The organism is Streptomyces sp. NPDC025273, assembly GCF_040638585.1.
Lineage (GTDB): Bacteria > Actinomycetota > Actinomycetes > Streptomycetales > Streptomycetaceae > Streptomyces > Streptomyces cinereorectus.
The window spans coordinates 113,620-168,667 of record NZ_JBEZYP010000010.1; the positions used below are offsets into that span (position 1 = coordinate 113,620).

Below are 55,048 nucleotides of genomic sequence, written 5' to 3' on the forward strand. Positions count from 1 at the left end.
GGGTTCGACGGGGTCTCGACCCAGACCGCCTTGGTGCGGGGGGTGATCGCCGCCCGCACCGCGGACAGGTCGGAGGTGTCGGCGACCGAGAATTCCACGCCCCAGCGCGAGGCGACCTTCGCGAACAGCCGGAACGTGCCGCCGTAGGCGTCGTTCGGGATGACCACGTGGTCGCCCGGCGTCAGCAGCGTGCGCAGGAGGCAGTCCTCCGCGGCCAGGCCGGAAGCGAAGGCGAGCCCTCGGCGGCCGCCCTCCAGGGCCGCCAGGTTCTCCTCCAGAGCGGTACGGGTCGGGTTGGCGCTGCGGCTGTACTCGTAGCCGCCGCGCAGTCCGCCGACACCGTCCTGCTTGTACGTGGACACCTGGTAGATCGGCGGGACCACTGCACCGGTGAGGGGATCTGCCCTGTTGCCGGCGTGGATCGCAAGGGTCTCGAAGCTGTGATGGTCGCTCATGAGCCCGAGCGTAGTTCGTCCTGAGGGCACTTACGGGCCACTCCGCCGTCCGGGGACAATGGACCACATGGAGATTCTGTGGTTCCTGCTCGCGCTGTGCATGCTCGCCGCGGTCGTCGGCCCGATCATGCTGCGCCGTCGTGGCGGCATCCGCCAGGTCGCGCCCGGTTCCCCCGACGCCGCCGACCCCGACGCGTACGGTTTCGTACGCCAGGAGGAGCTGGACGTCCGGATGCCGGGACCCGACCAGGACCTCCTCGACGTCCTCGACGTCGTGCAGGGCACCCAGAAGTGGCGGGCGGCCTCCCAGCTCCTGGCGGGCACGCCCGGGGAGAGCGAGATCCGGTGGCAGCGGGTGCAGGCGTTCGCCGGGGCGGCCTCCCTGGAGCTGGCGCGGCGGCCCGGTGAGGGCGGGGCATGGCTGCGGAGGTGGCGCGCCGAGGCCCCGAAGGACGCGGGCGCCGCGGCGGTGCACGCGGAGTTCCTCGTGCAGCAGGCATGGCGCACCGGCACGGTGGGCACCGACGACTTCCGGATCATCCTGGAGGAGGCGCGCACGGTCTGCGGCGAGGCCGCCCTGCTGGCGCCGGGCGACCCCGTCCCGTATATCGTGGAACTGGCCGTCGCCCGCGGACTGGGCTACTCCCACGAGCGGTTCGACCAGCTCTGGGTGAAGATCATCGACCGTGCCCCGGCCCACATGGGTGCGCACATCGCCGCCCTCCACTTCTGGTGCGAGAAGTGGCACGGCTCCCGCGAGGAGGCCGACCGCTTCGCGACGGCGGCCGCCGCCCGCGCCCCGCAGGGCTCGCTGCTGGCGGCGCTGCCGCTGTTCGCGGTGTACGAGCATCTGCCGGAGGTCAATCTGGTGCAGGGCTTCTATCGGGGTGTCGTGGTGACGAAGGCCGTCGAGGGCGCGATGTTCGCGGTGCACGCCGCCCGTGCCGACGACCCGATGCTCGCCCATGTGCGGCATCTGCTGGTCCTCTTCCTCGTGCGTATGGAGCGCTGGTCGGAGGCGGTGAACCAGCTCGTCCACATCGACGGCCACGTGGGCGCGCTGCCCTGGACGCAGAACTCCGATCCGGCCGCCGAGTACACGGTGTACCGGGCGCTGGCCGTCGCCGGATACGAGGCGAACGGCGGCAGCCCGGCGACGCTGCCGCAGTAGCCGTCGGCACGAGGGGGCGCCGGAATCCACGGCGCCCCTCTCGCGTTGTACGGAGCGAACACCCACCCCCGGAGGAGCCCCCGCATGTTCCTGAACCACCGCACCCCACAGCTCCCCACTCCCGAGGAGGCCCTGCGCGGGCGTTCCGTCCCGGAATTCGCGGTCCCGTCCCGCCATACGGTCCTCGGCAACCCGCTGACCGGCCCGTACCCGCAGGGTATGGAGGTCGCCGATTTCGCTCTGGGCTGTTTCTGGGGTGCCGAGCGCAAGTTCTGGCAGACGGAGGGCGTGTGGACGACCCTCGTCGGCTACCAGGGCGGGTACACGGAGAACCCGTCGTACGAGGAGACCTGCTCGGGCCTGACGGGCCACACGGAAGCGGTCCGAGTCGTCTTCGACCCGACGGTCGTCGGCTACGCGGAGCTCCTGAAGCTCTTCTGGGAGTCCCACAACCCGACCCAGGGCTTCCGCCAGGGCAACGACGTGGGCACGCAGTACCGCTCGGCGATCTACACGCACTCCCCCGAGCAGGCGGAGGGCGCCGCCGCGTCCAGGGAGGCCTACCAGCGGGTACTGACCGGTTCCGGCTTCGGCGAGATCACCACGGAGATCCTCCCGGCCGAGGGGCGCACCTTCTGGCCTGCGGAGGCTTATCACCAGCAGTACCTGGACAAGAACCCCGACGGGTACTGCGGCATCGGCGGCACGGGCGCCACCCTGGAGTTCCCCTCGGAGACGAACTGGGGCCGCGCCTGCCCCACGGGCATCGCCCCGGCGCCCACCGCCGGCGACTGAGACCATCCGGCTCCCGGCTCCCGGTCGGGAGCCGGTCCCGTGGCGGGACCCCGGCCGCGTGGCGGCGGCCGGATCTGCCCGCGGCAGATCTGCCGTGGGCCGAGATTCCTGACCTGGCGGCCCTCCCGGGCCAAGAGTGGGGTGAGCGCGGCCGCACCGGCCGCCCCACCACCGGGAGGTCCGATGTCACCCCACCCCGCTGCCCGTCCACGCGCCACCGACGAGGACACACCGTCGACACGGTTCGACGACCACCTCGCCGCGCAGCTCCTCGGCCGGCGGATCGTCTTCCTGGGCACCCAGGTGGACGAGGTCTCCGCGAACCGGGTCTGCGCGCAGCTGCTGCTCCTGTCCGCCGAGGACCCGCGCACCGACATCAGTCTCTACATCAACAGCCCTGGCGGGTCCGTGACGGCCGGACTGGCCGTCTACGACACGATGCGGCTCGTCCCGAACGACGTCTCCACCCTCGCCATGGGGTTCGCCGCTTCCATGGGGCAGTTCCTGCTCACCGTCGGGACCGCGGGCAAGCGGTTCGCCCTGCCGAACGCGCGGATCATGATGCACCAGCCGTCGGCCGGCATCGGCGGCACCGCCTCCGACATCGCGATCCAGGCCGAGAACCTCGAATTCACGAAGCAGGCCGTCGAGCGGATCACGGCGGCGCACACCGGACAGTCCGCGGAGACGATCTCCCGGGACGGCGACCGGGACCGGTGGTTCACGGCCGCGCAGGCGAAGGCGTACGGCATGGTCGATCACGTCGTCGAGTCGCTCGACGACGTGCGCCCGGCCGGCCCGCGGCGACAGGCCGGGATCTGACATGAGCCAGTACACGATCCCGAGCGTGGTCGAGCGCACCCCGCTGGGTGAACGGTCCTACGACGTCTTCAGCCGCCTCCTGTCCGAGCGGATCATCTTCATCGGTACGGAGATCGACGACGGGGTCGCCAACGTCGTCATCGCCCAGCTGCTCCACCTGGAGTCGTCGAGTCCCGGGACCGAGATCGCGGTCTACCTCAACTCGCCCGGCGGCTCGTTCACTTCGCTGATGGCGATCTACGACACCATGAGCTTCGTCTCGGCTCCGATCGCGACGTTCTGCGTCGGCCAGGCGGCCTCGACCGCGGCGGTGCTCCTGGCCGGCGGCGACCCCGGACGGCGGTTCGTCCTGGAGCACTCCCGCGTGCTGCTGGGCCAGCCGGCCAGTGGCGGACAGCAGGGCACGGTCTCCGACCTCCGGCTGCACGCCAAGGAGATGCTGAGGATCCGCTCGCAGGTCGAGGAGGTCCTGGCCCGGCACACCCCGCACGACCTGGCGACCCTGCGGGCCGACACCGACAGGGACAGGATCTTCACCGCGCGGGAGGCGGTGGCGTACGGCCTCGCGGACGAGGTCCTCAGCCGCCGGGTCCTGACCACCGCCTGACGTACGCCCGGCCCTGCCCGCGTGGGACCGGGTCAGGCCGCCAGCCGCACCTCGCCGAGGGAAGCGCGGGCCGGGGACATCCGGGAGGCGGCCGTGCCGCGGCGGCCGAGCTCCTCCTGGGCCAGGGACAGCACGTCGGCCAGCCCGAGACCGAGCGAACGGGCGGCCGCCGCGAGGACCTCCGAGGAGGCCTCCTTGCGGCCGCGCTCGATCTCGGAGAGGTACGGCATCGAGATCCGGGCGACCCCGGCCACGTCCTTGAGCGTCCGCTCCTGGGCGAGCCGCTCGCGACGCAGCACGTCCCCGACGACGTCCCGCCAGAGCGGCTCTCTGGCGGCGGGGGCGGGGCACGGTGCCGTGGGGACGGGACGCAGGGGGATGACGCGGGCTCGGTTCTGCGCGTGGCTGCTCATCGCCCCAGCCTAGGAGCGCCGCGCCCCCCGCGGGAGGTGGAAGCGTTCCGCGCCGGGCTGATCTGCTGTTGGCTGATCCGGGTGCCGCACACCGGACCCGGGTGCTGTGCGCCGGGTCCGGGCCCGGCGTGTCGGCCAGGACATCAGGACGTGACAGGTGGGGGTGCCGGTCATGAAGTGACGGCCTGGCAGACGCGGGCACCGGTCAGGACGTGACGACGTAGCAGGTGTGGGCGCCGGTCACCGTCGTCGGATGAGTGCCGGGACCCGGGGCGCGTGCCGCGCCCCGGGCTGTCGATGCCTGAGGCCTGGCTCAGATCAGCCCCTGCGCCAGCATCGCGTCCGCGACGAGTTCGAAGCCGGCGATGTTCGCGCCCACGACGTAGTTGCCGGGGCTGCCGTAGCGCTCGGCGGTGGTGTGGCAGGAGTCGTGGATGTGGCGCATGATCTCCGCGAGGCGCTGCTCGGTGTGGGCGAAGGTCCAGGAGTCGCGCGAGGCGTTCTGCTGCATCTCCAGGGCGCTGGTGGCCACGCCCCCCGCGTTGGCCGCCTTGCCGGGGGCGAAGGCCACGCCGGCGTCCTGGAGGACGCGGACGGCCTCGGGGGTGGTGGGCATGTTGGCGCCCTCGGCGACGGCCTTGACCCCGTTGCGTACGAGGGCGAGCGCGTCGGCCTCGTGGAGTTCGTTCTGGGTGGCGCAGGGCAGCGCCACGTCCACGGGGACGTTCCAGAGGCCCGTGCCCTCGACGTACCGCACGTGTGCGCCGCGCCGCTCGGCGTATTCGGAGATCCGGCCGCGGCCCGTCTCCTTGATCTCCTTGAGCAGGGCGAGGTCGATGCCCTTCTCGTCCACGACGTAGCCGCCGGAGTCCGAGCACGTCACGACGGTCGCGCCGAGCTGCTGGGCCTTCTCGATCGCGTAGATGGCGACGTTGCCCGAGCCGGACACGGCGATGCGCCGGCCGTCGAGGCTGTCGCCCTGGCTGCGGAGCATTTCGGCGGTGAACAGGACGCAGCCGTAGCCGGTCGCCTCGGTGCGCACCAGGGCGCCGCCCCAGCCGAGGCCCTTTCCGGTGAGGACGCCTGACTCGTAGCGGTTGGTGATCCGCTTGTACTGGCCGAACAGGTAGCCGATCTCGCGGCCGCCCACACCGATGTCGCCGGCCGGGACGTCGGTGTACTCGCCCAGATGGCGGTGGAGTTCGGTCATGAAGGACTGGCAGAACCGCATGATCTCGGCGTCGGAGCGGCCCTTGGGGTCGAAGTCCGCGCCGCCCTTGCCGCCGCCGATCGGCATGCCGGTGAGGGCGTTCTTGAAGATCTGCTCGAAGCCGAGGAACTTCACGATCCCGAGGTTGACCGAGGGGTGGAAGCGCAGTCCGCCCTTGTACGGGCCGAGCGCGCTGGAGAACTCCACGCGGAAGCCGCGGTTGACATGGATGTCGCCGGAGTCGTCCGACCACGGCACCCGGAAGATGAGCTGCCGCTCGGGCTCGCAGATCCGCTCGATGATCCGCGCGTCGACGAACTCCGGCCGCTGCGCCAGCACCGGGCCGAGGGTTTCGAGGACCTCGCGTACCGCCTGGTGGAACTCCCTCTCGCCCTGGTTGCGCCGGAGGATCTGGGCGTAGAGCGGCTCGATGACACGGCTCTCGGCGGTGTGCGGGGTGACGGAGTGGGAGCTGGCCGGCATCTGATCAAGACCTTCCGTGAGTGGGCGTCATGCGCGTCGGCGCTCCCGTCCCCAGGGCGCCGCTGGTCCCCCTCCCGGAGGAGAGCCCCACGGAGGCGACGCTGCTCCCGGAGACGTACGGAACCGTTGCACCGGCCAATTGTCCCAGTACCCACCGAAGATCTTCATCGGCATCCACATGCTGGCCGCGGGTCACCCCGCGCGCGGGACCTCCGGGGCGGCGGGGCTCACCACCGGACGGGTTCGGCCGTGAGGGTTCCGGCGCTCAGGACTCGCGCGGCCCGCGCAGCATCCAGAGCCCCGCACCGGAGCCGATGACGGCCACGCCCGCGCAGATGCTGAGGGCGAGCCGCAGTCCGTCGTCCTCGGCGAGGTTGAGGAAGACGTTCGCGGCGAGGGCGACACAGAACACGAGCCGGAGCAGGGCCTTCATGGGTTCCTCCATGGTTTCGGTGAGGTGTCCGAGTCTTCCCGGGTGCGGTGGCCCCGGCGAGGGTGCGGACCCCCGGATCCGTGGTGCAGCGCGCTCCACCCGTGGCCCCGGAACGCCTGGGGCCCGCCCCCGGAGGGGCGGGCCCCAGGACGACCGGGGAGCGTGCTCAGGCCTCCGCGTTCTCCGTCACCGTGACCCGGCCCTCGCTGATGGTGGCCACCCTCGGTGCCTTGCGGGCGAGGGAGCTGTCGTGGGTGACCATCACGAAGGTCAGCCCGTGTTCCTTCCACAGCCCGTCGAGCAGGTCCATGATCTCGTCGCGCATGGACTCGTCGAGGTTGCCGGTGGGTTCGTCGGCGAGCAGCACCTTCGGCCGCTTGACCAGGGCCCGTGCGATCGCGACGCGTTGCTGCTGGCCGCCGGACATCTCGCTCGGCAGGTGGGTGGGGCGGTCGCCGAGGCCGACGGACCCGAGCGCTTCCGCGGCCCGCTCCCGGCGGGTCCTCGCGCCGAGGCCGAGCGGTACGAGCGCGGTCTCGACGTTCTCCTGGGCGGTGAGCGTGGGGATCAGGTTGAAGCTCTGGAACACGAAGCCGATGGACTCCGCCCGGACCTTGGTGAGCCGGGACTCGGGCAGCTTCGCCAGATCGACACCGTCGAGTTCGACGGTGCCCGCGGTCGGCCGGTCGAGTCCGCCGAGCATCTGGAGGAGGGTGGACTTGCCGCCGCCGGTCGGTCCCTGGATGACGAGCCTGCCGCCGTCCTCGATGGTCAGGTCGACACCGGCGAGGGCGTCGACGGCGGTCTTGCCGCGCATGTAGCGCTTGGTGACGCCGCTGAGCTGGTACACGTGTGAACTCCTGCTGTTCGTACGGGGGGGAGGGGCCGGGCGGGCGTCGTCCCGACGCGGCCCGTGCGGGGTCCCGGGCGCTGCCCGGGTACGGCGCTACTCGACGCGGCGCAGGGCGTCGGCCGGGCGCAGCCGGGAGGCCCGCCAGCCGCCGAAGGCACCCGCGACGAGTCCGCCCGTCACCGCCAGGGCCACGGCGGTCAGGATCGTGGTGAGGGAGACCGGGGCGGTCAGCGCGATGTCGAGGGTCCTGGCCGCGGTCTGGCGGCCGGGGCCGCCGCCACCCATCGGGGCGCCGCCGCCGGAGGAGCCGAGCTGGGCGGTGAGGGTGGGGCTGACGGCGGTCACGGCGTACGCGCCGGCGAGACCGACGGCGATGCCGAGGACACCGCCCACGAGGCCGTTGACGAGCGCCTCACCGATGACCTGGCGGGTGACCCGGCCGCTCTTCCAGCCGAGCGCCTTGAGGGTGCCGAACTCCCGTACACGGCGGCTGACCGCCGAGGAGGTGAGCAGGCCCGCGACGAGGAAGGCGGCGGTCAGGACGGCGACGGAGAGCCACTTGCCGACGCTGGAGGCCAGGTCGGAGGCGGTGGAGAGGGAGCCGGAGACCGTGTCGGCGAGGTCGGCGGAGGTGGTGACCGTCGTGCCGGGGATGTTCTTCCGGATGGCGGCCTTGACGGTGTCGATCTGCTGCGAGTCCGCGGCCTTGACGTAGACCGTGGTGATCTTGTCCTCGGAGCCGGCGACGGTCTGCGCCTGCTTCAGCGGGATGTAGACGTCGGCGGCGGCGTCTGCGCTGTCCGCCGTCGAGATGCCGACGATCGTGTACGTGGTGCCGGAGATCGTGACGGCCTTGTCGAGCGCGAGTTCCTTCTCCTCGGCGTACGCGGCGTCGACGACCGCCACCTCGGCGTCGGTCTCGGTGGACGTGAACGTACGGCCCTCGGTGATCGTCGAGGAGGTCAGCGGACCGAGGTCCAGCCGGGTGACGTCGGTGCCGTACACGGTGAAGGAGTTGACGTCGAAGGAGGCGCCGCCGCCCTGGACCTCGCCCTGCGGCTGCCCGCTGCCGCCGCGAGGTCCGCCCTGGGCCGCCGCTCCCTCCTCGGTGGACTGCTCGGACTCGCCGCGCTGGAACCGACCGTCGACCTTCATGACGGTCAGGCTCAGTCCGCCGACGGCGTCCGCGACGCCGCCCTGCCGGCCGACCGTGCCGACGGTGCTGGAGGCGAGCGTCCGGAAACCCTGGACCATGACCCGGTCGGCGCTCTGGGTCGCCTCGTCGTCGTCCTTGGCGTCGAACTCGAACCGGGGCCGTTCGGTGCCGGACCCCTGGGCGGCGGCGGCCTTGGTCACCGTCATGTCCGTACCGAGGCCGTACAGCGATTGGAGGACCTTGTCCTGGGCCTTGCTCATGCCCGAGGAGACCGAGCTGACGATGATGACGAGCGCAATGCCGAGGGCGAGCCCCGAGGCGACGACGAGCGCCGCCTTTCTGCGGCGGCGCAGCTCGCGCCGGAGGTAGGTGAGGAACATGGCGTGAAGGTATGGAGCGGGCGTGATGAGGGGTTGAGTCTGCGATGAGAGCTGGATGAGAACCCTGCGGGCCCGCATACGCCGAAGGCGGCGGCACCCGGTGGAACGGGGTGCCGCCGCCTTCGGAACGGGGGATGGGGCTCGGTTACGGGATCAGGCCTCGGACCCGGCCGTCCACTCCGACCAGCTCATGTTCCAGCCGTTGAGGCCGTTGTCCGGGGCGATGGTCTTGTCCGGGGAGTTCTTGACGACGACCACGTCGCCGATCATGGAGTTGTTGTAGAACCAGGCACCGGCCGTGCCCGGGTCGTCGGCGCCCTTCGTGTCGGACAGGCCGACGCAGCCGTGGCTGGTGTTGGCGCTGCCGAAGATCGACTTGGCGCCCCAGTAGTTGCCGTGGATGAAGGTGCCCGACGTGGACAGCCGCATGGCGTGCGGCACGTCCTTGATGTCGTACTCGCCCTTGCCGTCGTCGTCCGTGAAGCCGACCGTCGCACCGTCCATGCGGGTCTCCTTGAACTTCTCGGAGATCACCATCGCGCCGTTGTACGTCGGGTTGTCCGACGAACCGGCGGAGATCGGGATGGTCTTGATCGTCTTGCCGTCCTGGGTGACGGTCATCGTCTTCGCCTTGGCGTCCACGGTGGAGACCTGGTTGCGGCCGACCTTGAAGGTGACCGTCTTCTGCTGCACGCCCACGACGCCGTCGGCGCCCTCGACGCCGTCCAGAGCCAGCTTCAGCGTGACGGTGGAGCCGCCCTGCCAGTAGTCCTCGGGCCGCAGGTCCAGGCGCTGGGCGTTGAACCAGTGGCCGACGACCTCCTGGCCGCTGCTCGACGTCACGGTGATGCCGTCCTGGACGGCCTTCTTGTTCGTGATCGCCTTGTTGAAGTTGATCGAGACGGGCATGCCCACGCCGACGGTGGAACCGTCCTCGGGCGTGAAGTTCCCGATGAAGCTGTTCTCGGGCGAGACCGTGGTGAAGGAGCTGTTGGCGTGTGCCTCGCGCCCCTCGGAGTCGGCCGCCGTCGCGCTGATCTTGTACGTGGTCGAGCGCTCCAGCTGCCCGGTGGGCTTCCAGCTGGAGCCGTCGGCGGCGAGGGTGCCCTCGACGGCCTCTCCGGCCGACGTGGTCATCGTGACCTCGGTCAGCTTGCCCTTGGCCACGGTGACCTTGGCGGCGTTGTTGATGCTCGCGTTGCTCGCACCGTTCTTCGGCGTGATCGTTATCTGCGCCTCGGAGGCGTCCTTGGCCGCCGCCTCGTCCACCTGGGCCTGCGACGACTTCGAGCTGTCGGCGCTCGCACTCCCCGTGCCACCGCCGTCGCTGCAGGCCGAAAGCACCAGCACGCCGCCGAGCAGTGCGGACGCGGCCGTGAGGCCCCTGCGGCGCCGCTTGCTGTCCGTCATCACACGCTTCTCCATCGTTGCCGAATCCCCAAATCCCCGGACGGGGCCGCCGGATGACGATCCCCCGTCAATGTTCCAAGAACACCCTCTGCGGGTCTTCCGTTCCACGTCCGTCGAATATGTGGGGAACACCACTCATCGACGCGTCCGCGACCGCGGCGGTTCCCGCCGCCCGGAAGGCCTGCCGGACCGTGTCAGCGTTCCGTTCCGCCGCCCTCCTCGTCACCCGTCTCATTGTCCTCGATCCCGTAGTAGGCCTCGTCGTCGTCCTCCCCGGCCACCCAGTCGCCGGCATCGGGGTCGTAGTCGATCGTCTCGCTGCTCCAGGAGGCCTGGGCGAGCTCCACCCCGGGCACCTGGCCCACCAGGTCGAAGGGGTCGATGAGCGACGCGAGGGCCTCCGCACCGTCTTCCCTGACCGTCTCCTCGGCATGCGTACGTTCCTCGGCGGACTCGTCGGCCGCGGTGCCCGAGGCCGTGAAATCGGCGGCGATGCTCTCGAGCGCCGTGCCGGTCAGGGCATCGGCGTCGGTGATCCGCAGCACCATCTCCACGCGAAGCCGAACAAATCCGGTTGTCTCTGAAGTGCTCATACGCCGGAGCGTAAGGCTCCCGGGACCTGCGGGTTTCCTCCGACCCGCTGCTTTGCTTAGCATCGGTCCACGGGGCTAACTGATGGTTGTCGCAAGGGGATCGATTCTGTGTCCATCGCTCGTCGCACGCTGCTGACCACCACAGCGGCAGGCACCCTGCTCTGTGCTCTCTGGTTCGTCCCCTCCGCCAACGCGACGGACGGAACAGAGCCGCGGAGTGGTTCCACCGGCTCGGCCGCCGGCTCCACGGCCCAGGCCCGACAGGCCCGTTCCACCGGGGAGATCGTCCCGCAGGAGACGCTCGCCGACACCGGTGCCGGGGTGGACACCACCCCGTACCTGATCGGCGGTACGGCCTTCCTGGGCCTCGGCGCGGGATTCGTCGCCTATTCGGTACACCGGGGCGGCACGCTGAGCACCGGTTTCTGACGTACGTTCAAGGGAGGAGGGCCGTCGCATCCGTGCGGCGGCCCTCTTCCCTTGCGGTCGTACGGGTCAGGCCAGGGGGCCGGTCACGCTCTCCGCGGCCGCGACGAGCCTCCCCTCCCGGACGAAGGCGTCGGCGGCGGCCAGGTCGGGCGAGAGGAAGCGGTCGGGTCCAGGCCCCTGGACGCCGGCGGCCCGCAGCGCCTCGATGACGGCCAGCGAGGCGGGCGCGGGGGTCAGGCCCTCGGCGGCCCGCAGTTCGACGGCGCGGGTGGCCGCGTACAGCTCGACGGCGATGATCCGCGCCAGGTCGGCCACGGCCGTACGGAGTTTGCGCGCGGCGGACCAGCCCATGGAGACGTGGTCCTCCTGCATGGCGGAGGACGGGATCGAGTCGACGGAGGCCGGGACCGCGAGCCGCTTCAGCTCGCTGACCAGGGCGGCCTGCGTGTACTGGGCGATCATGAGCCCGGAGTCGACCCCGGCGTCGTCGGCGAGGAACGGCGGCAGCCCGTGCGAACGGTTCTTGTCCAGGAGCCGGTCCGTACGGCGCTCGGTGATCGACCCGAGGTCGGCGGCCACGATCGCCAGGAAGTCGAGAACGTAGGCGACGGGGGCGCCGTGGAAGTTCCCGTTGGACTCCACACGCCCGTCGGGCAGGACGACGGGGTTGTCGACGGCGGAGGCCAGCTCGCGCTCGGCGACGAGCTCCCCGTGCGCGAGGGTGTCGCGCCCGGCACCGTTGACCTGGGGGGCGCAGCGTACGGAGTAGGCGTCCTGGACGCGCGGGGCCTCGTCCTGGTGGTGGCCCGTGAGGCCGGACCCGGCCAGGAACCGCAGCATGTTGTCGGCGGAGGCGCCCTGGCCGGGGTGGGGCCGGATGGCATGGAGCTCCGGGGCCAGGACCTTGTCCGTGCCGAGGAGGGCCTCCAGGGAGAGCGCGGCGGTGATGTCGGCGCCCGTGTAGAGGTTCCTGAGGTCCGCGAGGGCCATCACGAGCATGCCGAGCATGCCGTCGGTGCCGTTGAGGAGGGCGAGGCCCTCCTTCTCACGCAGTTCGACGGGCGTGATGCCGTGCGCCGCGAGGAGCTCACCGGCGGGGCGTACGACCCCGTCGGGACCCTCCGCGTCGCCCTCGCCCATGAGGGTCAGGGCGCAGTGCGACAGCGGGGCCAGGTCACCGGAGCAGCCGAGCGAGCCGAACTCGTGGACGACGGGGGTGATGCCCGCGTTGAGCACGTCGGCCATGGTCTGTGCGACCAGGGGGCGCACGCCGGTGCGGCCGGAGGCGACGGTCTTCAGCCGCAGGAACATCAGCGCCCGCACGACCTCGCGCTCGACCCGGGGGCCCATGCCCGCCGCGTGCGAGCGGACGATGTTGCGCTGCAGCTGTGCCCGGAGATCCGGGCTGATGTGCCGGCTGGCGAGGGCGCCGAAACCGGTCGAGACGCCGTAGACCGGCTCGGGCTTGGCGGCGAGCGCGTCGACGATCCCGCGGGCGGCGGCCAGGGCGTCGACGGCGGCGGCGGAGAGCTCGACCCGGGCACCCCGGCGGGCCACGGCGATGACGTCCTCGGCGGTGGTACCGGACGTCCCCACCACGACTGTATGCATATCCATATTCAGAAGCCTACGGACTGAAACCCAACATGTCACCAGGTCGCGCGGTCCCTTGCCGCTCGGTCACCGCGCGTCCGGAGGCACGTTGCCGCGCAGTCCGCGCCGGTCGTGCGGGGAACCGGGCGGATGGTCCGCGAGCCGGAGCACCTCGCCGTCCCGCCCCGCCACCACCGGATTCCTGGAGTGCGCCGCCTTCGCGCGGTACTGGGCGGCGTCCGCCAGCCGGAAGAGCCTGCGCGCGGACCGCAGGGGGCCGATGTCGTCGCCGGTCGAGGCGACCCCGCAGGCAACCCCGTCGCCGAACTCCAGGGCGACGGCCCGTGCGCACAGCTCCTCGGCCACCCGGACCACGTCGTCCGCCGCGGGCCCCTCGGTCAGCAGGCAGAACTCGTCGCCGCCGAGCCGCGCCGCGAGGGCGTCGGGGAGCATCGCGCCGCAGAGCGACAGCACGGAGCCGAATCGTTCCAGCAGACGGTCGCCGACCGCGTGGCCATGGGTGTCGTTGACCGCCTTGAGGCCGTTCAGATCGCAGACGACCAGGCTGACCACGATCCCCTCGGTACGGTGCCGCTCCACCGCCTCGTCGAGCCGGATGTCGACGGCGCGGCGGTTCGCGAGCCCGGTCAGCGGGTCGGTGAAGGCCAGCTTGCGGACCTCCTCCAGCCGCTCGGTCTGGGCGAGGCCCGCCGCGACGACGGCGGCCAGCACGGTCGCGAAGTCCGCGTCGTCCCGGTCGAAGACCGGCGCCCCCGCCGGACGCGCCACGTACAGCTCGCCCCAGGCCCGCCCGTGCATCACGATCGGGGCCACAACGCAGCAGCCCCGACCGCGCCGCCGCAGGGCCGCGACCCGCTGGTGGCAGTAAGGCCTGGCCCCCCGGGCCGGGGCCCCGGCCCCCGGAGCGCCGTCGGCGGTCTCCACCCAGGCGTCCGGCTCGCCGCCGCCCGCCCACCGCTCGTGCAGGAATTCGGTGATCTCCGGGAACTGGTGGACGGGGTAGGCCTCCTCGTCGGGGAATTCCTCCTCCCCCTCGGCCCGCTCCCCCGCGTTCACCAGGACCCGCAGCCTGCCCCGGTCCCGCTCCCACACGGAGAGAGCGGCGAAGCTGCCTCCCAGCGCCTCGCCCACCCCGCGCGCCGCCGCCAGCCACGACTCGCGCGGGGTGCAGGCCGCCGCCATCGTCTGCGCGAGCGACACCACGGCCCGCAGCCGCCCATCAACACCAGCCATCGTCCCAGCTTAGGGAGGTTCATGACGTTCTGATCAGTCGGCGGCGCTGATGATCCTCACGGCGTGCGGTGGCTCACTCGCCGGGCCAGCTCGGCTTCCGCTTCTCGTTGAACGCGGCCACGCCCTCGGCCCGGTCCCCGGAGAAGGCGACCGACCGCCAGGCCGCGTCCTCGACCTCCAGCCCGGCACGCAGGTCCAGTCCCTGCCCGAGCCGCAGGGCCCGCTTCGCGGCCCGCAGGCCCACCGGGGAGTTGGCGGCGATCCGGCCGCCGAGCGCCAGCGCCTCCTCCCGGTCCCGGCCCGCCTCGACCAGCTCGTCGACCAGGCCCAGCTCGCGGGCCTCGGCCGCCTCCACCCGGCGCGCGGTGAAGACCAGCTCGGCGGCGCGTGCCGCACCGACCCGGCGCGGCAGCAGCTGCGTACCGCCGCCGCCCGGGATGACGCCGACGGACACCTCGGGCAGCCCCACGACGGCCGTACGGTCGGCCACGATCACGTCGCAGGCCAGCGCCAGCTCGAAGCCGCCGCCGAGGGCGAAGCCGTGCACGGCGGCGACGACCGGCATCGGCAGTTCGAGCACCCCGGTGTACGCGGCCCGCGCGGTGGGCCGCTGCCGGACCAGCTCGGCGTCGGTGAAGGAGTTCCGCTCCTTCAGGTCCGCACCCACGCAGAAGGCCCGCTCGTGGCTGGAGGTGAGCACGGTGACGCGCACCCCCTGGTCGGCGCCGAGCGCGGCGCAGGCGGTCCCGATCGAGCGGGCCATGTCGGTGGACACGGCATTCATCGCCTTGGGCCGGTCGAGCACCAGCTCGGCCACGTGCTCCAGGCCCTCGTGCCGCCGCACGACGACGAACTCCCCGAACCGCTGCTCCGACGTGACGGTCATGCTGCACCCCTCCGGTTGACGAGCGTTACCGAGGGATCCTAGGTGCCCGCCCCACCCCACGGGCCTCCAGCCCACACCCCGGCCCGCCCGAGGCGCACCCGCCGGGCCCGCCCGGCCCGCACACACGAGCCCGCCCGGCGATCGAGGGCCGGGGATCCGGGGCGGAGCCCACGGCTCAGGGGCAGCAGCCCGCCGCCCCGCTCACCGCGGCCCCCGCCGCGCCAGCAGCCACGGCTCCACGACCCCGAGCCCCCGCACCGGCCGCTGCCACATCGGCTGCAGCCCGAAGCGGTACGTGGGCAGCGGGGCCTCCTCGACCCGCCGGCCCTCCTTCTCGGCCAGCCGGGCGCGCTCCGCCGCCGCCGCGACCTCCTCGGCGGCCTGCGCCTCGGACGCGGGCGCGTCCCCGGTCCGCGTCAGCTCCTGGGCGAACGAACCGTCGACCAGCACGGCGTCCTTCGGCGCTATCGAGGTGAGCCGGCTGGCCAGGTTCACCGTCGTACCGAAGACGTCCCCCATGCGGGTGGTGACCGTGCCGAACGCGATGCCGACCCGCAGGGCGGGCATCGTGGTGTCCTGGGCCATCGCCTCGACCAGCCGGAGCGCTATCTCGCCCGCCGTGCCCGCGTCGTCCGCGGCGAAGAGGACCTCGTCGCCGAGCGTCTTGATGAGCCGCCCGCCATGGGCGGCGACCAGGTCGGCTGCGGTCGTCTCGAAGGCCTCGACCAGCTCGCCGAGCTCCTCTTCCTCCAGCCGCCGGGTCAGCCGGGTGAAGCCGACCAGGTCGGCGAAGCCCACGGCGAGCCGCCGGTCGACCATCTCCTCGTCGTCCCCGGTCTGCACGACCCGGCCCGTGGCGGCGGCCAGCTGGCGCCGCCACACGTACACCAGGAATTCCTGCAGCTCGGGCAGGAGCAGCTCGATCAGCGGATATGTGACCTCGGTGCGGGTCATGCCGGGCTCGGGGGGCTCGGTCAGCCCCGCCAGGAAGGAGTCGATCTGCCACTCCGCGAGCCGGGAGGTGGTCTGCCCGGTCGACCGGGCCACCTGGATCGCCATCGGCTCGCTGAGCAGCCCGGCCTCCACCAGACCGGCGAGGCGGCGCAGCGCCAGCACATCGGCCTCGGTGAGCGCCTTGGCCTGCCCGATGTCTGCGAAGCCCATGGCCCGCCAGAACCGGGACGCCAGGTCCATGGAGACCCCGGCGGTCTTGGCCGCCTGGAAGGGCGTGTAGCGGCGGTCGGCACCCAGGATCAGGGCCTCCAGCCGGATGGCGAGCGGGTCGTCGGTCGGCTCGGCCGTGTGGTCGACCTCGTGATGCGGTGTCGAGTGGACCGATGGTCCGGACGGGGGCTCCGCACCGTCGGCGGAGTCCGTGTCGTCACCGGAGTTCGTGTCGTCGACGGTCACCGGCCGCCTCCTGCCCGTTCCCTGGCCACTGCCCTGCCGATCTGTTGCTGGATCGCCTCAACGATACGGCAGGTGTGCCCTGGCTCACGTCTCCGGTTGCCCGGACCGGGTGCGCCATGGGTGACATCACCCGCCCCGGGGCCTGCCCCGATCAGGTCAGTCCGCCCTCGGTCCCGCGCAGATGCACGATGTCCCCGGCCGAGACCGGCTCCTGGAGCCCGTCACCGGTGGCCAGGACCAGCCGGCCGTCGCCGTCGATCGCGACGGCCTCGCCGACGACGGACCGGTCGCCCGGCAGCTCGGCCCGCACCGTGCGGTCGAGCGTGGCGCAGCCCGCCGCGTAGGCCTCCTGGAGGCCGCTCGCGGCGGCGTCGCCGCCGGTCTCACGCCACCGCCCGTACCACTGCTCCAGCGAGCGCAGGACGGCCCTCAGCAGCGTTTCGCGGTCGGTGGAGACGGCCCCGGCCAGGACCAGCGAACCCGCGTGGGGGGTGGGCAGCTCGGCCGCGCGCAGCGAGACGTTGAGGCCCATGCCGATGACGACGCCGTCGCCGGCACGCTCGGCGAGGATGCCGCCGGTCTTGCGTTCCGTGCCGTCGATGGTCACCAGGAGGTCGTTGGGCCATTTCAGTGCCATGTCGACGCCCGCCGACTGCGCGAGCCCCGTGGCGGCGGCGACACCGGCCAGCAGGGGCAGCCAGCCCCAGCGCTCGGCGGGTACGTCACCGGGGGTCAGGTAGACCGAGAGGAAGAGGCCCGAGCGGGGCGGGGCCGTCCAGCTCCGCTCCAGCCGCCCCCGGCCCGCGGTCTGCTCCTCGGCGACCAGCACCGTGCCCTCGGCCAGCCCGGCGGCCCGGGCCGCGAGGTCGGAATTGGTGGATCCGGTCGACTCGACGACGTCGAGCGAGCTCCACAGCCCGCCCGGCTTCAGCAGCCCGCGCCGCAGCGCCGCGACGTTCAGGGGCGGCCTGTCGAGGTCCGACCAGCGGTTGTGGGGCGCATCCGGAGGTGTCATACAACCCACATTAGGTGTGGCCAACGACGCACTGCCGAACCGTATCGCCGCCGATACGCTACGGATCAGTAGCAACACCGCCGACGAGCCGCTGGCCGTCGAGCACGTATGGGTCCAGCACCTCTACTGGATGTACCAGCCGTCCCCGTGACCAGGCAGGGAGCCGCCACCCGATGTCCGAGCCGCAGAGCGACATCCACACGACCGCGGGAAAGATCGCGGACCTGCAGCGCCGTATTGACGAGGCCACACACGCAGGTTCCGCACGCGCCGTCGAAAAGCAGCACGCCAAGGGCAAGTTGACCGCCCGCGAGCGCGTCGACCTCCTGCTCGACGAAGGTTCCTTCGTGGAGCTCGACGAGTTCGCACGGCACCGCTCGACCAACTTCGGCATCGAGAAGAACCGCCCGTACGGGGACGGTGTCGTCACCGGTTACGGCACGGTCGACGGCCGTCCCGTCTGCGTGTACTCGCAGGACTTCACGATCTTCGGCGGCTCGCTGGGCGAGGTCTACGGCGAGAAGATCGTGAAGGTCATGGACTTCGCGATGAAGACCGGCTGCCCGGTCATCGGCATCAACGACGGCGGCGGCGCCCGCATCCAGGAGGGCGTGGCCGCCCTCGGCCTGTTCGCCGAGATCTTCCGCCGCAACGTCCACGCCTCGGGTGTCGTCCCGCAGATCTCGCTGATCGTCGGACCGTGCGCGGGCGGCGCGGTCTACTCCCCCGCGATCACCGACTTCACGGTCATGGTCGACCAGACCTCGCACATGTTCATCACCGGGCCCGACGTCATCAAGACCGTCACCGGTGAGGACGTCGGCTTCGAGGAGCTGGGCGGCGCCCGCACGCACAACACCACCTCCGGTGTGGCGCACCACATGGCGGGCGACGAGAAGGACGCCGTCGAGTACGTCAAGTCCCTGCTGTCCTACCTCCCGTCGAACAACCTCTCGGAGGCTCCGGCCTTCCCGGAGGAGGCCGACCTGGAGACCACGGACGAGGACCGCGAGCTCGACTCCCTCATCCCGGACTCGGCGAACCAGCCGTACGACATGCACACCGCGATCGAGCACGTGCTCGACGACGGCGAGTTCCTGGAGACGCAGGCACTGTTCGCGCCCAACATCATCACCGGCTTCGGCCGCGTCGAGGGCTACCCGGTCGGCATCGTCGCGAACCAGCCGATGCAGTTCGCCGGCTGTCTGGACATCGACGCCAGCGAGAAGGCCGCACGCTTCGTGCGGACGTGCGACGCGTTCAACGTGCCGGTCCTGACCTTCGTGGACGTCCCCGGCTTCCTGCCGGGTGTCGACCAGGAGTACGGCGGCATCATCCGCCGCGGCGCCAAGCTGATCTACGCCTACGCGGAGGCGACCGTCCCGCTGATCACGGTCATCACCCGCAAGGCCTTCGGCGGCGCGTACGACGTCATGGGATCCAAGCACCTGGGCGCCGACCTGAACCTGGCCTGGCCGACCGCGCAGATCGCGGTGATGGGCGCGCAGGGCGCGGTGAACATCCTGCACCGCCGCACCATCGCCGCCGCCGACGACCCGGAGGCCGCCCGTGCCGAGCTGATGGCCGACTACGAGGACGCCCTGCTCAACCCGTACGTCGCGGCCGAGCGGGGTTACGTCGACGCGGTGATCATGCCGTCCGACACCCGGGCGCATCTCGTGAAGGGGCTGCGCCAGCTGCGCACGAAGCGCGAGTCGCTGCCGCCGAAGAAGCACGGCAACATCCCCCTCTAACCACCGGGAGCCACCATGATCAAGGTCGTACGGGGCAATCCGACCCCGGAGGAGCTGGCCGCCGCCCTGGCGGTGGTGCGGGCGCGGGCGGCGGCTGTCGCCGCCGTGCCGTCCGGAGCTCCGCTGCCGCCCGAACAGTGGTCGGACCCCGGCCGTATCGCCCGCCTCGGGACGCAGCGTCCGGGCCCCCGGTCCTGGGCGCGGACGTACTGGCCGGTGTGACGGGAAGCGCTGAGTGGCACGGCTGCGGCGCCTGAGTACGCGTACTCAGGCGCCGCAGCCGTGCCCGGAGCACCATCGGATCCATGCTGTGGTCCGATCCCGAGAACAAGCCGCCGAAGGAACTGCGCGACGCCCAGGACATGATGCGTCGCGCGGGACTGCTGCTCGCGCTCGCCATGGTCGTGGCGATGTTCGTCCTGGGCATCCGCTGAGTCCTGGGCGCCCTCGCCGGGTCCGTCGCGTCCGCCAGGCCCGGGGCGCATGGGCTCCGCGGGTCAGGAGGCCTCCCGGGCCCTTCTACGATGGCCGGTATGACTGATCAGCGCCGCCTCGTGCTCGCCTCCGCCTCCCCCGCCCGTCTCGGCCTGCTGCGCCAGGCGGGATTCGCCCCCGAGGTGATCGTCAGCGGCGTGGACGAGGACGCGCTCACCGCTCCGACGCCCGCGGCGCTCGCGCTCGTCCTGGCCGAGGCCAAGGCCGCCGCCGTGGCGGCACGCCCGGAGGCCGCCGGCGCCCTGGTCATCGGCTGCGACTCGGTGCTCGAACTGGACGGCGAGGCGCTCGGCAAGCCCGCCGACAGCGAGGAGGCCACCACACGCTGGAAGTCCATGCGCGGTCGCGCGGGCGTCCTGCGGACGGGCCACAGCGTGATCGACACGGCGACCGGCCGCACGGCGTCGGCGACGGCGTCCACGACCGTGCGGTTCGGCGAGCCGACCGACGCCGAGGTGGCGGCGTACGTCGCGTCGGGCGAGCCCCTCCATGTGGCCGGAGCGTTCACCCTGGACGGCCGCTCGGCGCCCTTCGTCGACGCGATCGAGGGCGATCACGGCAACGTCATCGGGCTCTCGCTGCCGCTGCTGCGCCGGCTGCTCGGCGAACTGGAGATCTCGGTCACCGAGTTGTGGGTCTGAGCGGACGGCGCGTCAGGCAGGTGCCGGGGCTCCGGCTTCGGCACCGCCACCGGGCCCGTCCTCGCCGGGTGCCTCCGCGCCCGGCTCGCTCCGCCCGTACGTCACCAGGGTCAGCACGATCAGTGCCAGGACGGCCATCATGACGGCGAACGCCGTCCAGCCGACCAGCCCCACCGCCAGCGCGCCGAACACCCCGTGCACCACCGCGCACCCGATGAGGGCGATCCTGCCGAACCGGCCCGGTGACCGGTCACGTATGCCGGCCAGCAGGGGTATCAGGCCGCACAGCAGCAGCAGGACGCCGGAGGCGACGCCCATCACCCAGGTGCCGGTGGACATGACGCCCGGATCCATACCGGCCAGTGACATGTTCTGGTTGTCGACGACCGCCGAGAGGACGGCGTGGACGAGCACGATGCCCGCGGCCTCCCCGAACAGCACGATCGCGGTCACGACGGCCACTGATCTGCGCACCACGGCGCCCACCCCCTGTTACCTGCAGTACGTCCGGTACAGCGCGGACCCTACTAACGGGTAATGCTTCGTACAAGAGGTTGCGCCCCCCTGTGCGACCCGCGCACCCTCTCCGCTCGACTTCCACGCCGGGATCGCGTCGGGCTCGCGTCCGCCTCGTGTCCGAGGCAAAGATTCCCTCGGCCGTTCGTAGGGACTCCACAAAGAAACGCCGCGCGGCGTTGACCGTACGAACAGAGACTTGGACCACACCTCGTGGCTACTGTGCGGTTAAGGATCCCGGCGTACCGTGGTGCGACTAGGGATTTCGCGACTCGAGCAAGCCTCGAATCACACTCCGTGTGGGCAAGTTCACCATTGGGGACGGGTCGTACGTCCGTGTCGGTAGTCCCTAAACTCAGCTTGTTCTCAAGGAGGGAGTCATCGTGCGCAAGGTGCTCATCGCCAACCGTGGCGAAATCGCTGTCCGCGTTGCTCGGGCTTGCCAGGATGCCGGAATTGCGAGCGTAGCCGTCTACGCCGATCCGGACCGGGACGCTCTGCATGTCCGCGCGGCCGACGAGGCGTTCGCTCTGGGCGGTGACACCCCGGCCGCCAGCTACCTGGACATGGCCAAGGTGCTCCAGGCTGCCAAGGACTCGGGGGCGGACGCGATCCACCCCGGCTACGGCTTCCTCTCGGAAAACGCCGAGTTCGCCCAGGCCGTGCTGGACGCGGGTCTGACCTGGATCGGTCCGCCGCCGCAGGCCATTCGCGACCTGGGTGACAAGGTGGCGGCCCGTCACATCGCGCAGCGCGCCGGCGCCCCGCTGGTGGCCGGCACGCCGGACCCGGTGAGCGGTTCCGCCGAGGTCGTGCGGTTCGCCGAGGAGAACGGCATGCCGATCGCGATCAAGGCCGCCTTCGGTGGCGGTGGCCGCGGCCTGAAGGTGGCCCGCACGCTGGAGGAGATCCCGGAGCTGTACGACTCCGCGGTCCGCGAGGCCGTCGCGGCCTTCGGCCGGGGCGAGTGCTTCGTGGAGCGCTACCTGGACAAGCCGCGGCACGTGGAGACCCAGTGCCTGGCCGACTCCCACGGCAACGTGGTCGTCGTCTCCACCCGTGACTGCTCCCTGCAGCGCCGTCACCAGAAGCTGGTCGAGGAGGCCCCGGCGCCGTTCCTCTCCGAGGAGCAGAACGCCGAGCTCTACGCGGCGTCCAAGGCGATCCTGAAGGAAGCCGGTTACGTCGGCGCGGGCACCGTGGAGTTCCTGGTCGGCGTGGACGGCACGATCTCCTTCCTGGAGGTCAACACGCGCCTGCAGGTGGAGCACCCGGTCACCGAAGAGGTCACCGGCATCGACCTCGTGCGCGAGATGTTCCGGATCGCGGACGGGGAGGAGCTCGGTTACGGCGACCCGGCCGTGCGCGGGCACTCGTTCGAATTCCGGATCAACGGCGAGGACCCGGGCCGCGGTTTCCTTCCGGCCCCCGGCACCGTCACCACGTTCGCCCCGCCGACCGGCCCCGGTGTCCGGCTGGACGCGGGCGTCGAGAGCGGTTCGGTCATCGGCCCGGCGTGGGACTCCCTGCTGGCCAAGCTGATCGTGACCGGTGCGACGCGTGAGCAGGCGCTGCAGCGCGCGGCCCGTGCGCTGGCTGAGTTCAACGTCGAGGGCATGGCGACGGCCATCCCGTTCCACCGCGCGGTCGTCGTCGACCCGGCCTTCACCGCGGACCCGTTCCGGGTGCACACCCGCTGGATCGAGACGGAGTTCGTCAACGAGATCAAGCCGTTCACCGTCCCCACGGACGTGGACGCGGACGAGGAGACCGGGCGCGAGACGGTCGTCGTCGAGGTCGGCGGCAAGCGCCTGGAGGTCTCCCTGCCCTCCTCGCTCGGCATGAGCCTGGCGCGCACGGGCCTGGCGGCCGGAGCGAAGCCGAAGCGCCGCGCGGCGAAGAAGGCCGGCTCCGCGGCCTCGGGCGACACCCTCGCCTCCCCGATGCAGGGCACGATCGTCAAGATCGCGGTCGAGGAGGGCCAGGAGGTCAAGGAGGGCGACCTCGTCGTCGTCCTGGAGGCCATGAAGATGGAGCAGCCGCTCAACGCGCACCGCTCCGGCACGGTCAAGGGCCTGTCCGCGGAGGTCGGCACGTCGGTCTCGTCCGGTGCCGTGATCTGCGAGATCAAGGACTGACGCCCGTCGCTTCCCGAGGGCCCCGGCCCTGTCCGCGCACCTTGGCGCCGACAGGGCCGGGGCCCTCGGTGGCATCCTGGACCCGAGCGGACACCAGGAGGCAGCGCGATGGCGATGAGCACGGCACGGACACCGGCCCGGCCGATGCGCGCCGACGCGCGCCGCAACTACGACCGGCTGCTGAGCGAGGCCCGGGCATCGTTCGCGGAGCACGGGACGGATGCCCCGCTGGAGGACATCGCCCGGCACGCGGGGGTGGGCATCGGGACGCTGTACCGCCACTTCCCGAACCGGCACGCGCTGATGAACGCGGTGTTCCAGGAGGCCCTGGCCTCACTGCTCACCCGCTCCCGCGACCTGGCGGAGGCGGAGCGGCCGTGCGCGGCGCTGGTGGAGTGGCTGGGTGCGATCGTCACTCATGCGGGTGAGTACCGCGGCCTGGCCCGAGCACTCATGTCGGCCTCGGGTGACGAGACCTCGGCGCTGACGCAGTGCCACGTGCCGCTGCGTCAGGCGGGGTCACGGCTGCTGGCGCGGGCGCAGTCGAGCGGTTCGGTGCGGGCTGACGTCTCGATCGACGACCTGCTGCAACTGACGAACGCGATCGCCCTGGCCGCGGAACAGTCCCCCTCGGACCCGGAACTGGCCGACCGCCTGCTGCTCCTGACACTCCAGGGCCTGAAGGCCGACCGACCGGGGAGCTGACCGACCGGCCCGGCCGCATCGAGCCGCTCCGGCGATCGAGGAGCGGGATCCGGGGCGGAACCCCGCATACCGGCCCCGCCCGGCATGCGGCGCCGCACTCCTACCGTCGCCGCAGATCCGCGACCCGCCCCCGTTCCGCCGGCCCCTCGGCGAGCGCCGCCGCACTCCGCAGCTGCGGGCCGAGGCCTCCCGCCCCCCCGTGCCCGCCCGGCTGGGTGCGCCGCTGGCCGGGCAGCGGCATCTCCCTCCGCGGCCGGTGCCCCGGACCGCTGTCACCGCCCGCGGACTCCGCTTCCGGCCCGGCCACCGTGATCTCCACGCCCTGGTCCGCCAGAGCCTGCAGCTCCGTGGCCGCACGCTCGTCGTGGACCGGCGGCCCGTCCGTCACCAGGCGGGTGATCAGCTCCGTCGGCACCGTCTGGAACATGGTGTCGGAGCCGAGCTTGGTGTGGTCCGCCAGGACCACCACCTCCGCCGCGGCCTGCACCAGCGCCCGGTCGACGCTCGCGGAGAGCATGTTGGAGGTGGACAGCCCGCGTTCCGCGGTCAGCCCGCTCCCGGAGAGGAACGCCCGCGACACCCGCAGCCCCTGGAGGGACTGCTCGGCCCCGCTGCCCACGAGCGCGTAGTTGCTCCCGCGCAGGGTGCCTCCGGTCATCACCACCTCCACCCGGTTGGCATGGGCCAGCGCCTGGGCGACCAGCAGCGAGTTGGTGACCACGGTCAGACCGGGAACACGCGCGAGCCGGCGGGCCAGCTCCTGCGTGGTCGTCCCGGCGCCGACCACGATGGCCTCGCCCTCGCCGACGAGACCCGCGGCCACATCGGCGATGGCCGTCTTCTCCGCGGTGGAGAGATGGGATTTCTGCGGAAAGCCGGACTCCCGCGTGAGACCGCCCGGCAAGACCGCACCGCCATGCCGGCGGTCGAGGAGTCCTTCTGCCTCCAGCGCACGCACGTCCCGCCGTACGGTCACTTCGGAGGTCTGGACGACGCGGGCGAGCTCACGGAGCGATACCGCCCCGTTGGCGCGCACCATTTCGAGGATCAACTGACGACGTTCTGCAGCGAACACGAAACTGACAGTAACCTGGCCGTAGGTTCCTTTTCAGCAGTTTGCACCGAATAACAGAAGTTGTACGCAGACGGGGCCTCCCAGTGATATAGGAGACCCCGTCGTCGTTCACGTGGTGTTCACGAGCCGTCGTCCGGCCGCTCAGGCGTCACGCGGGACCGGCCGAGCGGCCCTGGTCCGCCGGGGCTCACCGGTGGCCCTGCGCCCCTCGGTCACGCCTCGCCGGTGCGCTTACGGGTGTGCAACTGCCGGGCGACTTCGGCGATCGACCCGGACAGGGACGGGTACACGGTGAACGCGTTCGCGATCTGTTCCACCGTCAGGTTGTTGTCGACCGCTATCGAGATCGGGTGGATCAGCTCACTGGCCCGCGGCGCGACGACACAGCCGCCGACCACGATGCCGGTGCCGGGCCGACAGAAGATCTTGACGAAACCGTCCCGGATGCCCAGCATCTTGGCGCGCGGGTTGCGCAGCAGCGGAAGCTTCACGACACGGGCGTCGATCTTGCCGGCGTCGACGTCGGCCTGGCTGTAGCCGACCGTGGCGATCTCGGGGTCGGTGAAGACGTTCGAGGAGACGGTCTTCAGGTCCAGCGGGGCCACCGCGTCGCCGAGGAAGTGGTACATCGCGATCCGGCCCTGCATCGCGGCGACCGAGGCCAGGGCGAAAACCCCGGTGACGTCGCCGGCCGCGTACACCCCGGGGGCGCTGGTGCGGGAGACCCGGTCGGTGCGGATGTGGCCGGAGTCCTTGAGCTGGACCCCGGACTCCTCCAGGCCCATGCCCGCGGTGTTCGGGATCGCGCCGACGGCCATCAGGCAGTGCGACCCGGAGATGACCCGGCCGTCGGCCAGCGTGACCTCGACGCGGTCGCCGACGCGCTTGGCGGACTGGGCCCGGGAGCGGGCCATGACGTTCATGCCGCGGCGCCGGAAGACGTCCTCCAGGACGGCGGCCGCGTCCGGGTCCTCGCCGGGCAGCACCCGGTCGCGGGAGGAGACGAGGGTGACGCGTGAGCCGAGGGCCTGGTAGGCACCGGCGAACTCGGCGCCGGTCACACCCGAACCGACCACGATGAGCTCCTCGGGAAGCTCGTTCAGGTCGTACACCTGGGTCCAGTTCAGGATGCGCTCGCCGTCGGGCTGGGCGTCCGGGATCTCCCGGGGGCGGCCGCCGGTGGCGATCAGCACCGCGTCGGCGGTGAGCCGCTCCTCGGCGCCGTCGGCGGTGGTCACCACGACCTGGCGGGAGCCGTCGGCGGCCTGGAGGCCTTCGAGACGGCCGCGCCCGCGCATGACCCGCGCACCGGCACGGGTGACGGAGGCGGTGATGTCGTGGGACTGGGCGAGGGCCAGACGCTTGACGCGCCGGTTGACCTTGCCGAGGTCCACGCCGACCACCCGGGCAGCCTGCTCCAGGTAGGGCGTGTCGTCGGCGACGATGATGCCGAGCTCCTCGTACGAGGAGTCGAAGGTGGTCATCACCTCGGCCGTCGCGATCAGGGTCTTCGAGGGAACACAGTCGGTGAGGACCGACGCGCCGCCGAGGCCGTCGCAGTCGACGACGGTCACCTCCGCGCCGAGCTGGGCGCCCACCAGTGCCGCCTCGTAGCCGCCGGGGCCGCCGCCGATGATCACGATCCGGGTCACGAAAAGTCCGCCTCGCGTGGTGTCATCCCGCGGCCGTCTGCCGCCCCGGCCGGGGGTCCGGGGGATCGCCCCGGGGAATGCAGTACGTAATTCATTGTCCCGCACGCGCCGATCCCCCTCGCCCCGGGGCCCTCCATACGGGAACGCGCCCGCCCCGACCAGGGCACCGGCCCCCGCGCGGGGGCCCGGCCCGGGGCTTCCTCACCCGAAGAATCGGCACGCCCCCCGTCACCTCCCGTACCCTCGACCCCATGTCGCTCTACGCCGCGTACGCCGGCAACCTCGACGCGCGGCTGATGACGCGCCGCGCTCCGCATTCCCCGCTGCGCGGCACGGGCTGGCTCAACGGCTGGCGGCTGACGTTCGGCGGGGAGCAGATGGGCTGGGAGGGCGCGCTGGCCACCGTGGTGGAGGCGCCCCGTTCGCAGGTCTTCGTCGCGCTGTACGACCTGGCGCCGATGGACGAGGACTCGATGGACCGCTGGGAGGGTGTCGGACTCGACATCTACCGGCGGATGCGCGTGCGCGTGCACACCCTGGACGGCGAGGAACCGGCCTGGATGTACGTGCTGAACGGCTACGAGGGCGGGCTGCCATCGGCCCGCTACCTGGGCGAGGTGGCGGACGCCGCCGAGTCCGCGGGAGCGCCCCACGACTACGTGATGGGGCTCCGCAAGCGCCCCTGCTGAGACTCCCCCGCGTCGCTTCTGTACGAAAGTACGTATACGACAGGCCGGACTCCGCACCCGCACATCTACGCGCGTAGGGAATCACCGGTTACCCTCATCCGCGTGAACGCATCTGTTATTCCGGACCACATCCAGGGCGACCCCCAGGCCGCCGCTGCCGACGCCGCCGCCCGCCTGCGCGAGCTGACCGGTGCCGAGACCCATGACGTCGCTCTCGTGATGGGCTCCGGGTGGGCTCCCGCCGGCGAGGCGCTCGGCGCCCCGGAAGCCGAGTTCCCGGTGACCGCGCTGCCCGGGTTCCCGGCTCCCGCCGTGGAGGGACACGGCGGGACGATCCGCTCGTACCGGATCGGCGAGAAGCGCGCCCTGGTCTTCCTCGGCCGCACGCACTTCTACGAGGGCCGCGGCGTCGCCGCCGTCGCGCACGGCGTCCGTACGGCCGTCGCCGCGGGCTGCAGGACCGTCGTCCTGACGAACGGCTGCGGCGGCCTGCGCGAGGGCATGCGCCCCGGACAGCCGGTGCTCATCAGCGACCACATCAACCTCACGGCGGCGTCACCGATCATCGGCGCCAACTTCGTCGACCTGACCGACCTGTACTCGCCGCGGCTGCGCGCGCTGTGCAAGGAGATCGACGAGACGCTCGAAGAGGGCGTGTACGTGCAGTTCCCCGGCCCGCACTACGAGACGCCGGCCGAGATCAACATGGTCCGCGTCCTCGGCGGCGACCTCGTCGGCATGTCCACCGTGCTGGAGGCCATCGCGGCGCGTGAGGCGGGGGCCGAGGTCCTCGGCATCTCCCTGGTCACGAACCTGGCTGCCGGACTGAGCGGCGAACCCCTCAACCACGAGGAGGTCCTCCGGGCCGGCCGCGACTCCGCCACCCGGATGGGCGCTCTGCTGGCCCGGGTGCTGGACCGCATCTGAGCGCCGGGTGACGGGGTGCGGCCCGCGGCGGCCCGCTCCCTCCACCCCCGGCCCGCTCCCGCACCCACCCACCCGTACCCCCGAGAGGCGGACACCGTGCAGCAGGACCTCATCGCCCGTGCCAGGACCTGGCTGGCCGAGGACCCGGACCCCGAGACCCGCGAGGAACTGGCCGGGCTCATCGACGCCGCGGACCTCGGCGCGCTGGAGGACCGCTTCGCGGGCACGCTCCAGTTCGGCACGGCCGGTCTGCGCGGCGAGATCGGCGCCGGGCCGATGCGGATGAACCGCTCCGTCGTCATCCGTGCCGCCGCCGGCCTGGCCGCGTACCTGAAGGCGCGGGGACGGTCCGGCCGACTCGTCGTCATCGGCTACGACGCCCGCTACAAGTCGGCCGAGTTCGCGCGGGACACCGCGGCCGTGATGACCGGTGCGGGACTGCGCGCGGCGGTCCTCCCCCGCCCGCTGCCGACCCCCGTCCTCGCGTACGCCATACGGCATCTGGGGGCCGTCGCGGGTGTGGAGGTCACGGCCAGCCACAACCCGCCGCGCGACAACGGCTACAAGGTCTATCTCGGCGACGGTTCGCAGATCGTGCCCCCGGCCGACGCGGAGATCGCCGCCGCGATCGCGGCGGTCGGCCCGCTCGACGGCGTACCGCGCCCGGAGTCGGGCTGGGAGACCCTCGGCGACGAGGTCCTGGCCGCCTACCTCGCCCGGACGGACGCCGTCCTCAGCCCGGGCTCCCCGCGCACCGCGCGCACGGTCTACACCGCCCTGCACGGCGTCGGCACCTCCGTCCTGACGGCGGCCTTCGCCCGGGCGGGCTTCCCGGAGCCGGTGCTCGTGGCAGAGCAGGCGGACCCGGACCCGGCGTTCCCCACCGTGGCCTTCCCCAATCCGGAAGAGCCCGGCGCCATGGATCTCGCCTTCGCGACCGCGCGCCGGGCGGCCCCGGACCTCGTCATCGCCAACGACCCGGACGCCGACCGCTGTGCCGTCGCCGTCCCCGACCCGTCGGCCGCGGACGGCTGGCGGATGCTGCGCGGCGACGAGGTCGGCGCGCTGCTCGCCGCCCACCTGGTGTCCCGGGGTGTCACCGGGGTCCTCGCCGAGTCGATCGTGTCGTCGTCCCTGCTCGGCCGGATCGCCGAGCAGGCCGGTCTGGGCTACGAGGAGACGCTGACGGGCTTCAAGTGGATCGCCCGCGTCGAGGGCCTGCGCTACGGGTACGAGGAGGCGCTGGGCTACTGCGTCGACCCGGAGGGCGTACGCGACAAGGACGGCATCACGGCCGCCCTGCTGGTCGCGGAGCTGGCCTCCGTGCTCAAGGAGAAGGGCCGCACCCTGCTCGACCTGCTCGACGACCTCGCCGTCGAACACGGCCTGCACGCCACGGACCAGCTGTCGGTCCGGGTCGAGGACCTCTCGGTCATCGCGAACGCCATGCGCCGTCTGCGCGAGAACCCCCCGGCCTCGCTGGCGGGCCTCGCCGTCACCTCGGCCGAGGACCTTTCGCGGGGGACGGAGCTCCTGCCGCCCACCGACGGGCTGCGCTACCACCTCACGGGCGCCCGGGTGATCGTCCGCCCGAGCGGCACCGAGCCGAAGCTCAAGTGCTACCTGGAGGTCGTCGTACCGGTCGCCTCGGCGGACGCGCTGCCCGCGGCGCGGGAGCGGGCCGCGGACCTGCTGGCCGGCATCAAGCGGGACCTGGCGCAGGCCGCGGGGATCTGACGCCCGCCTGTGCGGCGGGGCGCTCCGGCGACCCACCGCACAGGCGCGTCAGTCCGGCGGACCACGGCCACCACGGTCATCAGGACCGGCGGCGCGAACCACCGGGGCCCCACCGCGCGGCGCACCGGAGGAGCCGCGGTGATGAGCAGGGCGACGCGCTGAAGCCGATGGTCGGCGTGCAGGCGAGCTGGATCCCGGTGGGGGCGGCCTCGTCCCCCGGGTACGACGGCCGGATGCCGGCCGCCGAGAAGCAGGAGTACGCCGCCGACAGGTGCAGGATCACCAGCGGTACGCCCGTGACCCGGCGCGGACAGCCCTCGTCGTCCGTCCCGGGCCGGGGTGCGGAGCCGGTGGGTCCGGTGCGGTCGAGCCTCTTGACGAGGGCCCGCTCAGCCGATGGCCAGCAGCACCACGAGCAGCGCCGCACCGATGACGGCCGGGGCGATGATCTCGTACGCCCAGCGCACCGACGCCGTGGTCGCGCCCTGATCCGCGCGCCGGCCGGCGCGCTCGGCCAGCTCCCGCAGCTCGCCCACCGCCTGGTCCGCGGCGGCGGCGCGGGCGTGGGTGTCACGGACGTCGGCGTGCGCGGAGGTGCGGCCGTACGGGTCGTCGTGCGCCTCCTGGGTGGCCTTGCGCGCCGCCCGCTTGCGCTCGCGCAGCGACACGGGCACCGCCCACAGCTGGTACTTCTTGCCGTCCTGGGTGAACAGCTCGCTGGAGTACGAGGCCCGGACGTCGGCGACGTCGGTCCAGGGCAGCACGATCGTCCGGAACGGGTTGCGGATGCGGATGCGCTCCTCGCCGGCGAACACCGCGGGCCGCAGCGTGAACGCCACGATCAGCGGGATCAGGGTCAGCAGCGCGGCCAGCGCCTGCCACGGCACCCACCCGCTGCCCCGGAACACCGCGTCGCCGCCGATCCAGCCGACCAGCAGGATCAGCAGCGCGCCGCTGACCAGCCCGGCGACCGACCGGAAGGTCCGGTCGGCGTAGGCGGGCTCGGCGGGGGGTGTGGGGCTCGTCATGCTCCCGATTCTGCCTGACGGGCGCGGGCGGTGGCGGGGCGCCCGCCCCGGAGCCTCGCCCGGTCTGCGGGAGGCGCGGAATCGGGGAGGGGCCTGTACAGGTCGCTACGCGCGTAGATATGCTCAGGTGGTGACCATGCCCACCACTGCACCTTCTCCCGAGCTCTCAGATGCGTTCGAGCGGGGAGGGACCCTCCTCGCCGGCGCGACGGCGTCCGACAGTGCGCTGCGCCGCTTCCTGCACGGCCTGCCCGGCGTCGACACCGTCGGCCTCGAAGCGCGTGCCGCCTCTCTCGGTACCCGTTCGATCAAGACGACCGCCAAGGCGTACGCGATCGATCTCGCCATCTCGATGATCGACCTGACGACGCTGGAAGGCGCGGACACCCCGGGCAAGGTCCGGGCTCTGGCCGCGAAGGCCGTCAACCCCGACCCGACCGACCGCACCAGCCCGCGCACCGCCGCGGTCTGCGTCTACCCCGACATGGTGGCGACCGCCGCCGCGGCGCTGGCCGGCTCCGGGGTGAAGGTGGCGTCCGTCGCGACGGCCTTCCCCGCCGGGCGTGCCGCGCTGGACGTCAAGCTCGCGGACGTCCGCGACGCCGTGGCGGCCGGGGCCGACGAGATCGACATGGTGATCGACCGCGGCGCCTTCCTCTCCGGCCGCTATCTGAAGGTGTACGAGGAGATCCTCGCCGTGAAGGCCGAGTGCGGCCGGGCCCGGCTGAAGGTCATCTTCGAGACCGGCGAGCTGTCCACGTACGACAACATCCGGCGGGCCTCCTGGCTCGGGATGCTGGCGGGCGCGGACTTCATCAAGACGTCGACCGGCAAGGTCGCGACCAACGCCACCCCGGCGAACACCCTGCTGATGCTGGAGGCCGTGCGCGACTTCCGGGAGCAGACCGGCGTGCAGATCGGTGTGAAGCCCGCAGGCGGCATCCGCACCTCCAAGGACGCGATCAAGTTCCTGGTCCTGGTGAACGAGACCGCGGGCGAGGACTGGCTGGACAACCACTGGTTCCGCTTCGGCGCCTCCAGCCTTCTGAACGATTTGCTGATGCAGCGCCAGAAGCTCAGCACCGGCCGTTACTCCGGCCCCGATTACGTGACGGTGGACTGATCCCCATGGCATCTGCATTCGACTACGCACCGGCTCCGGAGTCCCGCTCCGTCGTCGACATCGCGCCCTCGTACGGACTGTTCATCGACGGCGAGTTCACCGAGGCCGCCGGCGGCAAGGTGTTCAAGACGGTCAGCCCGTCGTCCGAGGAGGTGCTCTCCGAGGTCGCCCGGGCCGGTGCCGAGGACGTGGACAGGGCCGTGAAGGCGGCCCGCCGGGCGTTCGAGAAGTGGTCGGCGCTGCCCGGCTCCGAGCGCGCCAAATACCTCTTCCGGATCGCCCGGATCATCCAGGAGCGCTCGCGCGAGCTGGCCGTCCTGGAGACCCTGGACAACGGCAAGCCGATCAAGGAGACCCGCGACGCGGACCTCCCGCTGGTCGCCGCGCACTTCTTCTACTACGCGGGCTGGGCCGACAAGCTGGACCACGCGGGGTACGGGGCGAACCCCCGTCCGCTGGGTGTGGCCGGCCAGATCATCCCGTGGAACTTCCCGCTCCTGATGCTCGCGTGGAAGATCGCCCCGGCGCTCGCCACGGGCAACACGGTGGTGCTCAAGCCCGCCGAGACGACCCCGCTGTCCGCGCTCTTCTTCGCGGACATCTGCCGCCAGGCAGGCCTGCCCAGGGGTGTCGTCAACATCCTGACGGGTTACGGGGACGCGGGCGCGGCCCTCGTCGAGCACCCCGACGTCGACAAGGTCGCCTTCACGGGTTCGACCGCGGTCGGCAAGGCCATCGCCCGCCAGATCGCCGGCACGGACAAGAAGGCCACGCTGGAGCTCGGCGGCAAGGGCGCCAACATCGTCTTCGACGACGCCCCCATCGACCAGGCGGTCGAGGGCATCGTCACGGGGATCTTCTTCAACCAGGGCCAGGTCTGCTGCGCGGGCTCGCGGCTCCTCGTCCAGGAGTCGGTCCAGGACGAGCTGCTGCACTCCCTGAAGCGCCGTCTGTCCACGCTCCGCCTCGGCGACCCGCTGGACAAGAACACCGACATCGGCGCGATCAACTCCGAGGAGCAGCTCTCCCGGATCACCGCCCTCGTCGAGACCGGCGAGGCGGAGGGCGCCGAGCGCTGGTCCGCGCCGTGCGAACTGCCGGGCGCGGGCTACTGGTTCGCCCCGACGCTGTTCACCGGCGTCACGCAGGCGCACACCGTCGCGCGCGAGGAGATCTTCGGCCCGGTGCTGTCGGTACTGTCCTTCCGCACCCCGGACGAGGCGGTCGCCAAGGCCAACAACAGCCAGTACGGCCTCTCGGCGGGCATCTGGACGGAGAAGGGCTCCCGCATCCTCGCGGTGGCGAACAAGCTCCGGGCCGGAGTCGTCTGGGCCAACACGTTCAACAAGTTCGACCCGACCTCGCCGTTCGGCGGATACAAGGAGTCGGGCTTCGGCCGCGAAGGCGGCCGTCACGGTCTGGAGGCCTACCTCGATGTCTGACGGGCGACTGAGCGTCTTCAAGACCTACAAGCTGTACGTCGGGGGCAAGTTCCCCCGCTCCGAGAGCGGCCGGGTGTACGAGGTGACGGACTCCAAGGGCAAGTGGCTGGGACACGCCCCGCGGTCCTCCCGCAAGGACGCGCGGGACGCGGTCGTGGCCGCGCGCAAGGCGTTCGGCGGCTGGTCGGGCGCGACCGCGTACAACCGCGGTCAGATCCTCTACCGCGTCGCCGAGATGCTGGAGGGCCGCCGCGAGCAGTTCGTACGGGAGGTGGCGGACGCCGAGGGACTGTCGAAGTCCAAGGCGGCGGCCGCCGTCGACGCGGCGATCGACCGCTGGGTCTGGTACGCGGGCTGGACCGACAAGATCGGTCAGGTCGTGGGCGGGGCCAACCCGGTCGCGGGTCCCTTCCTCAACCTCTCCACCCCGGAGCCGACCGGTGTCGTCACGGTCCTGGCCCCGCAGGAGTCGTCGTTCCTGGGCCTGGTCTCGGTGATCGCCCCGGTGATCGCCACGGGTAACACGGCGGTCGTCATCGCCTCGGCCGACGCCCCGCTGCCCGCACTGTCGCTGGGCGAGGTGCTGGCCACCTCGGACCTGCCGGGCGGTGTGGTGAACATCCTGTCGGGCCGGACGGCGGAGCTCGCGGTCCCGCTGGCCTCGCACCAGGACGTCAACGCCATCGACCTCACCGGCGCCGGCGGGGACGCCGAGCTGGCGAAGGAGCTGGAGACCGCGGCGGCTGACAACCTGAAGCGGGTCCTGCGCCCGCCCGTCTCCCGCCGTGCCGGGAAGGACGAGCAGAGCGCCGGCCGTCCACAGCCTGTGCACGGGGCCGACTGGTCAGCCGATCCCGGCACGCACCGCCTGACGGCGTTCCTGGAGACCAAGACGGTCTGGCACCCCACGGGCGCCCTGGGAGCCTCCGGTTCCTCGTACTGACCCCGTGCCTGCCCCGCAGGGCCGCCTTCCCGACGGAGGGCGGCCCTGCGGCCGTGTGCGGGGCGTCAGCCGGTGATCAGGCCGGTCACCTGGCCCACCACGGGCAGATCACCGAGCGCGCCACCACTGGTCAGCGGGTCGGTGACGAGGGCCGTGGTCACCGGCTTGAAGTCGGCCACCTGGGCGCCCACCGCGTTGTCCAGCGGGTCCACGCCCGTCCCGGCCAGCGGGTCGAGCTGCAGGTCGGTAACGGGCGACACGGCGCCGGCGAGCCCGTAGCCGAGCGCACTCGTCAGCGCGGGCGCCGCCGCGTCGCCGACCGCTCCGAGGGTGCTGTCCTCGCCGGTGGCCGGGGGTACGGGCAGCGGCGCGGCCTGGGCCGCCGCGCCTCCCGCGCCGAGGGCCGCGCCCAGCGCGGTGAGGGTCAGACCGGCGCGCAGCAGCGCGCGACGCCGGGGTTTGGACAGTGCATGACGTGCCATGTTTTCCCACCTGATCGGGCCGATCGAGTAATCAGTCGTGCGCGCAGAGTAGTTGAGGTGTGATGCTCGATACCAACAAGGCCTCCCGGGGATCCCCTGCGCGGGTCAATGCCTCACACTTCTGTTCTGTGAATTCCCAACCGATCCCCACTCGAGTCGTGCTGCTCGCCGGTCCCTCCGGCTCCGGCAAGTCGTCCCTCGCGGCCCGCACCGGTCTGCCGGTGCTGCGTCTGGACGACTTCTACAAGGAGGGAAACGACCCGACGCTGCCTGTGGTCACCGGCAGTACGGACATCGACTGGGACTCGGCGCAGTCCTGGGACGCGGAGGCGGCGGTCGCCGCCATCGCGGAACTGTGCCGGACGGGGCGGACGGACGTTCCCGTGTACGACATCGCCACGAGCTCCCGGGCCGGCCGTGAGGCGCTCGACATCGGCCGCACGCCCCTGTTCGTCGCCGAGGGCATCTTCGCGGCGGACATCGTGGCGCGCTGCCAGGAACTGGGCCTGCTCGCGGACGCGCTCTGCCTGCGCGGGCGCCCGTCGACCACGTTCCGCCGGAGGCTGGTGCGGGATCTGCGCGAGGGCCGCAAATCGGTGCCCTTCCTGCTCCGGCGGGGCTGGCGCCTGATGCGGGCCGAACGGCGCATCGTGGCCCGGCAGACGGCGCTGGGCGCTCACCCCTGCGGGAAGCCGGAGGCCCTGGGCCGCCTGGCCGCCGCGGCGGCGGGCCGCTGCCGCCGGACACCCGCGGCCCCGGCCGCCCCCATGGCCTGACGGCCCGCCGGCCCCCCGTGGGGGCGCCGGCACCTGTGCGCCGGCCCTCCCTCGCCGCGGCCGGTACGGCCGCGCCGGTCCCGGAACGCACCGGCGGGGCCGGACAGGCCCCCGGCCCGTCCGACCCCGCCACGCACTGCCCCCGTACCGCCGCCTCCCCCGAAGCGGCGGCCGTTCCCCCGTACGCCTCAGGCCACCAGCTCGCCGAAGGACTCCTCCTCGTCACGGCCGAAGCTGAGGACCTCGTCCTCGCGCAGCCGGCGGAGCGACCGCCAGATGCTCGACTTCACCGTGCCGACACTGATGTCGAGGATGGACGCGATCTCCGGGTCCGTGCGGCCCTCGTAGTAGCGCAGGACCAGCATCGTGCGCTGGAGTTCGGGCAGCCGCGCGAGCGCCTGCCAGAGCACCGCCCGCAGCTCCGTGCCGCGCATCGCGTCCGTGTCACCCACCGTCTCCGGCAGTTCCTCGGTCGGGTACTCGTTCAGCTTGCGCCTGCGCCAGGCGCTGATGTGCAGGTTGGTCATGGTGCGGCGGAGGTATCCGCCGACCGCCGCCTTGTCACTGATCCGGTCCCATGCCCGGTACGTCGAGAAGAGGGCGCTCTGCAGCAGGTCCTCGGCCTCGAACCGGTCGCCGGTCAGGTGGTAGGCGGTCGCGTACAGGGAGGCGCGGCGCTCCTGGACGTAGGCCGTGAACGCCGCTTCGGCGTCCTCGGTCCGCGCCTGGGACTTCCGCTCCCTCGTGACCTCCCCGTACGCGCTTTCCCCGTTGGCCCCGTTTCCCCCGTGGCCCCCCGTGGGCGCGTCAACCATCGTCAGGTACGACGAGTGCTGACGCCCGGCGCCACGAATGCACCCCCGCCCATTCAGGGCGCCGGACTTCTCCGTGCTCCGGCCGACGTCGTGGAGACGCGTGGCAACCGCGCTTGAGGTGGTGCTGTGCAGTGTGTTCATCTCGCGCCCCCCATCGGTGGAGTCCGTTCGTTCCTTGTGCCAATGAGCTTGCCGGGGCAGTTTCATGGCCCTGTCCCCCGACTGTCACAGGCCTGTCACAGGGCATGTCGGGTGCATGCCGAGCGCGCGGAAGTGCCGGGCAGCGGGGACCAAGTAGGGGGCACAGTCGTACGAGGCGCCCCCATGGGCCAGAATGGCCCCTGTGCCTTTCCTGTTGCTGATCGAGGACGACGACGCCATCCGCACGGCCCTCGAACTCTCGCTGTCACGCCAGGGCCACCGTGTGGCCACCGCGGCGACGGGAGAGGACGGCCTGGAGCTGCTGAGGGAGCAGCGGCCCGACCTGGTCGTGCTGGACGTGATGCTGCCCGGGATCGACGGATTCGAGGTCTGCCGGCGCATCCGTCGCACCGACCAGCTGCCGATCATTCTGCTGACCGCGCGCAGCGACGACATCGACGTCGTGGTGGGACTGGAGTCCGGCGCGGACGACTACGTGGTGAAACCCGTGCAGGGCCGGGTGCTCGACGCCCGTATCCGTGCGGTGCTGCGCCGCGGTGAGCGTGAGTCCACCGACTCGGCGACCTTCGGGAGTGTCGTCATCGACCGTTCGGCGATGACCGTCACCAAGAACGGTGAGGACCTGCAGCTCACGCCGACCGAGCTGCGTCTGCTCCTGGAACTGAGCCGGAGGCCCGGTCAGGCCCTGTCCCGGCAGCAGTTGCTGCGGCTGGTGTGGGAGCACGACTATCTCGGTGACTCGCGGCTCGTGGACGCCTGTGTGCAGCGGTTGCGCGCGAAGGTGGAGGACGTGCCGTCCTCGCCGACCCTGATCCGTACCGTGCGCGGTGTGGGCTACCGGCTGGACTCGCCTCAGTGAGCGATTGTGCGAAGCGTCCCGTACTCGCGGGTCTTCGCTGGACCAGCCTGCGGCTGCGGCTGCTCGTCGTGTTCGCACTGGTGGCACTGACCGCGGCGGTGTCCGCGTCGGGCATCGCGTACTGGCTCAACCGTGAGGCCGTCCTGACGCGTACGCAGGACACGGCGCTCGGCGACTTCCGCCGCCAGATGCAGAACCGGGCGGCGGCGCTGCCGTTGCGGCCCACGGGGAGCGATCTCCAGGACACGGCCGAGCAGATGGCGACCAGCGGCCCCGGCTACCACGTCCTGCTGATCGGCACGCACGACGGCAAACCGATCGTCGGGTCCTCCGACATCGACTCCTTCACCAAGGTCGACGTGCCGGTCTCGCTGCAGCGGCAGGTGAACAAGAGGCAGCCGCTGACCTCCGCCAACACCTTTGAGTACCACCTGTTCTGGCAGCGTACGAGCATCGGCGGCACCCCGTACCTGGTGGCCGGCACGAAGATCATCGGTGGTGGTCCGGCGGGGTACATGCTGAAATCGCTCGACCAGGAGCGCCAGGACCTCAATTCGCTGGCCTGGTCCCTGGGCATCGCCACGGCGCTGGCCCTCGTCGGCTCGGCGCTCCTCGCGCAGGCTGCCTCGACGACCGTGCTGCGGCCCGTCCAGCGGCTCGGCGACGCGGCCCGCAAGCTCGGAGAGGGCAAGCTCGACACCCGTCTCGTGGTCTCCGGCACCGACGAACTGGCCGACCTCTCACGCACGTTCAACAGGACGGCGAGCTCACTGGAGAGGAAGGTCGCGGACATGAGCGCGCGGGAGGAGGCGAGCCGCAGGTTCGTCGCCGACATGTCGCACGAGCTGCGGACCCCGCTCACCGCGATCACCGCGGTCGCCGAGGTGCTGGAGGACGAGGCGGACAGCCTCGACCCCATGATCGCGCCCGCCGTGCATCTGGTGGTGAGCGAGACCCGGCGGCTGAACGACCTGGTCGAGAACCTCATGGAGGTCACCCGCTTCGACGCGGGCACGGCCCGGCTCGTGCTGGACACGGTGGACGTCGCCGACCAGGTGACCGCCTGCATCGACGCCCGGGCCTGGCTGGACGCGGTCGACCTCGACGCGGAGCGGGGCATGATGGTGCGGCTCGATCCGCGCCGGCTCGACGTGATCCTGGCGAATCTCATCGGCAACGCGCTGAAGCACGGCGGGTCGCCGGTGCGGGTGGCGGTGCGGACCGATGACGACGAGCTGGTCATCGAGGTGCGCGACCACGGTCCGGGCATCCCGGAGGACGTCCTGCCCCATGTGTTCGACCGCTTCTACAAGGCGAGTGCCTCCCGGCCGCGTTCCGAGGGCAGCGGTCTGGGTCTGTCGATCGCCATGGAGAACGCGCACATCCACGGCGGCGTCATCACCGCCTTCAATTCGCCGGACGGCGACGGGGCGGTGTTCGTCCTGCGGCTTCCGCGCGACGCGGAGCGGCTGACCGACGCCCCGGGGGACGACGCCCCGGACCGGCACGAGGAGGGCGACGCGAAGTGAGGCGCAGCGAGCGCGTGGACGGCGCACCGCGCCGGGGCCGTCGGACCGGAGGCCCCGCGGCTCCGGGGAGACGCCCCGCCCGGGGCGTGGCCGTGCTGGCCGCCGCGGTGGCCTGCGCGGCGCTGGCCGCCGGCTGCGGGATCAGGAGCACCACGGTGCCGGTCGACGCCGGGGCCGCACCCTCCCGGGTGCCGTGCCGTACGTCGTCGGGGCTGGCGAGCGCGCCGCCGCAGGAGAGCATCGCGGTCCGGATCTACCTGGTCTGCGCCTCGCAGCTGGTGACGGTGGAGCGCACCGTCGAGGTCGACGAGTCCCGGTCCGACCCGGTCCTGGTCGCACGGGCCCTGCTGAGCGAGCTGCAGCGGATTCCGTCCGCCGACGAGCGGCGCGCGGGATTCTCCACCGACGTGCCCTCGGGGCTGCGGGTGGGTGAGGCCCACGAGGGTGACCCGAAGGGCACGCTGCGTCTCAGCCTGCAGCCCGAGGACCTGCCCGCGGAGTCACTCGCGCAGGTGGTGTGCTCGTACGCGGAGAGCGAGTCGCTGGGCTCCGAGGGCTCGGTGGTCCTCGGCGGGCCGGGGGACCACGCCCCGCGGGGTTACCTGTGCACCTCACAGACGAAGAGCCGACCGGGCATCGTGCCGACGCTGGGCGCGATCAAGCTGTCCTGAGCCCTCGGGTCCCGCGGGTCCGGGGATCCTTCACGCCCGTACCCGCGGTCCGTGCCGCTCGTCACAGACCCTGCACGGAACAGGGCGGAACCGATCCTGCCGGTCGTGGCGTCCTGGTGTACGTGCGTCACAGTTCGGACGGCCGGGCCGTCATCCGCTTCCGCGCGGCGGGGGTCATCCTCCTCCTCGCGCATCTGCTGTTCGTCGGCTGGCTGACTCTGCGCCCGCTGGACGTGCCCTGGGTGACGGCCGCGAACCTGCGGCCGTTCGCCGGAATCAGGACGGACCTGGCGCTCGGCCCGGTCGAGGCGGCGCGCCGGATCGGCGAAGGGCTGCTGCTGCTGGCCCCGCTGGGCGTACTGCTGCCGATGGCCGGGGGACGGCTGCTGGTCTCCCCGTGGGCCTCGCTGGCCCGCACGGTCGCCGCCGGGGCGTTGATCTCGACGACCATCGAGCTGGGGCAGACCGGAGTGCCCGGGCAGGTCGTCGACGTCGACTCGGTGCTGTTGAACACCACCGGTCTCGCGCTCGCCCATCTGCTGGTCGTCCCGGTGAGCCGGGCGCGGCTGCGCCGGGGCAACCGGGCGGGGGCCGGTGACCTGTCGCGGCTCGGGAGCGAGCTCCGGTCCTTCAGGAACGACGCCCCTCAGGGGGCGACCCCGACGATTTCCAGGGTCGGTATCGCCCCGTAGAGCGATGCTTTGCACCCCTCGCGGAGCCACTATGGAGGTACCGGGAGCGCGACGGAGCAGCTCCCCGCAACGGTTCGCGAAGGAGCCCACCATGGCCGCACTTGCCCGCCCCCGTGACGGACGCATGATCGGTGGAGTGTGCGCAGCGCTGGCACGGCGCTTCGGCACCTCCGCGAAGACGATGCGTGTCATCTTCGTGGTCTCGTGTCTGCTTCCCGGCCCCCAGTTCCTGCTCTATCTGGCGCTGTGGCTGCTGCTGCCGTCGGAGAAGGCCTCGTCCGCGACGGCCTGGTGACCGTCGGGGCCACGGGGGGAGCACGAGGAGAACACGATGGGGCGCGCACCCGGGCCGGGTGCGCGCCCCATCGGTGCGTACGAGGTGGTCAGCCGCCGATCGGCAGGCCGCCGGACAGTCCGCCCGCGGGCAGCCCGCCGAGCAGGTTGGTGCCCGGGGCGGACAGCTCGCTGCCGCCGCCCCGCTGGTCGAGGAGGCCGCCCGCGGCCTTCTGCACGGCGGGCAGCGCGTCGGTCACGGAGTCGAGCGCGACACCTGCGGGCAGCGCGGCCGCCGCGGCGTCGACGGGCAGTGCGACGGCGGAGGCGCTGCCCGCGCCCGCGGCGGCGAAAGCGGCACCGATAGCGGCGACACCGAGGGTCCTGACAGCAGACTGCTTCATGTGACATTCATCCTTGGGGAAGGGGATGTGAGCGGCTCTGCAAGGTAGTCAGCCCCATGCCCCTCCCGCAAACATTCCGGGACACGGAAAACTGCCGGGATCCGGCGGCCCCGGCCGTTTCCCTTTCGGTGTGTTCAGCCCGCCGCGGGAGAAGAACCGCTGGTCGCAGCCGTCTGACGGAAGAGCCACTCGGATTTCAGCTCCGCGTATCCAGGCTTGACGACTTCATTGATCATCGCCAGACGTTCATCGAAAGGAATGAACGCTGATTTCATCGCATTGACGGTGAACCACTGCATGTCGTCGAGCGTGTATCCGAATGTCTCGGTCAGCCGCTCGAATTCCTGGCTCATGCTCGTCCCGCTCATCAGCCGGTTGTCCGTATTCACGGTGGCGCGGAAATGCAGCTTCCGCAGCAGGCCGATGGGGTGCTCCGCGTACGAGGCCGCGGCGCCCGTCTGGAGGTTGGAGGTCGGGCAGAGCTCCAGCGGGATGCGCTTGTCCCGCACGTAGGAGGCGAGGCGGCCGAGCGTCACGCTGCCGTCGTCCGCGATCTCGATGTCGTCGATGATGCGGACGCCGTGGCCGAGCCGGTCGGCGCCGCACCACTGCAGGGCCTGCCAGATCGACGGCAGCCCGAAGGCCTCGCCCGCATGGATGGTGAAGTGGTTGTTCTCGCGCTTGAGGTACTCGAACGCGTCGAGGTGCCGGGTGGGCGGGTAGCCGGCCTCGGCGCCCGCGATGTCGAAGCCGACGACGCCCAGGTCCCGGTAGCGGTTGGCGAGTTCGGCGATCTCCAGGGCGCGGGCGGCGTGCCGCATGGCGGTCAGGAGGGCGCCGACACGGATGCGGTGGCCGTTCGCACGGGCCCGGCACTCGCCCTCCCGGAAGCCCTCGTTGACCGCCTCGACGACCTCTTCGAGGGTGAGGCCCTCGGTGAGGTGCTGCTCGGGCGCGTACCGCACCTCTGCGTAGACGACGCCGTCCTCGGCGAGGTCCTCGGCGCACTCCGCGGCCACCCGGACCAGGGCGTCGCGGGTCTGCATGACGGCGCAGGTGTGGGCGAACGTCTCCAGGTAGCGCTCCAGCGAGCCGGAGTCCGCCGCCTCGCGGAACCAGATGCCGAGCTTGTCGGGCTCGGTCTCGGGCAGCGCGTCGTAGCCCTGCTCCCGGGCCAGTTCGACGATGGTGCCGGGGCGCAGGCCACCGTCGAGATGGTCGTGGAGGAGCACCTTGGGCGCGCGGCGGATCTGATCGGGACCGGGGACATTCAGGATCTGGCTCGTCATTGGGGCACTCTAGCGCCTACGCGCGTAGAGCGCTGGTCGCCGATGCGTAACAGTGACCGCGAAGTCGGGTGGCGTACACCTGCCCTTCTGACACTGTTCTGTCATGGCACAGCGCGCACTTCCCCTGCCTGCTGCGAGGCTGGGACGGGCCGTTCACACGGCCGGAGCACCACCTGAGGTCAGCGGCGTGGCCCTGCTGCTCCCGGACGGCGAGAGCGACTCGCGGCGCCGTCCCTCCACCTTGTCGTACGCGGTACAGCTCCCGTTCGCCCGGATGCTGGCGCGGGCCGGCCAGGAGGACGGTCTCGCGGTGCACGTGGTGCACTACCGCCGCCGCGGCTGGAACGCGGGCGCGGATCCGGTGACCGACACCCGGTGGGCAGCCGACGAGGTCGTACGACGCTACGGCGACGTCCCGGTCTGTCTCGTCGGGCACGGGATGGGGGGCCGGGCGGCCCTGCGGGCCGGCGGCCACGAGGCCGTCACCTCCGTGCTGGCGATGGCCCCCTGGCTGCCGGAGACAGGTGCGCCGGAGCCCGAGCCGGTGAAGCACCTGGCGGGGCGCCGGGTGCTGATCGTGCACGGCACGAACGACGAGCGGACGGATCCGGAGCTCTCCTACCGGCTGGCCGAGCGGGCCAAGAAGACCAACCGGGACACCTGCCGCTTCGAGGTCCACTCGGACGGGCACGCGCTGCGTCAGCACCGGGCCGAAGTGGTGGCGCTCGCCGCGGACTTCATACGGGGGTCGCTGTTCTCCCGTTCGTACGCCCGGCCGGTCGCCGACGCGTTCGCCGCACCGCCGCCGCTGGGTCTGCGGATGCCACTGGCCGCGGGCTTCGGGAAGTCCCTCCGGCACCACTGAGCGCCGGTACGGCGGCCGGCGCCGTGCCGCGCCTCAGTCGGGCAGCAGGTTCCCCCGGCGCGACAGCAGGAAGCGTTTGAAGGCGGCCACCGGCGGGGTGTCGGGGTGGCCGTCCAGCCACGCCACCCCGATCTCGCGGGCGGCGCGCGGCGCCGTGACCGTCAGCTCGACCACACCGGGCCGGGCGACCGCGGGCGGTGGCAGCAGGGCCACCCCGAGCCCCGCCGCGACCAGTCCGCGCAGGGTTTCGGCCTCCTCGCCCTCGAACGCCACCCGCGGGGTGAAGCCGGCCTGCGCACAGAGGTCGTCGGTGATGCGCCGGAGCCCGTAGCCGGGTTCGAGGGTGACGAACGTTTCGTCGGCGGCCTCGGCGAGCCGGACGCGTCTGCGGCCGGCCAGCCGGTGGTCGTCGGGAACGACCAGGCGCAGCCGCTGCTCGTCGAGGCGCCGGGTGACGAGGTCCGGGGCGTCCGGGACGGGCGAGGTGAGGCAGAGGTCGAGGCCGCCCGCCCGGAGGCGCTCGATCATCGCCTCCCCGTAGTTCTGGACGAGCTGGAAGCGGACCCGGGGGTGGTCGGCCCGGAAGGCGCGGATGAGCGCGGGCACCGTCTCGGAGCCCATCGTGTGGAGGAAGCCGAAGGCGACCTTGCCCGCGGTCGGGTCGGCGTCGGCCCGGACCGAGTCGGCGGCCTTCTCGACCTCGGCCAGCGCCCGTTCGGCCGAGCCGAGGAAGGTGCGGCCCGCGGGGGTGAGGGAGACGGTCCGGCCGCGGCGGGCGAACAGGGCGACACCCAGGTCCTGTTCGAGTCTGACCATGGCACGCGACAGCGTCGACTGGGGGACGCCGAGCTCGTGCGCGGCACGGGTGACGTGCTCGTGCCGGGCCACCGCCTCGAAGTACGCGAGGCGGGGGGCGAGCACGGCGCGGATGTCTTCTTCGTAACTGCTCGGTGACAGCCGAGGCTGTGAGCTGTGTTGATGCACCATGGGAACGATTATCACCGTTTCATGCATTGGACGCATGAAACCGGGCGGCCTACGTTCGTCGTATGCCTCCTGCCAGTACCGGGGCGTCCGCCATCGCGCTGGGCGCCTCCGCTCCGTCGTCCACCGCCGCCCTCACCCCGGCCTCCCCGGCCCGTCTGGAGCCGGGCCGTCCCGGCTACCGGCGGATGAGCTTCTCGCTCTTCGCCGCGGGGGTCGCGACCTTCGCGCTCCTGTACTCCACCCAGGCCCTGCTGCCCGCCGTGTCCGCGTCCTTCGGCGCCACGGCGGGCCAGGCGAGCTGGACGGTCTCCGCGGCGACCGGTGCGCTGGCGCTGTGCGTGCTGCCGCTCAGCGCCCTCTCGGAGCGCTTCGGGCGGCGTCAGATGATGACCGCGTCGCTGACGGTCGCGGTGCTGATCGGGCTGCTCGTCCCCTTCGCCCCGTCGCTCGGCTGGCTGATCGCGCTGCGCGCGGTCCAGGGCGCGGCACTCGCCGGACTGCCCGCCTCCGCGATGGCGTACCTGGCCGAGGAGGTGCGGCCCAAGGCTCTGGTGGCGGCGATCGGTCTGTTCGTGGCGGGCAACAGCGTCGGCGGCATGAGCGGCCGGATCCTCACCGGCTGGGTCGCCCAGCTGTGGGGCTGGCGCATGGCTCTGGGCGCCGTCGGACTGCTGGCCCTGGCGTGCGCGGTCGTCTTCCACTTCATGATCCCCAGGGCCCGGAACTTCACCCCCGGTTCGCTGAACCCCAAGGCCCTGGCGAAGACCATCGCCACCCACCTCTCCGACCCGCTGCTGCGCCGGCTGTACGCCATCGGCGCCCTGTTCATGACGGTGTTCGGCGCGGTCTACACCGTGATCGGATACCGGCTCGTCGAGGCGCCCTTCAACCTCCCGCAGGGCGTCGTCGGTTCGATCTTCCTGGTCTACCTCGTCGGTACGGTCTCCTCCGCCGCGGCCGGCCGGCTGGTCGCCCGGCTGGGACGCCGGGGCGCGCTCTACCTGGCCGTCTCCACGACGGCCGCGGGTCTGCTGCTCTCCCTGTCCGGCCGGCTGGCCGTCGTCCTGCTCGGCCTGGTCCTGATCACGGCCGGCTTCTTCGCCGGGCACGCGGTCGCCTCGTCCTCCGTGAGCCGTACGGCGACCACGGGCCGCGCCCAGGCGTCGGCGCTGTACCAGTCCGCGTACTACCTGGGCTCCAGTGTGGGCGGCACGCTCGGCGCGGTGGCCTTCCACACCGGAGGGTGGGCCGGCACCGTCGCGCTCGGCCTCCTCGCGGTCCTGGGCGTCGTGTCGATCACGCTCTTCGGGACCCGGGCCGCGCGGACCGAGCGCCGTCAGGTCCTTCGCACCGCGGCCGTGCACAACTGAGACCTGCCGGCGCACAACCGCGGCTGGCCGGCGCGCGTCCAACAAGCGGAGTCACGGCACCGCACGGGAACGCGAAGGGGAGCGGACGTACATGAGAATCATGGGGAAGACACACGGCATACGGATGCGGCGCGGTACCGCGCTGTCCGTCGTCGGCCTGCTGGCCGCACCTGCCCTGGTGCTGGGCACCGGGACGGCCGCCCGGGCGGCGTCCTGCACGGCCGGGACGGGCCCGTACCAGAAGCAGGTCGAGACGTACCTGAAGCGGACCGCCGACGGCCGTCAGTCGACGGCGGACTGCCAGGCGATCCGCTCGTTCCAGGTGGCGAAGGGCATCACGCCCGCCATCGGGTACGCGGGGCCGGTCACCTGGCGCACGATGAAGACGATCACCGCTCAGAAGGCGGCCGGGAAGACCCCCAACGCGGCGAAGAAGTGCCCCACCGACAGGGGACGCATCGCCTGCGTGGACCTGACCCGGCAGCTGAGCTGGATCCAGGACGGCAGCAAGCTGAGGTTCGGGCCGGTGCCGGTGCGGACGGGACGCAACGGCGCGGAGACGCGGACCGGTTCGACGAAGATCTACTGGCGCAACATCGACCACTGGTCGACGCTCTACGACGTACGGATGCCGTACGCGCAGTTCTTCGACGGGGGTCAGGCCTTCCACTCGGTCACCAAGTCCATGTACAACAACCCCGGGTCGGCGGGGTGCGTCAACATGCGCCCGTCGGACGCGAAGTCATACTGGAACCTGCTGAAGAACGGCGACGACGTCTTCGTTTACGGACGCAAGCCCGGCACCTGATCAGGGGTTTCGCGCGTCCCACCCCCGTTGTCAGTGGCCTGGGGTAGCTTCCGCAGTGCCGGGTGAGCGGTGTCACGACACAACAGGGGTGGAGTGCGGGATGAGTGATCTGGCGACGACCGACATCGGCGGTCGTCTGGAGGAGCACCGGGTCGAGCTGACCGGTTACTGCTACCGGATGCTCGGCTCGGCCTTCGAGGCGGAGGACGCGGTCCAGGACACGCTGGTGCGCGCCTGGCGCAGCATCGACAAGTTCGAAGGCCGTTCCTCGCTCCGCTCCTGGCTCTACCGCATCGCGACGAACGTCTGTCTGGACATGCTGAACGCGGGCAACAAGCGGGCCAGGCCGGTGGACCTCACCGGCCCGAGTCCGCTGGCACAGGCCGCGCTCATCCCCCGCCCGGAGAACACCTGGCTGGAGCCGATGCCGGACGGCCGCGTCCTGCCGTCGGTGACCGACCCGGCGGAGGCCGCGATCGCCCGCGAGTCCGTGCGCCTGGCGTTCGTCGCGGCCCTGCAGCATCTGCCGCCCAAGCAGCGTGCGGTGCTGATCCTGCGCGAGGTCCTGGCGTGGAGGGCGAGCGAGGTCGCCGAACTGCTCGGCACCTCGGTCGCCTCGGTCAACAGCGCGCTGCAGCGGGCGAGGGCGACGCTGGCGGACACGGACAGCTCGGCGCCCGACACCGCGAACCCGCTGGACGAGGAGCAGCGCAAGCTCCTCGACCGGTACGTGGCGGCCTTCGAGGGCTACGACATGGCGGCGCTGACCGCGCTGCTCCATGAGGACGCCGTGATGACCATGCCGCCGTTCGACCTCTGGCTGCGGGGACACGAGGACATCACGGGCTTCATGCTCAGCATCGGCGCGGCCTGCGCGGGTTCCCGGCTGCTGGCGACGGTGGCCAACGGCACCCCGGCCTTCGCCCAGTACAAGCCGGATCCGGACGGCCCGGGCTTCGTGCCGTGGGCGGTGCAGGTCATCGACATCTCGGACGGTGCGGTCACCGGGATGCACTGCTTCCTGGACACCGCGCGCTGGTTCCCTCTGTTCGGGTTCCCGGACCGTCTGGAGGACGTCGCTCCGTGAGGCTCGGCAGACGGGTGGTGACCGGCTGGGCGCTGCTCGTGGCGGGCGGCTGGGCGGCGACGCTGTGGCTGGGCGAGCCGTCCGCCACGGCCGGCCCGCGCCCGGCGCCGGCGCCCGGCAGCGCCCCGGGCGACGCCGCCCCCGGGCCCCAGCCGGAGGGCTCGTGCGCGACGGCGCGGGTGGCACCGTCACCCGTGGCGAGCGCCGCCCCGCTGCTCAAGACGGAGAACATGGAGACGAGAGCGGTGCAGCGCCTGTGCGATTACGCCGTGATCCGCCGCTGAGCGCCGTCAGCCCGGGATACGCCGTGGCCCGCTGAGCCGGGTCACCCCGGGTCGGGGTCGACCCGGATGTGGCCCACCACGTCCGTCAGTCCCACGAGGTCGAGCAGGGCCGAGAGTTCGGCCGGGACGTTGCGCAGCCGGAGCTCGGCGTCCCCGGCCCGGCGTGCGACGAGCCCCAGCCGGGCCACCGCCTCGACCAGGGCCAGATCCGGGCGTATGACACCGCCCACGTCGCAGTCCACGACGGTGGCCGCGGCGGACGCACCCGCGTCCGGGCGGCTGTCGAGCAGGGCCTCCAGCCGGGCGCAGAGCTCCGGCACCTCGGCGCGGGTGACGCGGCCGGTGAGGACGAGGGCGTTCGGGGTCAAGGCATCCACACCACACAGACCGGCGCGCAGCCCGAAACTCATCGCTCCGCCGCGCGACGCGTGTCAGCTCACCGGGAACATCCCCGTGTCCAGGTCCAGTGCGAACGGCTTCGGCAGCGTCAGCGTCTCGCCGTACTCGACGGCTTCCAGGACCCGGTAGGTGCCGTCGCTCGGCTCCCCATACAGGGTGGCGGTCGGACGGCCGGTGTGCCACGGGTCGAGGAGCAGGAACAGCTCGATCCCGGCCTTGGCGTATCCGTGCGCCTTGCCGATCCGGTCATGGTTGGCGTTGGCCGGCGAGGTGATCTCGACGACGAGCCGGACCTCTTCCGCCGGTACGCGGTTGCCGGGTCCGGACGCCACCGCCCGCGGCAGGACGACGAGATCGGGGATGTACAGCCCGGCCCGTCCGGGCACGGAGACACCGAGGGTCTGGTAGATCCCCCAGTCCTCCGGGATCACGGAGTACAGCCTGCGCTGGAGCAGCTCCGCGGTGGTGTTGTGGTCCTTGGACGGCGGTGGCGACACGGTGACGATCCCCTCGATGATCTCCACCTTGCAGCCCTCGGGCGCGTCCGTCTCTTCCCAGATACGGACGAGGTCGTCCCACCCCTGGCCGTGGCCCGGCACGGGATCGACGGTGAGTGCGCTCATGGCGGTCTCCTCTTATCGGTACGTCACCGAGTCCAGCATGCCGAACGGGACCGGCGGTGGTCCACCGGTCCCGTTCACCCGAAGGGGTAAAGCGCAGGTCAGGCGATACGTTCCCGCACGACCGGCGTGGCGGTGAACGGCGTGCCGGCCGGGGCGATGTCGTACGCACCGGGCAGGGCCTTCAGCGCGTACGCGAACTTCTCCGGGGTGTCCGTGTGCAGGGTCAGCAGCGGCTGCCCCTCGGTCACCGGGTCGCCGGGCCTGGCGTGCAGCTCGACGCCCGCGCCCGCCTGCACCGGGTCCTCCTTGCGGGCCCGGCCCGCGCCGAGGCGCCAGGCGGCGACGCCGACGTCGTACGCGTCCAGGCGGGTCAGCACACCGGAGGACGGGGCCGTGATCACGTGCTGCTCGCGGGCGACGGGGAGTTCGGCGTCCGGGTCGCCGCCCTGGGCGGAGATCATGCGCCGCCAGACGTCCATGGCGGAGCCGTCGGCCAGGGCCTTCTCCGGATCGGCGTCCTTGAGCCCGGCCGCGTCGAGCATCTCGCGGGCCAGCGCGAGGGTCAGGTCGACGACGTCCTGGGGGCCGCCGCCGGCGAGGACCTCGACGGACTCGCGCACCTCCAGGGCGTTGCCCGCGGTCAGGCCGAGCGGGGTGGACATGTCGGTGAGCAGCGCGACCGTCCGCACACCGCTGTCCGTGCCGAGCGCGACCATGGTGGAGGCCAGCTCGCGGGCGTCCTCGATGGTCTTCATGAACGCGCCGGAGCCGACCTTGACGTCCAGGACGAGCGCGCCGGTGCCCTCGGCGATCTTCTTGGACATGATCGAGCTGGCGATGAGCGGGATGGCCTCGACGGTGCCGGTGACATCGCGGAGCGCGTACAGCTTCTTGTCGGCGGGGGCCAGGCCGTCGCCCGCGGCGCAGATCACCGCGCCGGTGGTGTCCAGGACGTTCATCATCTCGGTGTTGGAGAGGTGGGCGCGCCAGCCGGGAATGGACTCCAGCTTGTCGAGCGTGCCGCCGGTGTGCCCGAGCCCCCGGCCGCTGAGCTGCGGCACGGCCGCACCGCAGGCGGCGACCAGCGGGGCGAGCGGCAGGGTGATCTTGTCGCCCACGCCGCCGGTGGAGTGCTTGTCGGTGGTGGGGCGGGACAGCGCGTCGAAGTTCATCCGCTCGCCGGAGGCGATCATCGCGGCGGTCCAGCGGGCGATCTCGGTACGGTTCATGCCGTTCAGCAGGATCGCCATGGCCAGTGCGGACATCTGCTCGTCGGCGACCTCGCCGCGGGTGTACGCGTCGATGACCCAGTCGATCTGCTCGGGGCTGAGCTCGCCCCGGTCCCGCTTGGTGCGGATGACGGAGATGGCGTCCATGGGAGGGAGTCCTTCCGGCCGGTTACGTACGCGGGAGTCCCGAATGACTCTACGCGCATAGAGATGGGTGGATCGCCGAGCCGGGCGGCCCGGAGCGGGTAGGCCCCGCGATCGGGGGCGAGGGGGCCGCCGGACGTTTCCGGCGGCCCCCGCCCGCACTACCCCAGGTTCTGCGGTCCGAAGGCCTGCGGCAGCATCTCGTCGAGCGTCCGGAGTCCGTCCGGCGTCTCCAGGACGAGCTCCGGTCCTCCGAACTCGTACAGCAGCTGCCGGCAGCGCCCGCACGGCACGAGCACCGCGCCCGTGCCGTCCACGCAGGTGAAGTGGGTCAGCCGGCCGCCGCCCGTGGCGGCCAGCTGGGAGACCAGGCCGCACTCGGCGCACAGGCCGATGCCGTACGACGCGTTCTCGACGTTGCAGCCGACGATCGTGCGCCCGTCGTCGACGAGGGCCGCGACGCCGACCGGGTAGCCCGAGTACGGGGCGTACGCCCGGGACATGGCGTCCCGGGCGGCCGTGCGCAGCGCCTCCCAGTCGACCGGCGCGGCGTCCGCGGACGAGGGTGTCACTTGCCCTCGCCCTTGCGGTACGGCAGACCGTCGGCCTTCGGCATCCTCAGCCGCTGCGCCGACAGGGCGAGCACCAGCAGCGTGGTGACGTACGGGGCGGCGTCGACGAACTGGCTGGGGACCTGGTCCGTCAGCGCGTACCAGGTGAACAGCAGCGCGGAGCAGGCGGCCGAGACCGCCGCGGCCACGTACTTCTTCCGGTACAGCTGCCAGACCGCGGCGATCACCAGCAGGATCGCCAGGAGCAGCAGCATCGCGTGCACGTTCTCGGCACCGCCGCGCAGCTTGAGGCTGTCGGTGAAGCCGAAGAGCCCGGCGCCCAGGGCCATTCCGCCCGGCATCCAGTTACCGAAGATCATCGCGGCGAGACCGATGTAGCCGCGGCCGCCGGTCTGGCCCTCCTGGTAGATGCTGGTGGCCACGATGGCGAGGAAGGCGCCGCCGAGTCCGGCCAGACCGCCGGAGATGGTGACGGCGATGTACTTGTACTTGTAGACGTTCACGCCGAGGGTCTCGGCGGCCACGGGGCTCTCTCCGCAGGAGCGGAGCCGCAGGCCGAAGGCCGTGCGCCACAGCACCCACCAGGTGACGGGGATCAGAAGCAGGGCGACGACGGTCAGCAGGGACAGACCGGTGACGAGCCCGCCGATGATTCCGGCGAGGTCGGAGACGAAGAACCAGTGCTGTTGCTGGAGGTCCTGCATCCAGTCCGACAGACCCGGAACGGTGATCTTGTCGATCTCCTCCAGCCGGGGTGACTGCTTGGAGGAACCGCCGGGCTCCTCGGCGAAGGTGAAGTTCGAGAGGTAGCGGGTGACTCCGACGGCGAGGATGTTGATCGCCACACCGGAGACGATGTGGTTCACGCCGAAGGTGACGGTGATGACCGCGTGCAGCAGACCGCCGAGCGCACCGCCGACGATGCCGAACAGCACGCCCATCCACGGGCCCCACTGGAAGCCGGCCCAGGCGCCGAACCAGGTGCCGAGGATCATCATGCCTTCGAGGCCGATGTTGACGACGCCCGCCCGCTCGGCCCACAGGCCGCCGAGACCGGCGAGGCCGATGGGAACGGCCAGTTCCAGTGCGCCCGCGACCTGGCCCACGGAGGTCACGTCGTCCGCACCGCTGATCAGGCGGACCAGCGAGACGAGGGCGAGCGCGCCGGCGATGATCAGGAGGACGACGGGCAGGGAGAGCTTGCGGCGGCCGCCCTTCTTGTGTGCGACGCGTGCGGCGGAGACTTTGCTGGTGCTCACAGGGCCGCCTCCTTCTCGGTCGTGAGGGCGTGGCCGGCGGCGAGCTCTTCGCCGACCTTCTGCTGCTGACGTCGGGTCCCGTAACGCCGGACCAGTTCGTAGCTGATGACGACGGAGATCACGATCAGGCCCTGCATGATCGTGGCGATCTCCTTCTCGAACCCGAACTGGTCGAGCGGGGACGACGCCTTGTCCAGGAACGCGATCAGCAGGGCGCTGAGGGCGATGCCCACGGGGTGGTTGCGGCCGAGCAGCGCGATGGTGATGCCGGTGAAGCCGATGCCGACCGGGAAGTCGAGGCTGTAGGTGTGGGTGTCGCCCAGCAGCGTCGGCATGCCGGCCAGACCAGCGACCGCGCCGGAGATCAGCATGGAGGTCAGGATCATCTTCTTGGCATCGACGCCGGACGCCTGGGCGGCGCTCTCACTGGCGCCCGTGGCCCGCAGGTCGAAACCGAACCGGGTGCGGTTCAGGACGAACCAGTAGACGAGGCCGCAGCCGGCGGCGACGAAGGTGAAGCCGTAGATCTCTCCGGACTCGGCGCCCAGGGACAGGCCCGGGAACCAGCCGGACTCCGGGATCTCGCCGGTGGTCAGGTTGTTGGAACCTGCCGCCTGGTCACCGAAGTTCTTCGGCAGGATCAGCCAGGCGATCAGCGAGGTGGCGATGGAGTTGAGCATGATCGTCGCGACGACCTCGCTCACTCCCCGGGTCGTCTTGAGGATGCCCGCGATGCCCGCCCAGAACGCGCCCACCAGCATCGCCACGATGACGATCAGGGCGATCTGGAGCGGTCCGGGGAGGTCGACGCTCGCGCCGACCAGGGCGGCCATCATCGCCGCGAGGCGGTACTGGCCGTCGACGCCGATGTTGAAGAGGTTCATCCGGAAGCCGACCGCGACCGCGAGAGCGGCGAGGTAGTACGTGCCGGCCTGGTTGATGATCAGCACCTGCACGTCGGAGTACGACGCCTGTTCGAACAGCAGCCGGTACAGCTCGAACGGGTCGCGGTTCGACACGAGCAGCACCAGGGTGCTGAGCGCGAAGGCCACGACCAGGGCGAGTACCGGCCCGGCGAAGCCCAGGATCAGCCGGTCCTTGTCGAATTTCTTCATCGGGCCTCGTCCTCCGGTGCTGCTTCGAGGTGACCGGCGGCGGCACCGGTCATGGCCGAGCCCAGTTCCTCGGGGGTGATGGTGGCGGGGTCGGCGTCCGCGACGAGCTGCCCGCGGTACATGACGCGCAGGGTGTCGGAGAGCCCGATGAGCTCGTCCAGGTCCGCCGAGATGAGCAGGACGGCGAGGCCTCCGCGGCGGGCCTCGCGGATCTGGTCCCAGATCTGCGCCTGCGCGCCGACGTCCACGCCACGGGTGGGGTGGGCGGCGATCAGGAGCTTGGGGCCGTGGCTCATCTCACGGCCGACGATCAGCTTCTGCTGGTTGCCGCCGGAGAGGGAGCCGGCCGTGACCTCGATGCCCGGGGTGCGGACGTCGTACTCACGCACGATGCGCTCGGTGTCGGTGCGGGCCGCCTTGGGGTCCAGCAGGAAGCCCCGGCTGTTGGGCTTCTCGGTGACGTGGCCGAGGATGCGGTTCTCCCAGAGCGGTGCGTCCAGCAGGACTCCGTGCCGGTGCCGGTCCTCGGGGATGTAGCCGATGCCGTCCTCGCGCCGCTTGCGCGTGGGCGCGCGGGAGATGTCCTCGTCGCCCAGGGTGATCACCCCGCCGTCGGCCGCCCTCATCCCGATGAGCGCGTCGATCAGCTCGGTCTGGCCGTTGCCCTCGACGCCCGCGATGCCGAGGACCTCACCCTTGTGGATGGTGAAGCCGACATCGGACAGGACGTCACGGACGGCTCCGTCCGGGTCCGTCACGGAGAGGGACAGCCCCTCGACGCGAAGCATCGGCACATCCGTCACCGTGGACTCGCGGGTCTCGGGGGACGGCAGTTCGCTGCCCACCATCAGCTCGGCGAGCTGCTTGGTGGTGGTGTGCGCGGGATCGGCGGTGCCCACCGTCGTGCCGCGCCGGATCACCGTGATCTCGTCGGCGACGGAGAGGACCTCGCCGAGCTTGTGCGAGATGAAGATGACGGTGAGGCCCTCGGCCTTGAGCTCGCGGAGGTTCGCGAAGAGCGCGTCGACCTCCTGCGGGACGAGCACCGCGGTCGGCTCGTCGAGGATGAGGATGCGGGCGCCGCGGTAGAGGACCTTGAGGATCTCCACGCGCTGGCGGTCGGCGACCCCGAGGTCCTCGACGAGCGCGTCGGGCCGGACCCCCAGGCCGTACGCGTCGGAGATCTCCTTGATCTTCTTACGTGCGGCGGAGCCGATGCCGTACAACTTCTCGCCGCCGAGGACGACGTTCTCCAGGACGGTGAAGTTGTCGGCGAGCATGAAGTGCTGGTGCACCATGCCGATACCGCGCGCGATGGCGTCGCCCGGGTTGTTGAACGAGACCTGCTCGCCGTCCACGGCGATGGTCCCCTCGTCCGGCTTCTGCATGCCGTAGAGGATCTTCATCAGGGTGGACTTGCCGGCACCGTTCTCGCCGACGAGGGCGTGGACCGTGCCCTTGCGGACGGTGATGCCGATGTCGTGGTTGGCGACAACGCCGGGGAAACGCTTGGTGATGCCGTGCAGTTCTACGGCGGGGGGGCTGCTGGACGCGTTGATGACGCACTCTCCTTGGCCGGACAGGAGCGGGAGCGGAGGGGCAAAGGGGCGGGGTGAAGTTATCGCGCCTGAGGGCTGTCTACACGCGTAGCGTTGCCGAATCGTCAAGCGCATGCGCACAGCACGGCCAGAACGCCGGAGTTCGGGGCCTGTCCGAGGGGGCACCGCAACGGGCGGAACTTCTTCGAGGAGCACCCCGTGGGCCCGGAGCAGCGACGCTGCGCGCTCCGGGCCCACGGGATCCAGCCGTACGACCGGGGTCGTTACGGGGCGGTCTTGACGGTGATCTTGCCGTCGATGATCTCCTGCTTGGCCTTGTCCACGGCGGCGATGACCTCGGTCATCTTGGTGAACGCCGGGTTGGACATGGCCAGGCCGACGCCGTCCTTGTCGAGGCCGTAGCGGACCTCGCCGTTCTCGGGCTTGCCGTCCTGGACGGACTTGATCAGGTTGAAGACGGAGTCCTCGACGTCCTTCGTGACCGAGGTCAGGATGGACTCCTTGTAGGCGGCGAGGCCTTCCTGGGCGTACTGGTCGGAGTCGACTCCGATGTTCCACTTAC

General features: G+C 71.7%; 59 protein-coding genes (2 of these 59 running past the window's edge). 29 read left to right on the plus strand and 30 right to left on the minus strand.

Features of this window, described 5'->3' with window-relative positions; all coding sequences use genetic code 11:
- Window positions 1-455 carry the beginning of a cystathionine gamma-synthase gene (locus AB0F38_RS18460; RefSeq protein WP_361893925.1) on the minus strand. The gene continues 691 nt to the left of window position 1, outside the view, so only the first 455 of its 1,146 coding nucleotides appear in the window; its start codon is at window positions 453-455; the stop codon falls past the left edge of the window.
- Window positions 456-522: 67 nt separating this feature from the next.
- On the opposite strand from AB0F38_RS18460, the gene AB0F38_RS18465 reads away from it, so the two are divergent.
- The 4 genes from AB0F38_RS18465 to AB0F38_RS18480 all read left to right on the plus strand — a co-directional run bounded on the left by AB0F38_RS18465 (window position 523) and on the right by AB0F38_RS18480 (window position 3,850).
- Window positions 523-1,626 (plus strand): hypothetical protein, encoded by a 1,104-nt coding sequence (locus tag AB0F38_RS18465; RefSeq protein ID WP_361893928.1) that lies wholly within the window; start codon window positions 523-525, stop codon window positions 1,624-1,626.
- Between the two features lie 84 nt (window positions 1,627-1,710).
- Window positions 1,711-2,421 (plus strand): peptide-methionine (S)-S-oxide reductase MsrA, encoded by a 711-nt coding sequence (msrA, locus tag AB0F38_RS18470; RefSeq protein ID WP_361893931.1) that lies wholly within the window; start codon window positions 1,711-1,713, stop codon window positions 2,419-2,421.
- A gap of 183 nt (window positions 2,422-2,604) precedes the next feature.
- A complete protein-coding gene (locus AB0F38_RS18475) occupies window positions 2,605-3,243 on the plus strand; it encodes an ATP-dependent Clp protease proteolytic subunit (protein WP_361893933.1) in 639 nt (212 codons plus the stop codon).
- 1 nt (window position 3,244) lies between these two features.
- Window positions 3,245-3,850, plus strand: a complete 606-nt coding sequence (locus tag AB0F38_RS18480) for an ATP-dependent Clp protease proteolytic subunit (RefSeq protein WP_361893936.1) — start codon at window positions 3,245-3,247, stop codon at window positions 3,848-3,850.
- 32 nt (window positions 3,851-3,882) lie between these two features.
- Here the strand turns inward: AB0F38_RS18480 and AB0F38_RS18485 are convergent, their stop codons facing one another.
- The 7 genes from AB0F38_RS18485 to AB0F38_RS18515 all read right to left on the minus strand — a co-directional run bounded on the left by AB0F38_RS18485 (window position 3,883) and on the right by AB0F38_RS18515 (window position 10,781).
- Entirely contained in the window at window positions 3,883-4,263 is a 381-nt protein-coding gene (locus tag AB0F38_RS18485) for a helix-turn-helix transcriptional regulator (protein ID WP_361893938.1), read from the minus strand.
- Window positions 4,264-4,576: 313 nt separating this feature from the next.
- Entirely contained in the window at window positions 4,577-5,956 is a 1,380-nt protein-coding gene (gene gdhA / locus AB0F38_RS18490; RefSeq protein WP_361893941.1) for an NADP-specific glutamate dehydrogenase, read from the minus strand.
- A 265-nt stretch (window positions 5,957-6,221) separates the two neighbouring features.
- A complete protein-coding gene (locus AB0F38_RS18495) occupies window positions 6,222-6,389 on the minus strand; it encodes a hypothetical protein (protein WP_361893943.1) in 168 nt (55 codons plus the stop codon).
- 166 nt (window positions 6,390-6,555) lie between these two features.
- On the minus strand, window positions 6,556-7,239 hold the full coding sequence (locus AB0F38_RS18500) for an ABC transporter ATP-binding protein (protein ID WP_361893946.1): 684 nt from the start codon (window positions 7,237-7,239) through the stop codon (window positions 6,556-6,558).
- 96 nt (window positions 7,240-7,335) lie between these two features.
- Window positions 7,336-8,778: an ABC transporter permease gene (locus AB0F38_RS18505; RefSeq protein WP_361893949.1), complete on the minus strand. Its 1,443-nt coding sequence runs from the start codon at window positions 8,776-8,778 to the stop codon at window positions 7,336-7,338.
- A gap of 153 nt (window positions 8,779-8,931) precedes the next feature.
- A complete protein-coding gene (locus AB0F38_RS18510) occupies window positions 8,932-10,203 on the minus strand; it encodes an Ig-like domain-containing protein (protein ID WP_361893952.1) in 1,272 nt (423 codons plus the stop codon).
- 179 nt (window positions 10,204-10,382) lie between these two features.
- Complete coding sequence (locus AB0F38_RS18515) at window positions 10,383-10,781, minus strand: hypothetical protein (protein WP_361893955.1); 399 nt, start codon at window positions 10,779-10,781, stop codon at window positions 10,383-10,385.
- A gap of 108 nt (window positions 10,782-10,889) precedes the next feature.
- Between AB0F38_RS18515 and AB0F38_RS18520 the strand changes: the two genes are divergently transcribed.
- Complete coding sequence (locus tag AB0F38_RS18520) at window positions 10,890-11,210, plus strand: hypothetical protein (protein WP_361893957.1); 321 nt, start codon at window positions 10,890-10,892, stop codon at window positions 11,208-11,210.
- Window positions 11,211-11,276: 66 nt separating this feature from the next.
- Here the strand turns inward: AB0F38_RS18520 and hutH are convergent, their stop codons facing one another.
- The 5 genes from hutH to AB0F38_RS18545 all read right to left on the minus strand — a co-directional run bounded on the left by hutH (window position 11,277) and on the right by AB0F38_RS18545 (window position 17,368).
- A complete protein-coding gene (gene hutH, locus AB0F38_RS18525; protein WP_361893959.1) occupies window positions 11,277-12,827 on the minus strand; it encodes a histidine ammonia-lyase in 1,551 nt (516 codons plus the stop codon).
- Window positions 12,828-12,890: 63 nt separating this feature from the next.
- Complete coding sequence (locus AB0F38_RS18530; protein WP_361893962.1) at window positions 12,891-14,057, minus strand: GGDEF domain-containing protein; 1,167 nt, start codon at window positions 14,055-14,057, stop codon at window positions 12,891-12,893.
- Between the two features lie 73 nt (window positions 14,058-14,130).
- Window positions 14,131-14,943 (minus strand): enoyl-CoA hydratase-related protein, encoded by an 813-nt coding sequence (locus AB0F38_RS18535; protein ID WP_361893965.1) that lies wholly within the window; start codon window positions 14,941-14,943, stop codon window positions 14,131-14,133.
- Window positions 14,944-15,144: 201 nt separating this feature from the next.
- The gene (locus tag AB0F38_RS18540; RefSeq protein ID WP_361893968.1) at window positions 15,145-16,353 is read right to left on the minus strand and encodes an adenylate/guanylate cyclase domain-containing protein; all 1,209 of its coding nucleotides are present in this window, start codon (window positions 16,351-16,353) and stop codon (window positions 15,145-15,147) included.
- Between the two features lie 151 nt (window positions 16,354-16,504).
- On the minus strand, window positions 16,505-17,368 hold the full coding sequence (locus AB0F38_RS18545; RefSeq protein WP_361893971.1) for a biotin--[acetyl-CoA-carboxylase] ligase: 864 nt from the start codon (window positions 17,366-17,368) through the stop codon (window positions 16,505-16,507).
- Window positions 17,369-17,384: 16 nt separating this feature from the next.
- Between AB0F38_RS18545 and AB0F38_RS18550 the strand changes: the two genes are divergently transcribed.
- From AB0F38_RS18550 to AB0F38_RS18570, 5 genes are all read left to right on the plus strand, one after another.
- Entirely contained in the window at window positions 17,385-17,519 is a 135-nt protein-coding gene (locus AB0F38_RS18550; RefSeq protein ID WP_361893974.1) for a hypothetical protein, read from the plus strand.
- A 22-nt stretch (window positions 17,520-17,541) separates the two neighbouring features.
- Window positions 17,542-19,122 carry an acyl-CoA carboxylase subunit beta gene (locus tag AB0F38_RS18555; protein WP_361893977.1) on the plus strand — a complete coding sequence of 527 codons (1,581 nt, stop codon included), beginning with the start codon at window positions 17,542-17,544 and terminating at the stop codon, window positions 19,120-19,122.
- Window positions 19,123-19,137: 15 nt separating this feature from the next.
- Complete coding sequence (locus tag AB0F38_RS18560; protein WP_361893980.1) at window positions 19,138-19,344, plus strand: acyl-CoA carboxylase epsilon subunit; 207 nt, start codon at window positions 19,138-19,140, stop codon at window positions 19,342-19,344.
- 83 nt (window positions 19,345-19,427) lie between these two features.
- Window positions 19,428-19,556 carry a hypothetical protein gene (locus tag AB0F38_RS18565; RefSeq protein ID WP_014047983.1) on the plus strand — a complete coding sequence of 43 codons (129 nt, stop codon included), beginning with the start codon at window positions 19,428-19,430 and terminating at the stop codon, window positions 19,554-19,556.
- A 90-nt stretch (window positions 19,557-19,646) separates the two neighbouring features.
- Window positions 19,647-20,258 (plus strand): nucleoside triphosphate pyrophosphatase, encoded by a 612-nt coding sequence (locus AB0F38_RS18570; protein ID WP_361893983.1) that lies wholly within the window; start codon window positions 19,647-19,649, stop codon window positions 20,256-20,258.
- Window positions 20,259-20,270: 12 nt separating this feature from the next.
- Here AB0F38_RS18570 and AB0F38_RS18575 read toward each other — a convergent pair whose 3' ends face one another.
- The gene (locus AB0F38_RS18575; RefSeq protein ID WP_361893986.1) at window positions 20,271-20,735 is read right to left on the minus strand and encodes a hypothetical protein; all 465 of its coding nucleotides are present in this window, start codon (window positions 20,733-20,735) and stop codon (window positions 20,271-20,273) included.
- 422 nt (window positions 20,736-21,157) lie between these two features.
- On the opposite strand from AB0F38_RS18575, the gene AB0F38_RS18580 reads away from it, so the two are divergent.
- On the plus strand, window positions 21,158-22,912 hold the full coding sequence (locus tag AB0F38_RS18580) for a biotin carboxylase N-terminal domain-containing protein (RefSeq protein ID WP_361893989.1): 1,755 nt from the start codon (window positions 21,158-21,160) through the stop codon (window positions 22,910-22,912).
- A 108-nt stretch (window positions 22,913-23,020) separates the two neighbouring features.
- On the plus strand, window positions 23,021-23,617 hold the full coding sequence (locus AB0F38_RS18585) for a helix-turn-helix domain-containing protein (RefSeq protein WP_361893992.1): 597 nt from the start codon (window positions 23,021-23,023) through the stop codon (window positions 23,615-23,617).
- A gap of 100 nt (window positions 23,618-23,717) precedes the next feature.
- Here the strand turns inward: AB0F38_RS18585 and AB0F38_RS18590 are convergent, their stop codons facing one another.
- Both AB0F38_RS18590 and AB0F38_RS18595 read right to left on the minus strand, forming a co-directional pair.
- Window positions 23,718-24,692: a DeoR/GlpR family DNA-binding transcription regulator gene (locus AB0F38_RS18590; RefSeq protein ID WP_361893995.1), complete on the minus strand. Its 975-nt coding sequence runs from the start codon at window positions 24,690-24,692 to the stop codon at window positions 23,718-23,720.
- Between the two features lie 212 nt (window positions 24,693-24,904).
- Window positions 24,905-26,344 (minus strand): NAD(P)H-quinone dehydrogenase, encoded by a 1,440-nt coding sequence (locus AB0F38_RS18595; RefSeq protein WP_361893998.1) that lies wholly within the window; start codon window positions 26,342-26,344, stop codon window positions 24,905-24,907.
- A gap of 251 nt (window positions 26,345-26,595) precedes the next feature.
- Between AB0F38_RS18595 and AB0F38_RS18600 the strand changes: the two genes are divergently transcribed.
- The 3 genes from AB0F38_RS18600 (at window position 26,596) to AB0F38_RS18610 (ending at window position 29,697) form a co-directional block, all read left to right on the plus strand.
- A complete protein-coding gene (locus AB0F38_RS18600; RefSeq protein ID WP_028439081.1) occupies window positions 26,596-27,033 on the plus strand; it encodes a gamma-glutamylcyclotransferase in 438 nt (145 codons plus the stop codon).
- A gap of 102 nt (window positions 27,034-27,135) precedes the next feature.
- The gene (locus AB0F38_RS18605; protein ID WP_361894001.1) at window positions 27,136-27,960 is read left to right on the plus strand and encodes a purine-nucleoside phosphorylase; all 825 of its coding nucleotides are present in this window, start codon (window positions 27,136-27,138) and stop codon (window positions 27,958-27,960) included.
- 96 nt (window positions 27,961-28,056) lie between these two features.
- A complete protein-coding gene (locus AB0F38_RS18610; RefSeq protein WP_361894003.1) occupies window positions 28,057-29,697 on the plus strand; it encodes a phospho-sugar mutase in 1,641 nt (546 codons plus the stop codon).
- Between the two features lie 389 nt (window positions 29,698-30,086).
- On the opposite strand, the gene AB0F38_RS18615 is transcribed toward AB0F38_RS18610, so the two are convergent.
- The gene (locus AB0F38_RS18615; RefSeq protein WP_361894005.1) at window positions 30,087-30,725 is read right to left on the minus strand and encodes a PH domain-containing protein; all 639 of its coding nucleotides are present in this window, start codon (window positions 30,723-30,725) and stop codon (window positions 30,087-30,089) included.
- A gap of 136 nt (window positions 30,726-30,861) precedes the next feature.
- Here AB0F38_RS18615 and deoC point away from each other — a divergent pair, with 136 nt between their 5' ends.
- The 3 genes from deoC to AB0F38_RS18630 are packed head-to-tail and all read left to right on the plus strand — an operon-like array spanning window position 30,862 to window position 34,233.
- Window positions 30,862-31,848: a deoxyribose-phosphate aldolase gene (gene deoC, locus AB0F38_RS18620; protein WP_361894008.1), complete on the plus strand. Its 987-nt coding sequence runs from the start codon at window positions 30,862-30,864 to the stop codon at window positions 31,846-31,848.
- A gap of 5 nt (window positions 31,849-31,853) precedes the next feature.
- Window positions 31,854-33,290, plus strand: a complete 1,437-nt coding sequence (locus tag AB0F38_RS18625) for an aldehyde dehydrogenase family protein (RefSeq protein ID WP_361894011.1) — start codon at window positions 31,854-31,856, stop codon at window positions 33,288-33,290.
- Window positions 33,283-34,233 (plus strand): aldehyde dehydrogenase family protein, encoded by a 951-nt coding sequence (locus AB0F38_RS18630; protein ID WP_361894013.1) that lies wholly within the window; start codon window positions 33,283-33,285, stop codon window positions 34,231-34,233. Before AB0F38_RS18625 ends, AB0F38_RS18630 begins: the two co-directional genes overlap by 8 nt.
- 65 nt (window positions 34,234-34,298) lie before the next feature.
- Here AB0F38_RS18630 and AB0F38_RS18635 read toward each other — a convergent pair whose 3' ends face one another.
- Entirely contained in the window at window positions 34,299-34,715 is a 417-nt protein-coding gene (locus AB0F38_RS18635) for a hypothetical protein (protein ID WP_361894016.1), read from the minus strand.
- A gap of 62 nt (window positions 34,716-34,777) precedes the next feature.
- Between AB0F38_RS18635 and AB0F38_RS18640 the strand changes: the two genes are divergently transcribed.
- Window positions 34,778-35,491, plus strand: coding sequence for a uridine kinase (locus tag AB0F38_RS18640; RefSeq protein WP_361894019.1), 714 nt, complete (start codon window positions 34,778-34,780; stop codon window positions 35,489-35,491).
- A 188-nt stretch (window positions 35,492-35,679) separates the two neighbouring features.
- Here the strand turns inward: AB0F38_RS18640 and AB0F38_RS18645 are convergent, their stop codons facing one another.
- Window positions 35,680-36,447 carry a SigE family RNA polymerase sigma factor gene (locus tag AB0F38_RS18645; RefSeq protein WP_361894022.1) on the minus strand — a complete coding sequence of 256 codons (768 nt, stop codon included), beginning with the start codon at window positions 36,445-36,447 and terminating at the stop codon, window positions 35,680-35,682.
- Window positions 36,448-36,649: 202 nt separating this feature from the next.
- Here AB0F38_RS18645 and afsQ1 point away from each other — a divergent pair, with 202 nt between their 5' ends.
- The 5 genes from afsQ1 (at window position 36,650) to AB0F38_RS18670 (ending at window position 40,514) form a co-directional block, all read left to right on the plus strand.
- Complete coding sequence (gene afsQ1, locus AB0F38_RS18650) at window positions 36,650-37,327, plus strand: two-component system response regulator AfsQ1 (RefSeq protein WP_015578482.1); 678 nt, start codon at window positions 36,650-36,652, stop codon at window positions 37,325-37,327.
- Complete coding sequence (locus AB0F38_RS18655; protein WP_361894025.1) at window positions 37,324-38,856, plus strand: HAMP domain-containing sensor histidine kinase; 1,533 nt, start codon at window positions 37,324-37,326, stop codon at window positions 38,854-38,856. The genes afsQ1 and AB0F38_RS18655 overlap by 4 nt, the downstream gene beginning before the upstream one ends.
- 86 nt (window positions 38,857-38,942) lie before the next feature.
- Window positions 38,943-39,527 carry a hypothetical protein gene (locus tag AB0F38_RS18660; RefSeq protein ID WP_361894376.1) on the plus strand — a complete coding sequence of 195 codons (585 nt, stop codon included), beginning with the start codon at window positions 38,943-38,945 and terminating at the stop codon, window positions 39,525-39,527.
- Window positions 39,528-39,643: 116 nt separating this feature from the next.
- Window positions 39,644-40,219, plus strand: a complete 576-nt coding sequence (locus AB0F38_RS18665) for a VanZ family protein (protein WP_361894028.1) — start codon at window positions 39,644-39,646, stop codon at window positions 40,217-40,219.
- Between the two features lie 91 nt (window positions 40,220-40,310).
- The gene (locus AB0F38_RS18670; RefSeq protein ID WP_361894031.1) at window positions 40,311-40,514 is read left to right on the plus strand and encodes a PspC domain-containing protein; all 204 of its coding nucleotides are present in this window, start codon (window positions 40,311-40,313) and stop codon (window positions 40,512-40,514) included.
- An 88-nt stretch (window positions 40,515-40,602) separates the two neighbouring features.
- On the opposite strand, the gene AB0F38_RS18675 is transcribed toward AB0F38_RS18670, so the two are convergent.
- Window positions 40,603-40,896 carry a hypothetical protein gene (locus tag AB0F38_RS18675; RefSeq protein ID WP_361894033.1) on the minus strand — a complete coding sequence of 98 codons (294 nt, stop codon included), beginning with the start codon at window positions 40,894-40,896 and terminating at the stop codon, window positions 40,603-40,605.
- A gap of 134 nt (window positions 40,897-41,030) precedes the next feature.
- Window positions 41,031-42,185, minus strand: a complete 1,155-nt coding sequence (locus tag AB0F38_RS18680; RefSeq protein WP_361894036.1) for an adenosine deaminase — start codon at window positions 42,183-42,185, stop codon at window positions 41,031-41,033.
- A gap of 103 nt (window positions 42,186-42,288) precedes the next feature.
- Here AB0F38_RS18680 and AB0F38_RS18685 point away from each other — a divergent pair, with 103 nt between their 5' ends.
- The gene (locus AB0F38_RS18685; protein WP_361894039.1) at window positions 42,289-43,050 is read left to right on the plus strand and encodes an alpha/beta hydrolase; all 762 of its coding nucleotides are present in this window, start codon (window positions 42,289-42,291) and stop codon (window positions 43,048-43,050) included.
- A gap of 33 nt (window positions 43,051-43,083) precedes the next feature.
- Here AB0F38_RS18685 and AB0F38_RS18690 read toward each other — a convergent pair whose 3' ends face one another.
- The gene (locus AB0F38_RS18690) at window positions 43,084-44,037 is read right to left on the minus strand and encodes a LysR family transcriptional regulator (protein WP_361894042.1); all 954 of its coding nucleotides are present in this window, start codon (window positions 44,035-44,037) and stop codon (window positions 43,084-43,086) included.
- Between the two features lie 62 nt (window positions 44,038-44,099).
- Between AB0F38_RS18690 and AB0F38_RS18695 the strand changes: the two genes are divergently transcribed.
- From AB0F38_RS18695 to AB0F38_RS18710, 4 genes are all read left to right on the plus strand, one after another.
- Window positions 44,100-45,407, plus strand: coding sequence for an MFS transporter (locus AB0F38_RS18695; RefSeq protein WP_361894045.1), 1,308 nt, complete (start codon window positions 44,100-44,102; stop codon window positions 45,405-45,407).
- 91 nt (window positions 45,408-45,498) lie between these two features.
- Complete coding sequence (locus tag AB0F38_RS18700; protein WP_361894048.1) at window positions 45,499-46,215, plus strand: L,D-transpeptidase family protein; 717 nt, start codon at window positions 45,499-45,501, stop codon at window positions 46,213-46,215.
- A 100-nt stretch (window positions 46,216-46,315) separates the two neighbouring features.
- Window positions 46,316-47,302, plus strand: a complete 987-nt coding sequence (locus AB0F38_RS18705) for a sigma-70 family RNA polymerase sigma factor (RefSeq protein ID WP_361894051.1) — start codon at window positions 46,316-46,318, stop codon at window positions 47,300-47,302.
- A complete protein-coding gene (locus AB0F38_RS18710; RefSeq protein WP_361894054.1) occupies window positions 47,299-47,586 on the plus strand; it encodes a hypothetical protein in 288 nt (95 codons plus the stop codon). The genes AB0F38_RS18705 and AB0F38_RS18710 overlap by 4 nt, the downstream gene beginning before the upstream one ends.
- A gap of 41 nt (window positions 47,587-47,627) precedes the next feature.
- On the opposite strand, the gene AB0F38_RS18715 is transcribed toward AB0F38_RS18710, so the two are convergent.
- The 8 genes from AB0F38_RS18715 to AB0F38_RS18750 form a co-directional block, all read right to left on the minus strand.
- The gene (locus tag AB0F38_RS18715) at window positions 47,628-47,996 is read right to left on the minus strand and encodes an STAS domain-containing protein (protein ID WP_361894057.1); all 369 of its coding nucleotides are present in this window, start codon (window positions 47,994-47,996) and stop codon (window positions 47,628-47,630) included.
- Window positions 47,997-48,017: 21 nt separating this feature from the next.
- The gene (locus AB0F38_RS18720; RefSeq protein WP_361894059.1) at window positions 48,018-48,608 is read right to left on the minus strand and encodes a Uma2 family endonuclease; all 591 of its coding nucleotides are present in this window, start codon (window positions 48,606-48,608) and stop codon (window positions 48,018-48,020) included.
- A 98-nt stretch (window positions 48,609-48,706) separates the two neighbouring features.
- On the minus strand, window positions 48,707-49,984 hold the full coding sequence (locus AB0F38_RS18725) for a thymidine phosphorylase (protein ID WP_361894061.1): 1,278 nt from the start codon (window positions 49,982-49,984) through the stop codon (window positions 48,707-48,709).
- Window positions 49,985-50,142: 158 nt separating this feature from the next.
- Window positions 50,143-50,553, minus strand: a complete 411-nt coding sequence (locus tag AB0F38_RS18730) for a cytidine deaminase (RefSeq protein ID WP_361894064.1) — start codon at window positions 50,551-50,553, stop codon at window positions 50,143-50,145.
- Window positions 50,550-51,812, minus strand: a complete 1,263-nt coding sequence (locus tag AB0F38_RS18735; RefSeq protein WP_361894067.1) for an ABC transporter permease — start codon at window positions 51,810-51,812, stop codon at window positions 50,550-50,552. Before AB0F38_RS18735 ends, AB0F38_RS18730 begins: the two co-directional genes overlap by 4 nt.
- Window positions 51,809-52,927 (minus strand): ABC transporter permease, encoded by a 1,119-nt coding sequence (locus AB0F38_RS18740; protein ID WP_361894070.1) that lies wholly within the window; start codon window positions 52,925-52,927, stop codon window positions 51,809-51,811. Before AB0F38_RS18740 ends, AB0F38_RS18735 begins: the two co-directional genes overlap by 4 nt.
- Window positions 52,924-54,510 (minus strand): ABC transporter ATP-binding protein, encoded by a 1,587-nt coding sequence (locus AB0F38_RS18745; protein WP_361894379.1) that lies wholly within the window; start codon window positions 54,508-54,510, stop codon window positions 52,924-52,926. The genes AB0F38_RS18740 and AB0F38_RS18745 overlap by 4 nt, the downstream gene beginning before the upstream one ends.
- A 239-nt stretch (window positions 54,511-54,749) precedes the next feature.
- A protein-coding gene (locus AB0F38_RS18750) for a BMP family ABC transporter substrate-binding protein (RefSeq protein ID WP_361894072.1) crosses the window boundary here: on the minus strand, window positions 54,750-55,048 show its 3' portion. Its footprint extends 754 nt past the window's final position; only the last 299 of its 1,053 coding nucleotides appear in the window; its start codon lies off the right edge, out of view — the gene reads right to left on this strand; the stop codon is at window positions 54,750-54,752.

Coding starts and splice junctions, on each gene's coding strand:
- AB0F38_RS18465 (WP_361893928.1), top strand. CDS start 523: ATGGAGATTCTGTGGTTCCTGCTCGCGCTGTGCATGCTCGCCGCGGTC.
- msrA (WP_361893931.1), top strand. CDS start 1,711: ATGTTCCTGAACCACCGCACCCCACAGCTCCCCACTCCCGAGGAGGCC.
- AB0F38_RS18475 (WP_361893933.1), top strand. CDS start 2,605: ATGTCACCCCACCCCGCTGCCCGTCCACGCGCCACCGACGAGGACACA.
- AB0F38_RS18480 (WP_361893936.1), top strand. CDS start 3,245: ATGAGCCAGTACACGATCCCGAGCGTGGTCGAGCGCACCCCGCTGGGT.
- AB0F38_RS18485 (WP_361893938.1), bottom strand. CDS start 4,263: ATGAGCAGCCACGCGCAGAACCGAGCCCGCGTCATCCCCCTGCGTCCC.
- gdhA (WP_361893941.1), bottom strand. CDS start 5,956: ATGCCGGCCAGCTCCCACTCCGTCACCCCGCACACCGCCGAGAGCCGT.
- AB0F38_RS18495 (WP_361893943.1), bottom strand. CDS start 6,389: ATGAAGGCCCTGCTCCGGCTCGTGTTCTGTGTCGCCCTCGCCGCGAAC.
- AB0F38_RS18505 (WP_361893949.1), bottom strand. CDS start 8,778: ATGTTCCTCACCTACCTCCGGCGCGAGCTGCGCCGCCGCAGAAAGGCG.
- AB0F38_RS18510 (WP_361893952.1), bottom strand. CDS start 10,203: ATGGAGAAGCGTGTGATGACGGACAGCAAGCGGCGCCGCAGGGGCCTC.
- AB0F38_RS18515 (WP_361893955.1), bottom strand. CDS start 10,781: ATGAGCACTTCAGAGACAACCGGATTTGTTCGGCTTCGCGTGGAGATG.
- hutH (WP_361893959.1), bottom strand. CDS start 12,827: ATGGATATGCATACAGTCGTGGTGGGGACGTCCGGTACCACCGCCGAG.
- AB0F38_RS18530 (WP_361893962.1), bottom strand. CDS start 14,057: ATGGCTGGTGTTGATGGGCGGCTGCGGGCCGTGGTGTCGCTCGCGCAG.
- AB0F38_RS18535 (WP_361893965.1), bottom strand. CDS start 14,943: ATGACCGTCACGTCGGAGCAGCGGTTCGGGGAGTTCGTCGTCGTGCGG.
- AB0F38_RS18545 (WP_361893971.1), bottom strand. CDS start 17,368: ATGACACCTCCGGATGCGCCCCACAACCGCTGGTCGGACCTCGACAGG.
- AB0F38_RS18555 (WP_361893977.1), top strand. CDS start 17,542: ATGTCCGAGCCGCAGAGCGACATCCACACGACCGCGGGAAAGATCGCG.
- AB0F38_RS18560 (WP_361893980.1), top strand. CDS start 19,138: ATGATCAAGGTCGTACGGGGCAATCCGACCCCGGAGGAGCTGGCCGCC.
- AB0F38_RS18565 (WP_014047983.1), top strand. CDS start 19,428: ATGCTGTGGTCCGATCCCGAGAACAAGCCGCCGAAGGAACTGCGCGAC.
- AB0F38_RS18570 (WP_361893983.1), top strand. CDS start 19,647: ATGGCCGGTATGACTGATCAGCGCCGCCTCGTGCTCGCCTCCGCCTCC.
- AB0F38_RS18585 (WP_361893992.1), top strand. CDS start 23,021: ATGGCGATGAGCACGGCACGGACACCGGCCCGGCCGATGCGCGCCGAC.
- AB0F38_RS18600 (WP_028439081.1), top strand. CDS start 26,596: ATGTCGCTCTACGCCGCGTACGCCGGCAACCTCGACGCGCGGCTGATG.
- AB0F38_RS18615 (WP_361894005.1), bottom strand. CDS start 30,725: ATGACGAGCCCCACACCCCCCGCCGAGCCCGCCTACGCCGACCGGACC.
- deoC (WP_361894008.1), top strand. CDS start 30,862: ATGCCCACCACTGCACCTTCTCCCGAGCTCTCAGATGCGTTCGAGCGG.
- AB0F38_RS18625 (WP_361894011.1), top strand. CDS start 31,854: ATGGCATCTGCATTCGACTACGCACCGGCTCCGGAGTCCCGCTCCGTC.
- AB0F38_RS18630 (WP_361894013.1), top strand. CDS start 33,283: ATGTCTGACGGGCGACTGAGCGTCTTCAAGACCTACAAGCTGTACGTC.
- AB0F38_RS18635 (WP_361894016.1), bottom strand. CDS start 34,715: ATGGCACGTCATGCACTGTCCAAACCCCGGCGTCGCGCGCTGCTGCGC.
- AB0F38_RS18640 (WP_361894019.1), top strand. CDS start 34,778: ATGCTCGATACCAACAAGGCCTCCCGGGGATCCCCTGCGCGGGTCAAT.
- AB0F38_RS18645 (WP_361894022.1), bottom strand. CDS start 36,447: ATGAACACACTGCACAGCACCACCTCAAGCGCGGTTGCCACGCGTCTC.
- AB0F38_RS18670 (WP_361894031.1), top strand. CDS start 40,311: ATGGCCGCACTTGCCCGCCCCCGTGACGGACGCATGATCGGTGGAGTG.
- AB0F38_RS18675 (WP_361894033.1), bottom strand. CDS start 40,896: ATGAAGCAGTCTGCTGTCAGGACCCTCGGTGTCGCCGCTATCGGTGCC.
- AB0F38_RS18680 (WP_361894036.1), bottom strand. CDS start 42,185: ATGACGAGCCAGATCCTGAATGTCCCCGGTCCCGATCAGATCCGCCGC.
- AB0F38_RS18685 (WP_361894039.1), top strand. CDS start 42,289: ATGGCACAGCGCGCACTTCCCCTGCCTGCTGCGAGGCTGGGACGGGCC.
- AB0F38_RS18690 (WP_361894042.1), bottom strand. CDS start 44,037: ATGGTGCATCAACACAGCTCACAGCCTCGGCTGTCACCGAGCAGTTAC.
- AB0F38_RS18695 (WP_361894045.1), top strand. CDS start 44,100: ATGCCTCCTGCCAGTACCGGGGCGTCCGCCATCGCGCTGGGCGCCTCC.
- AB0F38_RS18700 (WP_361894048.1), top strand. CDS start 45,499: ATGAGAATCATGGGGAAGACACACGGCATACGGATGCGGCGCGGTACC.
- AB0F38_RS18705 (WP_361894051.1), top strand. CDS start 46,316: ATGAGTGATCTGGCGACGACCGACATCGGCGGTCGTCTGGAGGAGCAC.
- AB0F38_RS18715 (WP_361894057.1), bottom strand. CDS start 47,996: ATGAGTTTCGGGCTGCGCGCCGGTCTGTGTGGTGTGGATGCCTTGACC.
- AB0F38_RS18720 (WP_361894059.1), bottom strand. CDS start 48,608: ATGAGCGCACTCACCGTCGATCCCGTGCCGGGCCACGGCCAGGGGTGG.
- AB0F38_RS18725 (WP_361894061.1), bottom strand. CDS start 49,984: ATGGACGCCATCTCCGTCATCCGCACCAAGCGGGACCGGGGCGAGCTC.
- AB0F38_RS18740 (WP_361894070.1), bottom strand. CDS start 52,927: ATGAAGAAATTCGACAAGGACCGGCTGATCCTGGGCTTCGCCGGGCCG.